The organism is Sphaerothrix gracilis Ecp01, assembly GCF_030405905.1.
Classification (GTDB): Bacteria; Cyanobacteriota; Cyanobacteriia; order Phormidesmidales; family Phormidesmidaceae; genus Sphaerothrix; species Sphaerothrix gracilis.
In genome coordinates this window covers 1-45,152 of record NZ_JASATW010000035.1, presented here as the reverse complement: position 1 = coordinate 45,152, position 45,152 = coordinate 1, and the positions used below count along the sequence as shown (strand labels likewise).

Genomic DNA, 45,152 nt, shown 5'->3' with positions numbered 1-45,152 from the left:
TGTCAACCCTACCTTTCGGTGGGTCATTCAGAAGTTTCAGGGCATTCATTTTGTGCAGTTCGGACACCTCAAGCAGATTAGTAACCTGACTGATGAGCGGCGCACAATCATCCGATTCTTGGGGGCTCATGTTGAGCCTTACTATGCACCTACCTAATCTTTTGGCAACCTGCGGAATGTTGGTAACAATCATGGGTTTATCGTTTATTCCATCATCAAACTCAAATAGACTTGGCAAGTCTATAGCAATTGAAGGAGATATTTCATATGTTTTTTGAAAATCTTGATATTGACTCTTAAAGAAATCTCGCCTAACAAAATGAGGTGGCCACCCGTCTTTATCGAAATCGTTAGTTACTTCTTTGTAGAGCAGTTCTAGTTCTGACCTTGTTGTATCGAAAATCTCGCACAGTAGTCCAGATATCGAATCGAACTCTTGAGCCTTAAATTTCGAGAAAGTCAGATTTCCAGTCATTCTAAATCACTGCTCAGTACGAAAACTCACCTCGTCACCCTCACTTTAACCGTAATTTTCTCCGAGGGGGGTTGCTGCCGCCTAACGTTCCTGGTCAGCGGTTGCCCAGATCTTTGCAACACTACAAGCAATTTTGGTCAATCCGCTGCACCAGGATTGTTATGCTGCATAATTTAAAGAGTGCGGGGTAGGGGAATCGAACCCCTAAGCGTTGCTCTTGGTGAGGAACTCTTTCTGCAACTTAACACTGCTCCCAGCACATTTGGGTAGTCACCAGACCTCCGCAGCACCGCTACCCCGCATGAACCGACCGTCGTATAGACAACAGGTGCAATCATAAGACCCTCCTTAATGTTCACAAAGAACGGAGACCATTGATGCACTGTTGAGCAGCCCTTAAGCACTTCTAAAAGTACCCGTATCCCCAAGACTGTGGGAAGGCTTAAGTACCAACCACCCCTATGATGTTGTAATTGTAACTCCAGAATCAAGCTCAGTGCAATTGTCAGTTGAGTCGTATCCTCATATCGATTGCTCCACGTAAAGTACTCTCATCATAGATTCAATTGCTAGTTTTGCCATGTTATGCCGCCACATACACAAGTAAAATATAGCTGCGCTATAAAATTACCGATATGGAGATATTGCAGAATCAGATTCTCCAAATTTAATAATAATCCAGTCGTCGTCTTCATCGTCTGACTTCTCTAGCTCAATCTTTTCAATCATTTTTCCGTCCAAAATTTTGTTTCTGAAAAAGTTAGGAATTTGAGAACCCTCATTTACATAGCCAAAGTGATCAGCAAGAAATTTATCAACATCAAGAATACCCGCTAGTAATTCAACAAGAGATCTTGACGAAATTTTTATCATGTCTCCTGTCATCGTGTATCCTCCGTAATGAGATAAGCCTATACTTTGGTTCTCTTCTAAAGACTTTAATGCGTTGATTGGCATACTCTCTGGTTTTGGTAACTGCTGTGCCATGAGATCTAAGATCTTAACAAACTCATCAGTGACAGGGTAATCAGCATTTGGATTTGAGAAAAATTTCAATTTGTTATACTTTTTCCTCGTCACAGTAGGTAAACTTGCATATTCTTCCTCTGGAGTGAGAGTAAGAATAAAGCTCACTCGTCGATTGTTTTGAAAGAATTTTTGGATGACTACATCTTGGGAAATCTCGCTAGTACCAGTAACCATCTTATTCAGAGATGAACACCACCCGTCACATATAAATATTCCAGTAATTCCAGAAAACCCTGATTTCTTAAGCTGCTTTGCTTTCTGTTCTAGTCTATTGAAGATTGGATTATGGGTGAGAGAATAGAGAGAGGTATATGAAAGATAACCTCCGCCAGAGAAATTACTATTAGGTGTATATGTAATTTGAATTTTGATTGTACCGTCGTCTATTAAAATCTGATGTGGTTCGGACTCGCTAGAGGATATGGCTTTGGCAAAAGATGACAAGTTTTTCTTGATAAACTTTGGTATCTCTCCTTTTTGAGGTAGAGCAAGCTTAACTTTTTGGTCTCCGTACTTTCCCACGAAATCCCCGTCAATTCTAATATCAATCCCCTTAGACGGCACACCCCTTTTATCTAGAAACTCACGAACTTGCTGAAAAAAGTAATGGACAGGGTTTTCCTTATGTGCTTCTCGATCACTAACTGTAGTAATGTCAGCTAAAAAACAAGTTCCACTGGGCAGCCTACAGAACACATCAGGGGTACGTCCTTCCTCAACAAAATTTTTCTCATATTCGATCTTACTAACCTTGCTTAAAGCAGATAGGATAATGACTTCCCACTCACAAGCAATACTTTTTACTGGATCAGAAGAGTTGAGTTCCTTTTGAATCAATCTATTGAGCTTTTCCTCTGGCAACAAGTTCAAGCTCTTGATGTCATTAAGACATCTCTGAACTATGCGTCTAGGAAATATCGCCATAAATATCATTAAATTGCCTTGTAAGTAATCTCGAAACCTCAAGAATTTTCCTAAAAAGTAACCCAGAGTAATTTAGCGTTGGACATTACCAGTAGATTGAAAATACTGTCCTCACCATCAACTGAAGGCAGCATAACTATTATTAGAGGGAAAGTTTCCACCTAAGATCCCTATGCGGGTAAATAGGTGGAATTGTGTCTGCATAAGATCTTGTTTTGGGTAGATAGGTGGAATTACGTCTGCCTAAGATCCCTATGTGGGTAAATAGGTGGAATGTTTCAATATAATAATCCCTCCGGTTTTGGGCCGAACCTGTTTAGAGTTTATTTATCGTTTCTTTTCAGGCGGTATACCCATGTCAGCAGAGCCTCGTCGCAGGAAGTTACTTGACCAGGTTAGAGAGGCTATTCGGTTAAAGCATTATTCCTATCGGACAGCGCAAACCTATATGCAATGGATTCGCTGCTACATCCTGTTTCACAACAAGCGTCACCCTCGATGACACTCACACGATTCAAAAACTGTGGGGCATAGGGATGTCAAGACTACGATGATTTTTTATACTCATGTCTTAATCGAGACGGACGCGGCGTAAGAAGCCCTCTAAACACACAGCTTCGTACCAGAAATCCTTAATTTCTTGTTCTCAGAACCGAAATTGCCACAAATCTCTGAGCACTCCCAAAGGCTAAACTATTGGATCTCCCCTACCTTCCCCACCCCCTCTACCTGCTCAAACTCCCCTACGATAAGCTAGAGACTATTGCCGTCTTTTACTGCCAAGTCCACGTCTTATGCAAACTCGCGATCGCCAAATTTCTCCGGTTGCTAACCTTTCCCTGCCTAGCCGTACGGCCTCCATCAGCCGCAAAACAGGGGAGACAGACGTGCAGGTGAGCCTCAATATCGACGGTACGGGGCGCTGCACGGCCAACACAGGGATTCCCTTTCTCGACCATATGCTGCACCAGATTGCCTCTCACGGGCTATTTGACCTAGACGTGCAGGCTAAGGGAGACATTGAGATTGACGATCACCACACTAATGAAGATGTGGGAATTACTCTGGGAATGGCGCTGAAGGAGGCGCTGGGCGATCGCAAAGGTATTGTCCGCTTCGGTCATTTCGTCGCCCCCCTCGATGAGTCCCTAGTGCAGGTAGCGCTCGACTTTTCGGGGCGGCCCCATCTCAGTTACGGACTGGAGATTCCGACCCAGCGGGTCGGCACCTACGATACTCAGCTTGTGCGGGAGTTTTTCGTGGCGGTGGTGAATCACAGCCAGATGACGCTGCACATCCGCCAGCTAGACGGTATCAACTCGCACCACATTATCGAAGCCACCTTCAAAGCCTTCGCTCGGTCTATGCGCATGGCCGCAGAAGTTGACCCCCGCCGGGCCAACACCATTCCTAGCTCCAAAGGCGTTCTATAATTGCTCAAAAGAAATTGGGTTTAGGAGATTCGTAGGATGGGCAAAGCAAAGCGTGCCCATCTGCTATCAAACCTTCTCAATCAATCTTTTATAGAACACCCTCCACCCTGGCATTCAATCCATACACCTCACGGCTACCCGCCAGCGCCACCAGGGTTACGTCTCGCTCATCCCCCGGCTCAAACCGCACAGCCGTGCCCGCCGGGATATCCAATCGCATCCCCCTGGCCCGCTCTCGGTCAAACTCAAGGGCCGGATTGACTTCATAAAAATGAAAATGAGAGCCGACCTGAATCGGGCGATCGCCCGTATTAGCCACCGCTAGAGTCACCGTTTCTCGGCCCGCATTTAGCTCAATCTCGCCTGCTTCTATCAGCAATTCACCGGGAATCATTTGCGACCTCCTAGCCGACTAATCAAATCTTGGCGCTGTCGGTTTAGCTCCTGCTCTACCCGGTAGAGCGACTGCCGAATTTCGCGCTCATAGCTGCCGCCGGGCTGAGTATCCAACAGCTTCTGCAGGGCCATCAAGTGGGCCGTTTTGGGGGCTAGCTCGCTGGGCACTTTCACATCGGGCACAATGCCGCTGTTCTCCCAGTTGCTGCCAGTCACGGGGTTGATAGCGCGGCCCGTAGGCACAAACAGCCAGAAATGATCGTTAATGCGCTCGCCCCGACCTGGATTAGCGCCGCCGCGCGTGGTTTCTCCTACAAGGGTAATGCGGTCAAGCACTTTGAGGTTATAGGCAAACTCCTCTGCCGCCGAGAAGGTTTCCTGGCTGGTGAGGACATAGACAGGCTTTTCTAGATAGCGCTTGCCGGGCAGGTAGGGAATTGTCCACCACTGCTGGGTGGTGTCATCCTCACGCCAGTACAGGTCGTTGAGATGGACAGGAGGATACTCCGGCAGCAGATAGCTACACAGCAGCGCCACCATTGCCGGAGAGCCGCCGCTGTTGTGGCGGATGTCGATAATCAGGGCGCGGGTGTGCGCTAAAAAGCTCATGGCGGCGATCGCGGTTTCTCCAGCAAACTCCGGCGGCTCAAAGCCGTATAGCTCCATATAGCCAATGTTGCCCGCCAGCCGCTCTACCCGGTTAAAGTCAAAGTTGCGCAGACTGCTGAGCTGCTGCTGCTGGGCCAGTTCTGCAGGGGTGGGTTCACCGTGGGGTTCTAAGTGAGGCAGCGGTTCCGGGCTGTAGTAGAGCCGCAGATTGCGATCGCCGCTGAGTTCCTGTAGCTGAGCGGTGAGAGTGGCGGCTAGCTGGGTACCGCTTTGCACGTCGCTATAGCCGCCTGCCTGCAGGCGATCGCGGATATCTGCTTGTAGCTTTTGGGCCACTTCTGCAAAGACGTAAACATTTAGCTTCTCGACGACGCCAGTCAGCACCTGATGGCGCATAGCGTCATCTAAACTCAAATCGCCTGCAGGCATAGCATCAGGGGCAGAGTCACTCATGCAGCTTACTGAATCGGATTGTGCACAGTCACCAGCTTGGTGCCATCGGGAAACGTGGCTTCCACCTGCACCTCATGAATCATTTCTGGAATGCCCTCCATTACCTCATCTCGGTTGAGCAAGGTAGTGCCGTAGCTCATTAGGTCTGCTACCGTACGCCCATCCCTGGCCCCTTCCAAAATGGCGGCTGAGATATAGGCCACCGCCTCTGGATGATTCAGCTTCAGTCCCCGTTCTTTGCGGCGCTCAGCCAGCAGAGCAGCCGTAAAGATGAGTAGTTTGTCTTTCTCCTGGGGCGTTAACTGCATGACGGCTCAGCGTGGGGGAACAGCACTAGATTAGCGGTAATTGGGGCGGAGTGGCGGGATTTGTAGAGAGGTTTTAGGTTTGGGTAGAAGCGAATGGGTCAAGTTTGGAATTTTGAACTTTAAAGGTTTTGCCAGATCTTGATGGTTTTGTCGGCGCTGGCGCTGGCGATGTACTGGCCGCTGCGGTGGATGGCGACGGCGTTGATCGCCCCCGCGTGTTCTGTAAGGGTGTGCTGCAGGGTGCCTGTTTGACCATTCCAGATTTTGACCGTACCGTCGCGGCTACCGCTGACAATGGTGGCGCTGTTGGGCGCGATCGCCACCGAGTTGACATCCTGGGTATGGTCGCTCAGGGTTTGCACTAGCCCGCCGGAAGCCAGACTCCAAAGCCGCACCGTTTTATCTTTGCTGGCGCTGGCGATTAGCTTGCCGTTGGGGGCGATTGTCACCTGATTTACTGAGTTAAAGTGACCGGAAAAGACCCGGATGATATTCCCCTGTTCCAAATTCCAAAGCCGCACTTTGTTATCCAAGCCGCCGCTAATCAAGTAGCGTTCGTCCGGCGTAATCACAACTGACTTAATCATGCCAGCCGAGCCGGTCAGGCTTTTAAGCAAAGTGCCTTTGTCTAGCTTCCAGAGCTTAACGGTGCGATCGTCGCTGCCGCTTGCCAGCAGCCAGCCACTCGTGCCAACAGCTACCGAATTCACATCGCGGATGTGTCCTTTGATCGTTTGCAGCAGTTCTCCAGTTGCTAGATTCCAAACTTTGACCGTATCGTCATCACCACAGCTCGCCAATACCTGCCCGCCTGGACTAATTGCCACTTCGTTTACGCCGCGAGCGTGACCCGCCAGGGTTTGCAGTAAGGCTCCAGTTTGCAGGTTCCAGAGACGAATGGAGTCATCTAAGCTGCCGCTGGCTAAAATCGGGGTCTTGGGATTAAACGCGATTGTTGTGACCCAGGAGCTATGACCCGTCAGCGTGCGAATACAGCGCCATCCCCGTGGCCCTGAGACTCGTTTTGATGGCGGCTGGCTGACGGGAAAGCCGCCGCTGTAGGTAGCGGCGCGGTTAGGCGGCTGGCTGGGGGGGCGGCTGGGTGGCTGAGTCGTTTTCGCCTTGGCAGAGGGGGCACTTGGGGGGGAAGAGGTCGAAATTTTGCCCTCTGGATGCTGGCGTACCCAGCCGGGAACAGTTCCCTCTAAGGAAGGCAGTCCGCGTAAATCGGCTAGAACTTCTTGAGCAGACTTGTAGCGATCGCTAATGAGGTCTTTAACCAGGCGATCGAGGACGTTACCAAGCTGGGGACTGACGGTTAAATTGTTTTGCTGCAGTGCCTCTCGCCACAGCCAGCGGCCTTCTAGCGGGCTGTAGAGTCGTTCTGGCTTTACCCCGGTCAATAAATGCAGGCAGGTGGCTCCCAGGCTGTAGAGATCGCTGCTGGGATACGCCTGCCCGCCCCGGAGCTGCTCAATCGGGGCGTAGCCTTCGGTGCCAATGCGGGTTCCGGGTTCGTGCAGGATAGTCTCGGTAAACTGCTTAGCCACGCCAAAGTCAATCAGCACCAGCTTGCTATCTACCCGGCGGCGAATCAGGTTGGAGGGGGTAATGTCCCGGTGGATAATATTGCGCTCGTGGACAAACTGCAGCACCGGCAGCAAATCTTCCAGCAGCGATCGCACCTCTGCCTCATCTAAAGTGCCGCGTTTTCGCATCTCCTGCAGCAGAGTTTTGCCCTCGATCATCTGCTGCACCAGATAGAGATAGCGCTCCTGTTCAAAATAGGCCATCAGCGTCGGAATTTGCGGATGCTCCCCCAGTTCGTGCAGCCGCTCAGCCTCCTGCTGAAAAAGCTGAATAGCCTTGTCTAAAGACTTTGGCCCCTGAGCCTGGGGGGCAAACTGCTTCAGCACGCAGTAGCTATTGAGGCGATCGCTGTCTTTCGCTAAATAAGTCCGGCCAAAGCCACCCCGGCCAATCAGTTTGATCGGGCGATAGCGCCCTCGCAGACTTTGGACTAAGAGCGTATTGCAGCTCTGACACCGGATCGCCGCATCGGGATTGATCGGCTGAGCGCAATTGGGATTTAGGCAGCAAATCATCTTTGGCAGTTGCCTCGGAATGCACTTCTTTACAAAAAGTAGAAGTCTTTCAATCGATAAAAAGCTTACGGTAAGGTGATCATAAACTGATTTTTGAAAAGCTCTTCATAAAATGACATTGGCGCCCTCTCATTCTTCGCATCAAAAAGCTAAAGCCCTGCGTCCTGGGGCGCGTCGGCCCGCAAAGGAACTCTGCAGCGAATGTGGCCTTTGCGACACCTACTACATTCACTATGTCAAGGAAGCCTGCGCCTTTCTGAATCAGCAGGTAGCTGAGCTAGAAACGGAAACCCACGGTCGCAGCCGCAACCTAGAAGCTGCCGAAGACCTCTATTTCGGGGTGCATCAGGAGATGATGGCGGCCCGCAAGCAGCAGCCCATCGACGGGGCGCAGTGGACAGGCATTGTTAGCACGATCGCCATTGAAATGCTCACCCAGGGTCTTGTGGAAGGGGTGGTCTGTGTGCAAAACACCGAGAGCGATCGCTTCCAGCCTATGCCCGTGATTGCCAGGACGCCAGCAGAGATTCTAGCAGCGCGGGTGAACAAGCCAACCCTCTCTCCCAATCTGTCAGTGTTGGAGCAAATTGAGCAGTCGGGTCTAAAGCGGCTATTAGTGATCGGCGTCGGCTGCCAGATTCAGGCGTTGCGGGCGGTTGAGCAAAAGCTGGGGTTAGAGAAGCTCTACGTGCTGGGCACGCCCTGCGTCGATAACGTCACCCGTGAGGGACTGCAAAAGTTTTTAGAAACCACCAGTCGCTCGCCCGAAACGGTGGTGCACTACGAGTTTATGCAGGATTTTCGGGTGCATTTCAAGCACGAAGATGGCTCCACCGAGACGGTACCCTTCTTTGGCCTCAAGACCAATCAGCTCAAAGACGTGTTTGCCCCGTCCTGCATGAGCTGCTTTGACTATGTCAACTCGCTGGCGGATCTGGTGGTGGGCTACATGGGGGCCCCCTTTGGCTGGCAGTGGATGGTGGTGCGCAACGATCGCGGTCGGCAAATGCTGGATCTGGTGATGGATCAGCTCGATACGCAGCTAGTGATGTCTCAGGGCGATCGCCGTCAGGCTGTGCAGCAGAGTATCCCCGCCTATGACAAAGGCGTGACACTGCCCATGTGGGCCGCTAAGCTGATGGGCGTGGTGATTGAAAAAATCGGGCCGAAGGGGCTGGAGTACGCCCGCTTTTCCATCGATTCCCACTTCACCCGCAACTACCTCTACGTCAAACGTCACCACCCAGAGAAGCTAGCCGCTCATGTGCCAGAGTATGCTAAGCGCATTGTCGAGCAGTATAAGCTACCGGATTGATGCCTGTGGATTAGCTTTAACCTTATGCGGATTCTGCTAGTCGATGATGAAGCTGAAATGGCTGAGCCGCTGAGTCGTCTGCTCAGAAAAGAGGGCTATCAGGTTGACGTAGCCACGGACGGGGCCGAGGGCAGTCAGCTAGCAGCAGAAAATGCCTACGAGCTGATGATTCTAGACTGGATGCTGCCCTACAAAAGCGGCTTAGAAATTTGCCAGGAGCGGCGATCGCAGGGAGATGTCACCCCCGTCTTGTTCTTGACGGCCAAAGATACCCTAGACGATCGCGTTGTTGGCCTCGATGCTGGCGCTGACGACTATTTGATCAAGCCTTTTGAGCTACGGGAACTGTTGGCGCGGGTGCGGGCTTTGCTGCGGCGTCCGCCAACACTGGAGTTATCATCAGCGCCGCAGCGGCTGCAATACGGCGATTTAGAGCTAGATAGCGAAAATCAAATGGCCTACCGGGGCGATCGCCCAATTGAACTCTCCGAAAAGGAAACGCAGCTCTTAGCCTATTTAATTCAGCATCCTGAACAACTACTCACCCATACCCAAATCTATGAAGCCGTTTGGGGAGAAACGCACCAGCCCAGCAGCAACGTCCTAGCAGCGCAGATGCGGCTGCTGCGCCGCAAGCTAGAGCAGCCCCAAAGCCCGCTGCTCATTCACACCATCTACGGCAAAGGCTATCGGTTGGGTATTGGCGCTGCTGAAACCTAATCGCCAAAACCTGTCCATAGCTATCTACACTCATTTAGCGACGCTGTAGCTCAATGCTGTAGGTTGTTTGTCCCTCAGAGGTCTGCCCCCGAAAACAACGAACCTGATAGATACCGTCGGCTAGGCTCAGCAGTTTACCGTCGTCTTCAGGACGTAAAAAATCAGCTAGCTGTAAATCGGTTGAAGTGGCCAGTCGCGGCTCCGACTCATAATCGCTTTCATCGATTGGCTCCAGCGTGCCATCTGCCGCCTGTACGAAGTTGGGGGGCTGGTGAAAGCTCAGCATCGTCTCTCCAGTGGCTCGCACCAGCGCATAGACGGGAATGGCTTCTGATTTAAGAGTACTCATATCGATTCAGAATATAAAGTTTAGACGTGAATTAGATTCAATCGCAAACTGAGCCGGTTAGCCAGTGAGCCGCCGATGGATATTTACCGCTCCAACCTAGCGCCTGAGGGGAAATTCTGAGAATAATCCTGAACTTTTGTATACTGAGAACCTAAGCCCTAGGCAAAAAATGATGGAATCTCAGACCCCTGCCATTCAGTTCTATGATGGTATTTCAGAGCAGCTTAGCAATGTGAGCCTGCGCCGCGATCGCGCTACTGGAGCGCGGCTGGCCATTTTGATTTTTGAGCAGCTCAAGTCCATTGAGCAGTTCAACAGCTTTCGGAACCGCTTTGCGGGCAGCCTCCAGCTCATTGATCAAGAAGGCACTATTAGCATTGAGCCAGCCGGGGTTAAGTTCATCTTTGGCGGGCCGGAGGGGGATGAGCTAGAGCGGGTAGAATGCAAGCTAGAAATTGAGCGAGATGACTACTGGGAGCGGTTTATGCGCTTTATGCATCGCTATGCAGACGCCAACGGTATGGCCTACGGTGATGCTAGCGCTGGCGGCAAGTAGTTTTTTAGCAAGATCGGGGTGACTGAAACAGTGAGTGGGAAAAAAACATGAAAGTTGCAGTGACAGGGGCTACTGGATTTGTTGGCAGTCGCTTGGTACAGCGCCTGCAGCAAGAAGGGCACAGCGTCAAAGTTTTTACCCGTCAGGCAGAGCGAGGTCGCCGCGTTTTTCCGGCTGCGGCTTTTCCCAACGTCGAAATTGTGGCTTATGCGCCGCTGACTTCGGGAGACTGGCAAAAGGCGATCGCGGGCTGCGATGGCGTCGTCAATCTCGCCGGCGAGCCGATTTCTGAACGCTGGACGCCTGCTCACAAGAAAGCTATTTTGGTGAGCCGTCAGATTGGCACTGAAAAGCTGGTTGAGGCGATCGCCCAGGCCGATCCTAAGCCGAGCGTTTTAGTGAGCGGCTCCGCTGTAGGCTACTACGGCACTAGCGAAACGGCCCGCTTGGATGAAACCAGTCAGCCTGTCGAAAATGACTTTCTCTCGCAGGTCTGCCAAGCCTGGGAAACTGCCGCTGAGCAGGTTAAGCCTTTGGGCGTGCGCTTAGTCATCACTCGCATCGGCATTGTATTGGGCATGGGCGGCGCTATTTCCCGCATGATCACCCCGTTTCGCCTCTATGCGGGTGGGCCCATTGGTAGCGGTCGTCAGTGGTTCTCCTGGATCCACCGGGAAGATCTGGTGAACCTAATCATTAAAGCCCTAACGGACGGCCAAATGCAGGGGGTATACAACGCCACTGCGCCGAATCCCGTCCGTATGAGTGAGCTATGTCAGGCGCTAGGGGAAGCGATGAATCGTCCTTCCTGGCTACCCGTGCCCGACTTCGTGATCGAAGCTCTGTTGGGCGACGGAGCCAAAGTGGTTCTAGAAGGACAGCAGGTGCTGCCCAAACGGACTCAGGCAGCAGGCTTTCAGTATCAGTATCCTAAGGTGGATATGGCTCTGAGAGACATCGTTAAGTCAATCTAGCGAGGGCGCACAGCCGTGCGCCCTGCCGATGCGGTAAAACTTAACGCTTAACGGTTACCGGGAGTCCGTCCCCCCTCATCATTGCTGCCGCCGCGGGGCCTGGAGTTACCCGGATCGCAGCCCTCAGGGCCGTTGCCGATGCCCTGGTTGCAGTTACTACGTCGGCTCCCATCGTCATCATCATCGTCGTCATCGTCGCCGTCATCATCATCGTCGCCGTCGTCATCGTCATCACCACTGTCGCTATTGTCTGACCCCCCGGTGGTGGTAGTATCCGTTTCAACGGTGGTTTCAGTCGTGGTGGTCGTTTCCTGCAGAATGCCAGCTAGATCAACGATGTAGTCGGAAGTGACTGACTCAACTACGCCTAGACTGACGAGCGCCTGATAGACGTAAGAGCAAGCCTCACCCCGCGTCACTAGTTCAAACAGATTCAGCTCGCGAACATTGGGGTAGTTGACCAAAACGTTCTTTTCCACCAGCGCGGCGATGACAACCCGGTATTGGCTGGGGATGGTGTCTGCATCCACAAAAACGCTGAGGATTTCTTCCACGCTCCGGTTAGAAGTCACCTCGGTGTAGCCCAAAGCCCTGGCCAGCATCACCAATACTTCTAGCTTGGTCATGCGGGCATCTGGCTCAAATCCCCCGCCCGAACTTAGATTCAAAAAGCCCATTGTGTAGGCTTGTCGAATCGCGCTAAAAGCCCAAAAACGGCTGGAGACGCCCTGTAGCGAAACGCTTTGGCGCACAGGCTGTAAGTTGAAGGCTTTGCTGACGATCGCCGCATACTGAGCCTTTGTTAGATAGGCCGTGGGCAGAAACTGGCCGTTAGGAAAGCCTGTGACCACGTTGAGGGACGACAGCCTATAGACGAAGGTGCTGGCCCAGTAGGTTGTTGTAATGTCAGTGTAGTTAACGGTGGTGGTTGTAGTAGTCGTGGTTGTGGTGGTCGTGGTACTACCGCCACTGGTGCTGCCGCCGCTGGTACCGCCGCCGCTGGTACTGCCGCCGCCATCGTCGTCGTCGTCACCGCCATCGTCGTCATCGTCACCGTCGTCATCGTCGTCCTTTAACTGAGACAGCTCATTAATTTGCTCGGTAGCTGCTTTGTCAGTTGGAGTGGTTTCGCTTTGCTGAGCCGAAGCCGTCAAGACTGAAGAGAACAAAGTTGCCGCGATCACTAGCAACATGGCAAAAGAGGCAGTCTGAGTTAAGACTTTCAATAAAAAGGGGCGCATATCTAGTTCTACCTATTTCAAAGAACATCACGTAGCAGATAGGACTGAGCTTTCCAACAAAGTTGCTGGCTCAGGAGCTAGCCGAGGAACTATCCGGCTTATCCTCTTTAGGCAAGACTGTGATCTTAGACACAAGTTCCAGGTTCTTCTCAGAGCTTCATCTAAAGCTTATCGAGGGCGATCGCACTGCTGTTTTACTGTGAAGATCTAAGCGGCAAAGGCTCATCTAGCGGCAAAATCCAGTCGGCAGGCCGCAGCGATTGCTTCTCTTGAGCCAAGTCCACAAACGGATCAATCAGCAGCTGCGGCGATCGACCATTGAGCGACACCCAAGCCCGCGTTCTGACCTCCAGTGATTCATCTCCCTGGGCTGGTAGCGTCTCAGCCAGGTAGTGGGCAAACTGCAGCACCATATCGGGCCGTCCGCCCATCTTGCGAACCTGCCAGCGGGCCAAAAACTGTTCGGGTAAAACGCTGACTACCTGTTGGGTTGCGGGATCGCGCACTAGAAATTCAGCTCGGCTGTCTTTATCCCGTAGCTTCATATGCCAGGCAAACCGATGCCCTTCTTCTGTCCAATTAACATTGCCCGGGTAGAGATAGTGGCGCAGAGGCAATAGACATTGGAGGCTGACGTAAATGAGCAAGCAGGCGGCCACTAGACGGCGGTGTCGTAGCGAAGCGATCGCGTTTCCAGAAGCGGCGTTGCCCGCTAGCTCAGCTTCTGATTTGGGGCTGATGGATTTCACCGATACCTTGGACAATCTGCCAAATACGCGGCGCGGCCAGCTTGGATCAAAGAAAATAGCCGTCGCCGCGATCATAAACCAGGGAAAAATACCAATCGAAAACAGCCGCGCATTTGTGAGATGAAACAGCGTAATCAAGGCGAACGCCCCCAACCGGGTGCGACGCCAGAGCAGCAGCGGCACAATTAGCAGATCTAGCAGCAGGCCGCTATAGCTCAGCAAATAGACCATCCACTCCGCTGTAAAGAACTGCCCCACCAGCGGAAAATCCGTAGAACCTGCCAGCCACAGCCGCATCGGTTCTCCCTGCAGCCAATCGCCATTGAGTTTAGCAATGCCGCCGTAGAAATACGGCACTGCAATTTGAAAACGCAGCAGCCATAATGTCCAAGCCGGGGCCGTCTGAGACAGCAACTTTGGACGGCGCAGCACGTCTACTGAACACAGCCGATGGGCAGGCAGAAAGATGAGCAAGTAGCTCAGCAGGCAGATGAGATAGAAATGATTGAGATAGCGGGCCTGTTCTAATAAGAAAATGTAGGTAAAGCCCACAAAAAAGAGCAGGGCGCTCAGCCGATAGAAAAAGCCCAGCGAGATAAATAAAGCGAGTACGCCCAGAACCGCAAAGTGCCAGATCATCCCCTCTCCCGGCCAGGGCTGCACCCAGCCAAAGCCAGGATAGGTGAAGTTGAAGTCTGGCTTCATCCAGTAGGCTTCAATCCAGCCATGAGCAAAGTAGCGCTGTACTTCCCAGAGCAAAATAGCGCCAAAGCCGATCCGAAAGTAGGCCAAAACGGCAATATCTACGGGTTGCCAGAGCCATTCCTGAAGCTGCTTCACTGTTTTCAAAGATCGCTAGTCCACTAACACACTGAGTTTTCGATCGCCCTCGCCCTTAGTCAAGTTCCCGTTCATTCGGCTGACAGGTCGTAAATTAATTAAAGGTATCACCGGGCACCTTTTTAACTTAATCGCGTCTTAATAATACGAGTCAGCCCGCTCAACTCTATCTCTAGATGAGTTGGCAAGCGCAGATTTTACTGTAAAAGTAAAGTTGTTACGTAGACGACATCTATCTCAGGGCTTATTCTGCAATGAATGATTAATACGGCTTAACCGCTGTCCCGGTGTGAGTAGAGTCCATTGAGCCTAGTAACCATGCCTCAGTTTGTGCGTTTCCCTGTGCTGCCTTGCTTTGTTTTACTTGCGGGTTTGGGGGCTTGCCGAGCTAGCCTGAACCAAACGTTTGATGTGCTTGGCGAAAGCCTAGAATCGTCCCCAGTCCAATCGGTCAGTCTCCCCCCGTCGGAGGCGAATATTCCGGCCTCTGTGTTAGAGGGATGTATTGCGGAAGCGGCAGATGTAGCCAGCGAGCCGATTGAGATTCAGACCGCTCAGCTTTTGCGAGACGGGACGTTTTTAATTCAGTGGAAAGAGGGTGAGAGCTTGGCCGGTTCTTGTCAGGTAGACGGACGGGGTAACGTGATTGCGATCGCCTCAGCGAAGCTACCCCAGCCCTAGCGCTGAACCCATCTCTTCTCTACCTTCCTAACCTCGCCCTAGCTCCTAGTCTGCGGCTGCCTTCTGCTCTTTGTACTTATCCTTAAACAGGGCCTGCCGCTCTTTGTGTTCAACAACGGGCTGCGGGTAGCTGCAGCGATCGCGGTTTTCTGGGGCAATTTCACCTGTGATCAGTTCTTTCGTATCCAAATCTTTTAGCTCCGGTAGCCACTGGCGAATATAGTCTGCTTCCGGGTCAAATTTCTTCGCCTGGCTAGCCGGGTTAAAAATTCGCAGCGGTTTTGGATCCATGCCGCTAGAGGCACTCCATTGCCAGCCGCCATTGTTAGCGGAAAGATCGCCGTCGAACAGCTTTTGCAGAAAATATTTCTCTCCCCAGCGCCAGTCAATGATCAGATCCTTGGTCAAGAAGCTGGCAACAATCATGCGACAGCGGTTGTGCATCCAGCCCGTTTCATTGAGCTGCCGCATGGCCGCATCCACAATCGGATAGCCTGTTTTACCTTCGCACCAAGCCTGAAAGTGATCTTCGTTGTTAATCCAGGGAAAGTCTTTGAGCGCTTCTCGGTAAGGCCCTTCAGCGAGCTGAGGGAAAAAATACATCACATGCTGATAGAACTCGCGCCAGGCCAGCTCTTGCTGCCAGGTTTTGACGCTGTTGCGAGTCTCGTCACTGCGGCAGCGACTGTAGGCTGAGTCAGCAGCTTCCCAGACGGTGCGAATGCCAATAGCCCCAAACTTCAGCGCCGCGCTGAGGACAGAAGTTCCCTCAATACTGGGTAAGTTTCGCTGCTCGGCATATTCAGCGATCGCCCGGTCATCATCACAAAAATCAGCTAGCCGCTGCTGCGCTGCCTTTTCGCCCGGTGCCAGCAGCAGCGGATTTTCCCAGACAAATCCCAAGTCCTTCGCACTGGGCAGCGCCATCGCGCCTGCCTCATCAGCCGCCTGCTGCTCTGCACTTGAGAGATCCGTTAGGCTTTCCGGCGTCGGAGCTGGGGCAGCTTTAGCGTGATCTTTCCAGTTGCGCCAAAAGGGCGTGTAAACCGTGTAAGGGTCGCCAGCATTGGTGCGGACTTCGCCAGGACCGTGTAGGAGCTGATCCCAGGTATTGTGGACATGAATGCCATAGTCTTTGAGGGCATCGCGCACCTTTTGGTCACGCGTTTGGGCATAAGGCTCGACATCCCAGTTCCAGTAAACAGCCTGAGCGGATAAAGCCCGCGCCAGTTCGGGAATTGCCTTTTCGGGAGGAGCCTGTAAAATTAGCAGCCGACTGCCTGCCGCCTGATAGCGCTGCTGCAGCTCCTCCAAGCAGCCAATCATGTAGGTAACGCGAGCAGGGGCCACGGCATCATTTTCTAATAGAGCCGGATCAAGGCAAAAAACGCCGATAACTTTCTGGCTGCGATCGCGAGCGGCTGCCAGTCCTAAGTTGTCAGAAAGTCGTAAGTCTCGGCGGTGCCAAAACAAAATCAGGTCGGTCATGGCTCAGTTTGAAATTTTTTGCGGCTGCAGAATAGGGATTCAGTATGACACGGTCTCCTAGTCCGGCGAACCTATCTGAGGTCAAGCTTCTTGCCGTTCAGATCGCTAAATATTGGCCATGCCTGTTTTCTGACAGAACTTTAATCAAAGCTTTCAAATTTCTTAATGCATAAATTACCACGACAAACTGTATATAGTGCTACTTTTTAGCAAGAGGCTAACTGCTCGCATCATTGCTAAAAGCCTCTGCACTCACTTTTATTAATAGAGAGATTAAATCCATGCGTCTTTTCTACCGCGGTGCCCAATACGAAACTCAGACTCCTCGCATTGAAGCCACCGAAGGCAATGAAATTGGTACCTATCGCGGTGCCCATTTCAAAACTAAAAGCTATCGAGTGGCCCAGCGTCATCATGATCAAGTACAGCTTACCTATCGCGGCGTCAAATATACCCACGAAATTTAGTCATTCCCTGCCTCATCGTGACCATAATCACAGGTCGGCAGCGGAAAGATCACGTTCTGGTTGGAAAAATCAGTGGTTAACTAAAAGAGCTTCTGAATAATAACGACCAGTTCTTTCGTAGGGTCTTTGTTATGCCAGTTTCCGATGGCTACAAATTTGAGCTACCTCAGCTAACGCCCGCTCAGCAGGCGCTAGCTGCTGGGCTGATAGACGTTTTCCTAGCGCTAGTTTTGATTCCGCTGCTAGGAGCAGCTTTGTTAGTCATGCTGGAAGCTTGGCAGATGCTCTAGCTGGGTGATAGGTGAGGCTTAGCCAGCATAAAGCTGGCAATTGATTTGGCATCAACTCCTTCTCCGGCCAAAATGGCTTTTTCTAGTTCTGCTGGTGTCATTAAGACGACTTCCAAGTCTTCATCAGCATCTAGGGCAGGAGTATCCTCTAGCTTTTCTAAGTCAGCGGCTAAAAAAGCATAGATAAACTCGTCGGAATAGCCGGGGGCGAGGGCAAACTTACCCAACGGAGACCAGCTATGGGCCCGATATCCGGTTTCTTCTTCTAACTCTCGCTGAATCGTTTCAGCGGGCTGCTCGCTGACTTCTACCGTCCCAGCCGGAAATTCTAGCAGTCGCCCCTGAACCGCAAAGCGGTATTGCCTCACCAGTACCAGTTCTCCATTAGCAGTGATGGGGACGGCTAAGGCCCCTCCTGGATGGCGAATGCATTCCCAGTCGCCGATGGCTTTATTGGGGAGGCGGAGCTGGTTGACCTCAAAGTTGAACTTGCGGCCTTCGTAGAAAAGCCGCTGTTTGAGAAGCTGAGGGGGTTCTTGGCCGGGCATAGAATTCTGAACAGTATTTGTCAGTATCCTCAGAATGCCGCTGTGTCAGGCGAATTGTCAATTTTGAATTGGTTTGCGGTTGGCTGTATGCCCGTGCAGTCAACCTGTTGGAGTAGCTCAGCAATGGTCTGACCCAAGACAGGCTCTCTCCAGTTAGGCGCAATTTCTGCCAAAGGGGCCAGCACGAAAGCTCGCTGGTGCATTCGCGGATGAGGAATTTGCAGATGGGGTATTTCTAGGATTTTCTGACCGTACAGCAGTAGGTCTAGATCTAGCAGGCGTGGCCCCCACCGTTCTCGCCGCTCTCGCCCAAAGCGACTTTCAATTTCTAATAAAACTGCTAACAGCGCTGCCGGAGTTAGCCGAGTTTCTGCGATCGCGCAGGCATTCCAGTAGTCAGGCTGAGGCGGGCCTACCGGAGCAGTGCGATAGGCTTTAGAACAGGCTAGTAGAGTAATCCCTGCAGTCGCGGCGATCGCCTCTAGGGCCCCCTGCAGAATTGCTAAAGAGTCGCCCAGATTACTCCCCAGCGCGATCGCACAGGGAGTGCTCTCTAAGGCAGCGGTGGCAGCAGGCGATAAGTTCTCAGCCTCAGCCCCGAAGTTTCCATCATCAGGATATCGGTTCTGAGAGAATGGGGGGGTAAGCTGCAAAAGGCGGCCTCCGTCAGTAGAATTTCGTCGCGTCCGGCCAGGTCTTCTCCTAATTTAGACGCTAGATTCAGTTCTTCGCCAAAGATATCGGTCTCAGCCACCACCAGCATATTGCCGTAGCCAATTCCAATGCTGACGTGCAAATCCGCCTCACTTAAAGTGGCGATCAGCGTTTGAGCCGCGCCCACAGCAGTTTCAGCATTCGGAAAGCTGGCATAAATGTTGTCGGCCTCTAACTTAAAAACGCTGCCGCCAGCGGTTTCTATCACTGGCAGAGCGATCGCCTGCAGTTGCTGAATCTCTGCCAGCGCCGCGATGATGCCAGACTGCTGCGATCGCCGGGAAAAGCCAACAGCATCTAGCACCATCACCGCTAGAGTTTGACCAAAGACAGCTTGAATATGCTGATCAATTGCTGCTGCCGCTTCAGGGTGCTGATTGCGCTGCTGCAGTAAGCGTGTCAGCAGGCTTTCGGTATTTTGTTCCCGCTCTGGCTGAGACATCCCAGTATGACTAGCGGCTGGTGGATCGGACTGAGAACAGTGATCGGCAGATGCAAGTGATGGTACAGCAGCGGTAACTGCTTGCCCACTGATAATAGCGGCAAATGCCCACATAGCAGCAATCATGTCGCCCCAGCTCGTAGAGCTGATTCTTTACTAGAGACTTGCTTTTAAGCGCTGAACCAGTTGTTCTACCGCCAATACGCCCTCTATCCGGTCAATTGGCTTTCCTTGTTTGAAAAGGACGAGCGTTGGCAAGGCATGAATACTGTACTCAGAGGCAAGCTGAGAATAACGTTCTGTATCAATTTTAACAATTTTAATTTGGCCTTTGACTTGAGCGTTGACCTGCTCCAGAATGCCTGCCATCATCTGGCAGGGGCCGCACCAGTTAGCGTAAAAGTCTACCAGAACCGGGATTTCCGAATCTTGGATCAGGTCTGCAAAGCTTTTGAACTGCTGTTTAACTGCCATGAGAGATTTGAGGAATAACCATTTTGACGATCTTATCCTCGCTATTTCCAAGATTCCGTCTCTCGCTGGAATGACTTAAGATATGAGAGCATTTCAGGAGGTTTAGATTGAATGACAGCCCTATCTCAAGCTCTACAGGACAAGGTCGCGATTGTAACCGGAGCCTCGCGCGGAATTGGCCGGGCGATCGCGATCGCACTGGCTGCAGAGGGGGCACAGGTAGTGGTTAACTATGCCCGCTCTAGCAGCGCTGCTGATGAGGTGGTCGCTCAAATTAATGAAAAGGGCGGCAGCGCTATTGCTTTGCAGGCCGACGTGTCTCAGGCCGATCAGGTCGATGCTTTGATCAGCGCCACGATGGAGAAGTGGGGCCGGGTAGATGTCCTAGTCAACAATGCCGGAATTACCCGCGATACGCTGCTGCTGCGGATGAAGCCAGAGGACTGGCAGGCCGTCATTGACTTGAATCTAACAGGCGTTTTCCTCTGCACGCGGGCCGTGAGCAAAATCATGCTGAAACAGCGCTCAGGCCGCATTGTTAACGTGGCCTCGGTGTCAGGACTGATGGGCAATCCAGGACAGTCCAACTACAGCGCAGCTAAAGCGGGCGTGATTGGCTTCACCAAAACAATTGCCAAGGAACTTGCCAGTCGAGGGGTGACGGTTAACGCGGTTGCGCCTGGATTTATCGCCACGGACATGACTGCCGATTTGTCCAACACGGAAGAAATTCTTAAATTTATCCCCCTAAATCGCTACGGCACTCCGGCAGAGGTGGCCGGTCTTGTCCGTTTTCTAGCCGCCGATCCGGCTGCCGCTTATATTACCGGGCAGGTAATGAATGTCGATGGCGGCATGGTGATGGCTTAGGCAATAGCCCAAGCACAGCAAAAAATCTTAAACGATTGGTTGTCTCAGAGGCTGAAGAAAACTGAAAATCGAGAAAGGCTTGTTTTTTGTTTTATCCCCATCAGTCTTTCGGCAAAGTCCAGTAAAATTCCCCAAAGCCCTCTCATTCTGCGCAGCAGAAAATAAGTCCGGTGGCAACCAAGCGCCAAGCCCTGTCTGACCTGTTTAAGACTCGCCTTTCACGGCGGATTGTTTTTTGGGTCTTTGCCAGCATTGTGCTGATTGAAGGCATTATTCTCATTCCTTCGGTCTACCGCCGCGAGCGCGAGCTTTTAATCTATCAGCAGGAGTTAGCCGCCGCCAAAGCCTCAGGGCTACTGGCTCAAACTGCTCTCCCCCAAACAGAGGCTGCGCTGCTCACGCGGCTGCGAACTACCCAGGATGACACTGCCGTGGGAGGAGCACTCTATCGGGCGGAGGGAACTCTAGTCGGCACTTTCGGCGAAGCGCCAGCGCTGACGTTCGCTGATGTAGCAGCTGGGCAAGAAACGCTGCTTAATCGCGCTCAGCACCGTTATGATGCGGTTTGGCAGATGTCGCCTCTAGACGGACAATATCTCCTGATTATTCGCCACGATACGACCTTGGTGCGGCAGGAGGTGATTGCTTTCATTGGCCGTATTACCGGCTTAGTAGTGATCATTTCTTTTTTTGTCACCGGAGCGACCATGATTGTGCTGGAGCGGCTGCTGATTACGCCTATTTTGCGGCTGCGGCGGGACTTGCTCAAGACCGGACGGGCGATTAGCGCCGATCAGGATGCACGGTTGGTTGCCTTTGAATCAGCGAAAACCTATCGCCAAGACGAACTAGGCGATGTGGTAACAGCTTTTGAGCAGATGCTACAGCAAATTTCTGAGGCGATCGCCAACCGCAAGCAGGCTGAAGCCGAGCTACGCCTATCAGAGGAAAAATTTTCCAAAGCATTTCGCTCTAGCCCTAACCCCATCACCATGAGCACGATGATCAATGGCAAGCTGATCGAAGCCAACGACAGCTTTCTGCGGCTCCACGGCAGTTCCTTAGAGCAGGTGATTGGGCAAACGGCTTTAGATCTGAAGCTGTGGGCTAATCCCCGCGATCGCCAGCAGATGATTCAAACTATTCGCGATCGCGGCTATATTCGCAACCGGGAATACTGTTTCCTCACCCGCACTCAGGAAAGGCGTACGGTGCTGTATTCAGCAGAGCAAATCAGCATCAATCAGCAGGACTGTATTCTATCTGTGGTTAGCGATATCACCGAGCGCAAGCAGGCGGAAGAAGCTTTGCGGGCTAGCGAACAGCGGTTTCGGATGCTGGTGGAGCAGGCGGTAGATGCCATCTTTGTGGTTAACGAGCAGGGGGGCTTTGTCGATGCCAATCAGCAAGCCTGTCACAGTCTGGGCTATAGCCGGGCTGAGCTGATGCAGCTATCGGTGACCGATATTCAACAAGACCTCACGGCAGAGCAGTTTTCCCAGCTCTGGCAGTCTCTCACGGTAGGCAGTCCGGCCACCGTTGAAGGTACCCATCGACGGCAAGATGGCAGTCAGTTTCCGGTCGAGGTGCGGCTAGGGCTGCTGGAATTTGGTAGCGATCGCCTAATTTTGGCCTTAGCTCGTGACACCAGCGAACGGAAGCAGGCTGAGGCAGCGCTGGCGCGGCTGGCGGAAATTGGCGAACTGGCCGCCATGATTGTCCATGAGGTACGCAATCCGCTGACCACGGTGCTGATGGGGCTGAGTTCCTTCAAACGGCTTGATTTGCCGGAGCGAGCGCAAATGCGGTTGTCCTTCGCGCTGGAAGAGTCGGAGCGGCTGCAGCGGCTATTAAATGAAATTTTGCTCTATGCCAAACAGCAAAATCTAGCTCTAAGCGAACTGGATCTCAAAGGTTTACTGGCGGAGATGCTGGAGTCGCTGCAGGCGATGCCTGCCGCCAGCGATCGCCAAATTCAGTTCTCTGTTCCTGAGCAGCCAGCACCGATTCTAGGCGATACCGATAAGCTGAAGCAGGTGTTCATCAACCTGATTGGCAACGCCTGTGAGGCGATCGCTGGCGGAGAGCAAGTTTTCTGTCGTTTAGAGATTGACCAGCCGCAGCAGCGGGCTGTAGTTGAGGTGCACAACGGCGGTGAACCGATTCCACCGGAGGTTTTGCCCAAGCTGACCCAGCCCTTTTTCACCACCAAGTCTTCCGGCAACGGACTGGGATTAGCAATCACCAAGCGAATCATTGAAGCGCACGGGGGTGAGTTGGCGATCGCCTCAGCCGCCGCTACTGGCACCACCGTCACCGTCACGCTGCCGCTGAAGCCGACCTAGATAGGTAACGTTTCAGACCCGGAAACGCAGAGAGACCAGAAGCACACTATCAGGCTACACAAGGACACTGCTGCTGCACGCGGCCCAGTAAAACTTCTAGATTGAACGGTTTGACAATGTAGTCATTCGCGCCGACCTGCTGAGCAACTGCCTGATATTCCACCTCAGACAGGGCCGTGACAAAAATGATTGGCTCCTGATAGCCAGACTGACGCAAAGCCTGACAAATTTCGGGTCCCGATAGGGTCGGCAGTTTCCAATCTAACAGCACCAAATTAGGCTGCATTGACTGAGCCGCTTTTAATCCCATTAAGCCGTCATAGGCAACAGTAACCTGATAGCCTTCATCCAGCAGCTCTAGCTCCATCAGCTTAGCAGTGTTGGGATTGTCTTCAATGAGTAGGATGTGCATAGCCAATGTCACCATTTAGGTCGCCTCGATACCTCTCAGTATGCCCCGGTGATCTGAATCACTTGTGACCGGCAAATGAGTTCTTGCTGAGAAAGTCTCGCGTCTTTAGCTTCGAGCGGGTTTTGGCTACCTTACGCCAGCTCGTAATCGCTGCAGCCCTGACACGGCCCGGTGGGATTTACGGCACAGCGCAGCAGCTCTGACCCGGCATTGTAGCAGCAGCTTACATCGCCAATCACCCAGCGATCGCCCACCTGACTCCTTTCCTCAGCCGATTTAGCAAGCTGAACATAGAGAGCAATTTTGCTGAGGCGATAGCGGCTAGCCTTGAGCTGGTAGCGGTGGCGACGCTCCAGCACCGCATAGGTTTGGCCGCTAAATTCAATATGAGTACCCGGCTGGGGCATCCAGTCTAGATAGACCCTGCCAAGGGACTGCTGAGAATGATTAAGAATTAGCTCAGTGGGTAGTAAATCTGGCTCCATAAATTCCGGCGATCGGCGTATTTTAGGCAGTCAAACGGGTAGCTTTAACCATAGCAGCTCTCCAGTCCCTGAAAAGGTTCGTTACAATTGCAGGAACGTTCGGCAAACGCCAGCTTGACCCCGCCGAAATTTTCACAAGAGACGGCAGCTAGTGGGTGCTGGTTCATCGGTTGGTAAAGAACGCGATCGCGCTATGTCGGTTAATCAAGTCTATTACGAATCTCTGCTAGCTGAATGCAGCAGCTATGAAGGAGCTGTTGAGCTGCTAAAGCAGTATCGTCCCTACTTAGAAACTTTGCCCAGTATGCGGCGTCCAGCCGACAGCCTGATTGCCCTGCCGCTGCCAACAGCGCGGATTCGGCAGTCAGTTGTTTTTCAGCCAGCGCCAGGGCAGCCGACCGCCACCAAAGAGGTGTTGCAGCTTCCCTGCGATGTCGTTTTTTTGATGTGCGATCCGGAATGGAAGATTAAAACAGGCATAGAAATCTGTCTGTTTATTCATCGACCTTACGAAGACTTTTCCGACCTGCTGAGTCGCTGGCGGCAGACACAGATTTTGTTGGATAAAGGTTATGAATGGCTGTTGCCCCTCAAGCATAAGCATTTGCTGAGCGAAGGGGCAGACATGCCTCATCCTCTATTTGTGGTTTTTCCAGACACCCCGACCCGAATCGCCAAGGGTCTGAGAGGCGCGGCGCTACCTGTAATTTGCCATGCCACGACGCAGCTTGCAGCCGCTGTTGAAGAAGCCGTTGCTGCGTCTGGCTCCGATGCGGTAGAGGCGGCAGTTGAAGCGATTGATCAGGCTGATGTGGAAAAGATAGATGTTCCGGAAGACTTTGACGAAGACAGCTAAAGCAGTTGAGGCCAGCTAGGTTAGCCGCTGCTGGAAGGCAAACGCAAAGTTACCTGAAAACCCAGCTTTTGCCCAACAATCGAGCTAGGATAGCAGAGACTTAAAGAAATATTGCGAATGCGTTTCCTGCTCTCTTTTGTTTTCTGCGGCTTGATTTTTGTCAGTGGTATTTTGCTGCCCATGCCTGCGGTCGCGGCTGCTTTACCTGCTGCGCTACCGGGCTTTGATAGCGTTTTTAGCGGATCCCCGCCCCAAAACTTAGGCGTCCATGACGGTCAGCTAACCGCCTGCCCGACTTCTCCTAACTGCGTCGTCAGTCAGGGTGCAGATGCCGACCACGCTATTGAGCCAATTGCCTATGAGGGCGATCGCGAGACGACCCGTAACACCTTGCTGGAGGTGCTAGGCGTTGTCCCGCGTACGACTATTGTTGAGCAAACGGATGAGTACATCCGGTTTGAATCTCAAAGTCGGCTGATGGGCTTTGTCGATGACGGCGAATTTTATCTACCGGCTGAGGAAAACGTGATTCATATGCGCTCCGCCGCCCGACTGGGAGAATCCGACCTGGGCGTTAACCGTCGCCGTCTAGAGCAAATTCGTCTAGCGCTGCAGGATTTGGGACTTGCTAGCGTTGATTAGGTCTAAAGAAACGCTCGCCGTATTTAATCACACCGTATAGGCAAATCATCCCCAGCAGCCCCAAAGCGGCGGCTAGCGGCGCAATCTGTAAATGCCAAAGACTCGCTAGAACTAACCCCACTAAGTCAGCCACGATGACAGGCCAGCGCTGTCCTGGCCCGCACTTCTCTATTAAGACAGGCTGATGCGGCTGTAGCTGAACGCCCGCCAGGAGGTTAAACCCCAGCAGACTCAGCAATACCAAGAGCGCTCCCCCACCTAGCCAGATCCAGGCGACATAGAAGCCTAACAGCTCTAGGGCAAGGGTGCTGAGCGTTACCTGCTGAAACCGACGCAGCCGCGGAGATTTTAACCCCTGGTTTTTGACCTCCGCAATCTGCTGTAAATCGGCGATCGCCATGTGTGTCTGTTCCAAACAGAGCAGCAGCAGCGCCAACGTCAGGCAGCGTTCAGCCCAACTGCTGACGGCCAACAGCTTCACCCCTAGACCGATGCCAGCAGGCAAAAATAGGCAGAGAATACGACCGGCGATCGCGCTCATGGGCTGTACAAATTTGCGATAAAGATCGTTTTGGCCGTTGTGAAAGTTCTGAGGAAATTTGCTAGAGTCTAGCGAAGCTGCTGTAATGCTGGGGCTTTGCGCTGATTATGGCGCTGCGCTGTGCAGCAGCAACTGGGTGATAGTAATTTTTATTCCAGGTGTTTGTAAATCTGCATGGCAAGACTTTCTGTAGAGCTAAATCGCTATTTCTTTCAGGCCGATCGAGCGCCTAAAGTTACGCTTCAAGACATTCTGGACCTGGCTGGCGAGAGAACTTTCGGCTTTCTATTTGTATTGTTATCGATTCCGTCAGCGCTACCGCTTCCAGCACCAGGATATTCGGTGCCGTTTGGCATTGCTCTTTTTTTATTAGCAATACAGCTCATCGTGGGGCGAGAACGCCCTTGGTTTCCTACTAGCTGGAACAAGCACCCGTTTGAGCTGAAGCAGGTGCAGGGCATTGTTAAAGCTGGCGTGCCGTGGCTGCAGCGGATTGAGGCTATATCTCGCCCGCGTCTGAGCTACGTCTGCACTAGCCTGCCAGGGCGAGTTGTGATTGGCAGCGCGATCGCCCTGATGTCTATTTCCATGATGATTCCGATTCCAGGCACCAACACGCTGCCCGCGATGGGGATTTTTGTCACCGGGTTTGGCCTGCTAGATGACGACGGGGCCATCAGCCTAGCCGGACTGGTGATGTGTCTGATGGGCCTAGCACTGACCTCCCTCATTTTGCTGTTCGGCTACGAGGCCGTTAAGGCAGGAATTGAGCTGATTCGCAATACCGTGTTCTAAAAACACGAGGGCTAAGACGAAAGGTTCAAAAACTTGGTGTATTCCGGCTTAAACAATAGCTTCACGGTTCCAGTCGGCCCATTACGGTGCTTGGTAATGATGACTTCGGCAAGACCGCGATCGGGAGTGTCGGGGTCATAGTATTCTTCCCGGTAGAGCATCATAATCAGGTCTGCATCCTGCTCGATCGCTCCAGAATTATGTGAAACGATGCCATCTGCTAACCACGATTCAGGCCCGGGTACGCTGAGGTCATAGACTATCTTTTCGCCAATAGGTTCAACTGCTACAACAGTGTCCCAAAAAAGATCTGAGTTAGCTATTTCCCGAAGAACGCGGCTTTCTAAAATGTCAGCATAGCCAGCGAGTACAGATCGTGAAGATTCTGTTTCAACAGCGGCTCTCACAAGGGTGCTGTTCTCCTCAGAGGCAGTCGTGTAGCGCATAGGCTGCCCTTTAAGATAGCTCCCATCTCCAATAAGCTGTCCAAGTAGAGCCACTCGCTGATCAGGCCATTCTTGGGAGCTGATCGGTTCGGGTAGTGAGCGAGCAACGGCAAGGCGGGTACCTGGCGCAATTTCCTTAACAGTCTTCCATCCATCTAAAGCGTAAAGTCTATGCGTGCTCGTCGCTTTGATGGTTCTACCGCTAGCTAACTGAACTTGATAAACACTTTTTTGTCCAACCTGCCAAATTAGGTCAGCTTTTGCCGTTGTTAATTTCCCTTGCGAGTTCAGGCTGATAACTTCGGGTGTTTCTCCGACTAGATCCTGAATCGGCACTCGTCGTCCGTCAGCTAAAACAACCAGCGTGTCGCCCGTGACGCATTCTCTCAGGTCTGACATCATCGGTCGTTTGTTGGTGCGGGATTCGACGCCGCGGCTGAGCTGCGAGAGGGCAATTACCGGTACGCTCAGTTCACGGGCCAGTCCTTTGAGCGATCGCGTCACTTTTGAGAGTTCCTGCACTCGGTTTTCGCTACCGCTGCCTTCCATTAGCTGTAGGTAATCCACCAAAATCAGCCCCAGCGCGCCGCCGCTTTCAGCCTGCAACCGCCGCGCCTTCGATCGCATTTCGGTCACCGAGATATTGGGCGTATCGTCAATAAAGACCGGGAGCTGAGAGAGGGAGCTAATGGCGTGGCCTAGCGGTTCCCACTCTGGCTGAGAAATTCGTCCGGCCCGCAGACGGCCACTTTCAATCTGAATTTCGCTGGACAGCAGGCGATAAACAAGCTGCGACTTCGACATCTCCAAACTGAAGATAGCCACAGGAAGCTGATGCATCCCGGCAATGTTGCGAGCAATGTTGAGAACAAAGCTAGTGTTATGCACACAGATGTCATTGGCAATGAAATTGTGGGTTTCTGGAATCGTCAGGTCATAGACCTGCTTAAGCCCCATCGGCTCGATAGAGACAATTTCATCCCAATAGACATCGCTAGTGGCGATCGCCTGTAGTTCTGAATGATCTAACGCAGTTGCCAAAGCCGCTAGGCGGTTACGAGTAGGCGCTCGTTGGCCCACATGAAGGTTACTTGTCCCCTGCAACTCAGCCCGGGTTGCTACCGATCGCCAGGATTCTGTCCCTTTAGCACTTTGTAAAGCTGCCCAGATCTCAATTGGGATTAAATCTCGGTTGGTCTGATAGCGACGGTTTTCCAAGGCTTGTTTAGCTTTGGCGATCGCATCTTCCTTCCCAAAAATGCCAATTTGATCGATAAATGTTTTAATTGACGGGCTATCGGTAATATCGAGCTGCCACGCAGAACGGCGAGAATCTTGATACTTGACTGAGCGATATTTGCGCTGAGCCAAAATGCCAAATCGCAGCAGTAAATGTTGCACCTGCTGCGCTAGTTTTTCACTGACTGAAGCAAAGCCAAGCTGCACCTGCCCGCTACTTAATACCGATATCCAGCCATCTGTAGAGAAAAGACGGTTCAGGAATAGAGCTAGCTGCGATCGCACAAGCTGAAAAACGACCGGCGGAATGCATTTCTCATGGTCAGATTTACTCCTGAGATAAGCCAGCAGCTTGACCTGATGAGTCGGAAGCTGCTGAGTGCCAAAAATGGGGAGCCGTCGAGGTATGGCAACTTTGGTGCCTATTGAGAGCTTTGCTAAAGGTTGCCAGCCCTGAATAGTGAGATAGGGATGAGTCAGCGTTGTCTCGATGGTACGACCTAGACGAGTTTTGACCCGGAAGACAGGCTTAAAACCGTCATCAACAAAGGCGTTGGGTTCGGTGATATGCAGCCGCCAGTCTGGGCCAAGCGTTAATAATTTTGCCGATCGCTCCTGATAGATAGCCTCAATTGTTTTGAGACTGCCATCGGCCAGCAAAATCTCAGCCTCGTGGCTAAGACATTTGCCCATTGACGGACGCCCCGCCGCGATAATCAAATCCGATCGCTGAAAACCCTGGGTCATGGCGTCAAGATCGTAGAAACCGCAGGCAATACCGGGAGTGGTGAGTCCCAGCGATCGCTGTTCGATATCCGAAAATGTGTCGGTGAGGATATCGCCTGTAGGGGTAAGTCCCTGCTGCGGGCGCTCTTGGGTAACGCCAAATAGCTTTTGTTCGGCCTGGTCTAGTATTGTCTCGACCGGGGAACTGGTGGCGTAGCCGAGCTGAATAATCTCGCCCCCGGTTTGGATCAGCTTGCGCCGCATGTATTTCTCCATTACCAGCGTCGCATACTGATCGATATTGGCAGCGGAGATGACGCGATCGACTAGCTGAGCTAAGCGGCTTTGTCCCCCCACTTTCTCCAGCTTGTTTTGATCCTTAAGCCACGTCGCTAGGCTCATCAGGTCGGTGGGGCGTCCCCGACTTTGTAAATCTAGGGCAGCCCGATAGATATCTCGGTGCGCCTCAATGTAGAAGGCTTCTGGCTGTAGGATCTCGGTGACGCGGCTGAGCGCTTCTGGATCTAAAAGGATACCGCCGAGGATTGCCTCTTCAGCATCAACGTTTTGCGGCGGTAGGCGATCGCTCGTCGGCTGGAAATTCAGTTCCTGAACCATAGTTTTAAATCAAAATAAGGGCGGGATGACCCCGCCCTTCACCATAGCGAACAGATGAACCCCATTGAGGGTTATTCTCAACATTTTTGAATAGCTGAGCTGTCATCCCTCTGGGTGCATTGCAAACTAACACCTCAAATATTGCTTTGCCGCTGAGATTTCTTCGTAGCGGTTTGGCAGTGCCAGTCTCCTACTGGGGCGCGACCCGCAGGTTGAGCGTCGCGGTGACTTCAGGATGCAGCTTTACTTCAACTCGGTACTCACCCAGCTTATTGATATCGGGCAGCGTGATGTTGCGGCGATCGACCTCTTTGTTGGTCATCTTTTGAATCTCTTCTGCCACTTCAGCCGCCGTCACGGTGCCGAAAATAGCCTCGCCTTCACCAGCCTGCTTTTTCACGGTAAATAGGCCGATAGTTGCCAGCGCTGTCTTGATCGACTCGGCTTCCTGCTTGATTTCGAGCTGCCGCTGCCGCTCTTGTTCCCGCCGCCGCTCTACCTGTTTCAGCACGCCAGGCGTCGTACGGACGGCCAATCCGCGAGGAATTAAGTAGTTACGCGCGTAGCCAGGGGCCACTTCCACTAAATCGCCTTCGCCGCCCAGCTTTCTTACGTCCTCATTCAGGACGACCTGTACCCGTTTCGCCATAATTTTCCACTTTTTAAAACCCAGTCTCTGATTTTATCAACCCAGCCAGGTTTTAGCAAAAGTTAAAACTGGTCTTTTTTGCCCCGCAGGCGAGCAAAGGTACGCACTGGATCTTCTATACCCACTGCCTGCTGCAAAGCGGGCTGATCCCAGCGCAAGAAAGGATTAGTTTGCTTCTCAAGTTTAAGATTTGAGGGGATAGTCGACTGCTGCTGCCGCCTTGCTGCCTTCACCTGCTGAAAGCGCTGCTGCAGGTCTTGATTTTGCCCATCTACGGTCAGAGCAAACTGGAGATTTTTCAGCGTATATTCGTGGGCACACCAAACGCGAGTAGTATCCGGCAGCGATCGCAGCTTGCCCAGTGACTCTACCATCTGGGCCGGAGTCCCTTCAAACAGCCGCCCGCAGCCACCGGCAAAGAGGGTATCACCGCAAAATAGCTCACCCCATTCCTCCCCAGCAGCCGGCGGGAAGTAGTAGGCAATGTGGCCGCGTGTGTGTCCGGGCACAAAGAAAACTTCCGCTTCACGACCGGCAAACTCAACGCGATCGCCTTCTTCTAAAAAGAATTGCTGTCCCGGAATACGCCCGCGATCTGCTGCACCGCCGTACACCGTAGCGTCAGAATACTCAGCTAATAGCTGCCGGTTGCCACCGACGTGATCGCTGTGATGATGCGTATTAAAAATAGTAGTCAGCGTAGCGTTTAGCTCAGCTAGCTGATTAAAAACAGGCGCGGCTTCAGCCGGATCAACTACCGCAGCTTGTCCTAACTGTGGAGCATAGAGAAGAAATATATAGTTATCTGATAAGGCATCAAGGCGATAAATCTGCATAGCTCAAAAGTTTAAGGCTCCACTTTCTCCAGCATAAAAGGCTTGACCGCTTTTCAACCAGTGCGATCAAGATCCGAGAAATTACGGATATGTCATAGAGTTCTTTAGGGCACACTGAGAGCCACAGTATACTGAGATTAGGTGTTTTTGCCGTCTCGAATTTACGGTTAGGCATCTTGATAAATTATGCAGATGAAGAATATGGTTCGAGAATATCCGAACAAGCATTCTGTGACGATCGCCAAGCTCGTTCAAAAGGTAATTGAGTCTCAGCGAATCAGCCGCAAAGACTACATGCAGCTCACCTCAATGATTCTGGCAATTAGCTCCATAACCTCGCTGCAGCGCAGCCACATCAATCAGGTTCTAGACGCGGTTCGGGCCGGGCAGGTGACTTTAGTCGATTAGCAAACGGCTGCCGGAGCGCAAAGCGATCGCCGCCACCAGCAGACTGTGAGGGATTAATCTCCTCTCTAGGTTTTGCCCAGATGAACTGAGGCAAAATAGAAGCAGGCCGCATAAGCTGTAAGGAACTCGCTTATCAAAACCGCGTCATCAAAGCTGTGACTAAAACTACGGTCTATTGGTTTTGCTCGCGGCTCTCTCACCCAGCTAGTTGCGGCTAACGCTGCAGTGTCGAGACGATACTCTTTTCGCATCATGGCAATGAAATCCATAATTCGCTCACAGCCTCGCTTCAAGCCTTTTTACTCCGTTTTCAAGCGCACAGGTATTGCGATCGCGGCCCTGACAACTGCTGCTCTGTTAGGTCTACCGGGTAGCTCCGCCTCTGCCGCCGATCCTTTTCGTTCCGAAAATCCCCACGATATTGGCGACCATACCGAAGCCGCCTTTTATGCGTTTTTCCGACAGGGAGACTATGTAGAAGCCCAGCAGCATTTGCTGGTGGCTGCAGAAGCCGAAGCAGGTGAACCGATGGTACAAGCCATGCTGGCATCTTTGGCTTACCTAGAAGGGGATCTCGACGAATTAGAGGCGAGAGCAGAGCAAACACAGGCGACCGCTAGCACCTTAATCGCCGCCGATCCGCTACGGGGCCACCTCTACTCTGCCGTGGGCACCTTTCTAGAAGGGGCACATTTGCTGAAAACCCAGGGGGCTGTCCGCAGTATGCCGACAGTCCTATCAATGCTGCAACAGGTTTTCAATCATCTAGATCAGGCAGAACGAATTTCGCGCACCGACCCGGAACTGAACGTCGTCAAGGGCTATATGGACTTGCTGCTAGCAGTGAATCTGCCTTTCGCCAATCCTCAACAGGCGATCGAGCGATTAGAAAGCTATGGCAATCCGCCCTATTTAACGCAGCGGGGCTTGGCTTTGGCCTATCGCGACTTAGAGCAGTACGATAAGGCCCTAACAGCCATCAACAAAGCCTTAGATGCAGCTGCCAACAATCCGGAACTACTGGGATTGCAGGGGCAAATTTATGCGCGGCTTGGTCAGCGAGAAGACAGCCTAGCTAGCTACGAAACCGCTTTGACCTATCAGGAACAGCTACCGACGCAGATCGCTCTGCAACTACAGTACGAACACTGCAAGGTGGCTGATATTCTCCCTAACTCTGAATGCTTTGCCCAGTTTGAAGCAGGCAGCTTTGAATAGCGGCTGCAACGATCCGCAGATGGTAGGGCACTAATCGCTCTAGCCGTCCAAGGCGAGAACCCCGCAGTTCACAGCTAATGTGTACTACGGGGCGTTAACCGCCTTTAGCTTCTCAGGCCGTAATACTGATATCTGCAGCGTAGCTCAGGATTTTAAGCCTAGGCCAGATGGCGTCCAGGTAACATGTCCTGAGCTGCGCCACCTTTGCTATACACAAAGCTAACCGTACTACTCAGCCATATTCGTTCAAGCGCACCGAGAATCATAGCCTAATTACTCCTGGTAATAGTCTGCTCCCTGATTCACAAACTCCAGCGTGTACGCTTGAGTATAGTCAGTGTCAGCCTCCGCAATGCCAGCTTCTACCATTGTGTCAAAGTAGGACTTCCAGCGTTCGTCGGTCATCGCGCCAATACCGTCAGTTTCTGCTTCTCCTGAGATCAAAATGCCGTATTCCTGCATCTTCTCAATGCCATAGGCAATCTGCTCATCGGTCATTTCAGGATTGGCCTGCTTGATTAGCTCGTTGCCAGGGGCCGGGTCTTCAAAATAGCTGTACCAGCCTTTGATAGAGGCTTCCACAAAGCGCCGGACTAAATCAGGATTGTCCTCCACCAGTTCCTGACGGGTTTCAATTGTGGTGGAGTAAGGATCGTAGCCATAGTCTGCCAGCAGGAAGACCACAGGTTCAAATCCGCCCTCTTTTTGGATAGCTAGCGGCTCTGAGCTGAGATAGCCCTGCTGGGCTGAGCTTTCATCAGCTAAGAACGGGCCAGGATTGAAGTTGTAGGGACGCTTCATATCCTCGGTGAAATCATACTTAGCCACTAATAGAGGCCAGTAGGTGGTGTTTGCAGAAGCCGAAATGAAGATAGGCCGCCCCTTGAGATCTTCTAGCGTTTCAACTCCCTGATCCGGATGAGCTAGCAGGACTTGTGGATCTTTCTGGAAGATGGCGGCAACCGTCACTTTGGGAATGCCTTCCTGCACGGCAGTGATGGCGTCTGCCCCAAAACCCATGAAGAAGTCAACAGCGCCGCCCATTAGGAGCTGAGTGCCGTTTACCTGAGGGCCGCCCATTTTGATGGTGACGTCTAGGCCATAATCTTCATAAATGCCTGTTGCCACAGCCTGATAGAAGCCGCCGTGTTCCGCCTGAGCATACCAGTTCGTGCCAAACGCAACGGGTGTCAGTTCGGTATTCGCTTCAGTAGACCCAGGCGCGCTGGTTTCATCGGCCTCTGTCTGGCTGCCGTTTGTACAAGCAGCTAGCAGGCTGGCCCCCACTGCTAGAGAACCATAGCGAATAAAGCGACGGCGAGTAACGGCCTGTAAATAAGTAGAGTGATTATGCCAGTTCATATGATTCCTACTTTTAATATCCACATGTGCTGTTTGAGTCGATAGTTAGTCCTACGGGCTAGCCTATTTGCGGACATGCTCAACCCACTTAATGACTTGCTGACCTAAACGGACATTATCAAGGCGATCAATTTCTCTAATTCCGGTCGGACTGGTCACGTTGACCTCAGTTAAGTAGCCACCTATCACGTCAATTCCCACAAAGATTAACCCGTCCCGCTGTAGCGTAGGGGCAAGTAAGCTACAGATTTCTCGTTCGCGATCGCTAATCGATGCCTGGGCAATGCGTCCGCCAACCGCCATATTGCCCCGAAACTCGCTTCCCGTCGGAATTCGGTTCACTGCGCCTAGCGGTTCTCCATTGAGCAAAATAATGCGCTTATCGCCCTCTTTCGCCGCTGGCAGATAAGTCTGCACCATAACCGGGCTGCGTCCCTGCTGGGTGCTGATCTCAATCATCGAGTTAAAATTGCGATCGCCCGCTTCCAGAAACAAAATGCCTTCCCCCGCCTTGCCGCCTAGCGGCTTCAGCACGCCTGCTCCGCCCCAGCGCTCAACGGCGGCTCGAATGACAGGCTTATCCTGGCTGACGATGGTGTCAGGAATAGCGTCAGTGAACTGCAGGGCATACATCTTTTCATTAGCCGCTCTCAGCCCTTGCGGTGAATTGACCACTAGAGTCTTAGCAGGATCCACATAGTCCAAGATGTAGGTGGCATAGAGATAGGGAATCGTGACCGGCGGATCGGTGCGCATGAACACTGCATCCATTTCCTCTAGCTGCAATAATACCGATTTGCCCAAAGTAAACCAAACCTCTGCAGCTACCCAGCGTCCATCCTGGAGTTCGACAGATACCAGCTCAATAGGCTGTAAGAAGGCCCAAGCTTTGCCGTCAGCCACGCTAAGGTGACTGGCCTGAGTGATCCAAACCTCATGGCCGAGCTGCTGAGCTGCTTCCATTAGGGCAATGCTGCTGTCATGACAGGGATCTAGACCCTCAACGGAATCAATGATGAACGCAAATTTCACAAGAAAATTCCTACTACGCTAGCTAGATCTTTATCACGTTCAATCCTGGAATGGGAGACTCTGACTAATGCTGACGAGTAAAGGCAGCAATTTGTGCAGGGATGTCTACCTAAAGCAGGATTAAGCTGAAGCAGATATCTCGTTAACTTTTATAACAGATGCAAATTAATTTTTGTTAAGTTGGCGATCGCTAAACCAAGCGTAAAAGCGATCGCCCTGGGCCTGCCGCAAGTGCCGATTTTTTGCAGCAGGGCCAAGAACTATAGCTAGAAATGGAGAAAATCATATGGTAATGGCAGGAATCGATCCGCAAATCCAACAGGCGCTAGATCAGTACAAGCGGCTGACGCCTGACGAGCAGCTTGCTCTGCTGTGGTACGTGTACGAAGAGATGGGTGAGGCCGTCACCCCAGCAGCCCCTGGCGCTGCTTCTGAGGGCATTGCCGAAGGTCTGTTTGCTCAGGTCAAGGCGCTGAGCTTTGACGAACAGCTTGAGGCCATGCGGGCGATGCTTAATCCTCAAGATACTCAGCTCAGCCGTGAGTACGGTGCTTTGAGCCGAGACACTAAGCTCGCTTTCTGGTATCGCCTAGCTCAAGGCATGTCAAACGGCACCATCGTCCCTATGCCTGAAAACTACGCTAAGCCTGAAGCCGCCAACAAGGTACTGCTACAGCTAGTTACCTTCAGTTTTGAGCAGCAAATTACGTTCCTGCGGGAGGGTGTAGCACCCACTGGCGCGGAACCTAAGAGCGGCGCTGCCGTATAACTTTTAGCCAACACTAAGGCAATTTAAAGGCGATCGCGTCAAAGCGATCGCCTTTGATATTTGACTCCTATTTACGTAGGTGAGTCCGGCAGGCGACAAAACTTCCGCACTCGATCAAATTCAGGATCTTGCCACGAAAAAGCAAAGTGGCTGACCGAGTTGACACGCGGCACCGCTCTTTGAATTGCCTGCATCTGCTCTTCTAAGGCTGGGCGATTGCCAAATGACTGTCCCCACGAACCCGCGATTGTCGGCTTCACCAGATTCTCTGCGCCTGGGCCTGCCTGAGCCACGACTTCTTTAATTTCATCCACAATACAGCTAGTATTGCCGCAGACGCCGTAGGCCATCGGATGCCAGCCCATCCAGGTCGGAAAGCGGTTCCAATGCTGCAGCCGCGAATCGTAACCCTGACCGCCAACGGTTCGGTTGCCCCCCGGAAAGAAGACAGCCCCTACTGGAATGCCTTCTCGCTGCACGGGCTGGGCCACCTGCTCTAGAAAATCTACTACACCTTGCACAGCATGGGCTACGCTCAGCAGCCAAAGCTCTTGCTGCAGGCGAGGGCGCTGTGTCGCTGCCGGTATAGGAGTTCCGGCTGTTCGAGGGGGAACCCGGCTTTGCCACATCGGCTCACCCTCGTCTGGATATAGACGATTAATGTCTTCAATATCGGCATCTGTTAGGTAGCCTCGGCGGAGATAGCGCCGAATTAGCTCCAGCCCCTTGCTGTTGAGTGCCCGCCGATAAAGCGCCTGCTGAGCCGAGTTGCTGAAAATCCACAGGTCATTTACATCATCTGCAACTGAGTCTGTGCCTGTGCCACGAGGATAGCGAATATAGTCAAACAGCATACCGTCTGGATCTCGCTGCACGATGGCCTGCGTCAGCCGACGAAAATCCTGCTGAGCCAGAGGACTATAGGGGTCAACAAACACTTCCTCTGGGTTGCTGGAAGCCCCGCGAGCCGCGAAGGAACGGGCATCTTCTCCCAACCCATTGCGAGCAATTACCTGCTGCCGGTCGGGGCGCTGAGCATAAGAGTAGCCAAAGTTGAGGGTAAACATCCAAGCAGACACTTCTAGCCCGCGCTGATGTCCCTTCTCGATCGCTTCTGCGAGTAGATCTCGTTGTTCGTATCCCGGCGTCTGCACCAGTGAGGGCCATACGGTTGGATTGTCTGCCGCAGGCAACATGACCTGCCCGCCATAAAACACCTCTAAATAGACGTGGTTGTAGCCTAAATTAACGATGCGATCGAGCACAGCTTCCAGTACACCCGGCTGTAAATCACAGGGATATAGCCGAATCCAGGTCGCCTGCTGCTGAGGCCAGGTTCGATTACGGCAGTTCCGCATCTGGTTAGCATGTTGCTGCACCAGTGATTCGTACTGCTGCCGGGCTGCTTCGTCTCCCTCAACCAAAGCCTGGCGCAAATTTTCCTTGCGCGTTACTTCTGCCTGACTTAGGTGGCAATAGCTATTGAGTTGAGCCTTGGCTGGCAAACTGTTGACGACAATACTTAATAACCCGCCTAAAAGCGCCGCAGATAAGCTGCTGACCACTTGAAGCTGTCTTCTTCGAAAACCAGTCATTATTTCCTCAATCTCTGATGCGTTCCGACGAACACTGCTGCCTGAAACTACTCAAGCTATTTCTACTTTGCTGAGGCTTCAAGCGACAAGGCTTGTCTCAAAAAAATAATCTAGCTGCTCCCCTGTTGTTTACAGTGCCCTCAATCTAATGAAGGCTGATCGATAGGCTGTGAAGCTTCAAAAGATTCCAGCCGCTGGCATAGCGCCTTTAACTTCATCCGCTGAATATAGGGCCACCCTCCGGAGCCTTCGATATCTCGTAACAAGTTGTAAAGTTTTTGGCGATTATTCGGTAGCGCTTCACTGAATAGGGAATCGCGAATGTCTTGGTGCAGTCTTTCTAACAGTCGCAAAAGTGACAGTAAAGCAATGCAGTCTTCCTGACGCTGTTCGGCTGCCTGCTGAATCTGCTGAGCTAGCGTTTGTAAATCTTCAGCAAGGATCTCCGACTGAATTAACCTGCGATCACTCATTATGATGGCACTAGTGCATTTTGTTAGACTACTTTACCCGGTACGGCTCCAATCCGCCTCACTTTTTCTTTTTTGCAATCAGTAAGTCAGTATAGGTGTAGTCGTCCGAAATGCCTAGAAACTGCTTTATCAAAAATGTTGGAGGAAGTCTAGAAAGTTGTCAAAATGTAAATCAATTTCATTTTGGTTGACTTCAAGATTGAGGAATAAAACGCAGCAAGGCCATGTAGAATGCTTTATTGAGGCTTGGTCTAGCTTGCAGTAATTCTGAGAGATGCCGTCAAACTGAGCAGGTTTGATGCTGCGCTCTACCCAAAACGGGCTTAATGTCAAAGCGAAATCGCCTAGCAGCTAATGCTGAAGTAATCGACAAGCTGTTTTATAGTTACACTGCTGAGCAACTGAAGCCAAATCTATTAAAAGTTGTCTACTGACAAAGACTTTATATAACCGAGGTTGATTATGAGGTATCGCGCCCTTATTGTTGCATTTCTGGCACTGTGTCTAAGTGTCATAACTGCTTGCAGCGAGGCTCCTACAGCGACTAGCGATGTGCCGCTAACCTATGACGAAATTAGAAACACTGGGTTGGCTAACAAGTGTCCCCAGTTGAAAGAGACAACTCGTGGCTCTATTGATTTGGAGTCGGGTACTTATCGCATGGCTGGCTTGTGTCTCGAACCCACTTCTTACTTTGTTAAAGAAGAGCCTACGAGCAAGCGTCAAGAAGCCGAGTTTGTTCCGGGCAAACCACTTACCCGTTACACTTCAAGCCTAGACCAAGTTTACGGCGATCTCACCCCTGAAGCCGACGGCAGCTTTACCTTTTACGAGAAAGGCGGAATTGATTTCCAGGCCATTACGGTACAGCTACCGGGGGGTGAACAAATTCCTTTCCTGTTTACGCTCAAGGGCCTAGTCGCTCATTCCCAACCTGGATTGAACACCATCAATACCTCGACCGACTTTGAGGGTAGCTATCGGGTCCCTTCTTATCGGACTTCCAACTTCCTCGATCCCAAAGGCCGAGGTTTGGCAACCGGCTATGATACAGCAGTTGCATTACCGGCTCGTGGCGATAGCGAAGAGCTAATCCGAGAAAATACGAAAGCTTTTGACATCGGCGAAGGGGAAATCTCGCTCCAAGTCGCTAAGGTAGATAGCTATACGGGCGAGATTGCCGGGACGTTCGAGGCGGTTCAGCCTTCCGATACCGACATGGGAACAGCGGCTCCTGATGAAGTGAAAGTTCAGGGCGTCTTTTATGGTCGGGTTGAGCCAGCTGAAGCTTAAGCAATAGCGCTGATAGCCAACTCAAAGCCAATTAACTCTATGAAAGCGGGGGAAGTTTAGCGACTTTTCCCGCTTTTGCATAAGCTACGCGGCTAGAGAAGTAAGAGATAATATCTTGGAGAGGTATTGCTAGATCCGCAATAACGCTGTTGCTGCCGCTAGGTTAGAATCGTAGGCTAAATAGGTCTGACAAATTAGCTTTTATCTGTGCTTTTCTAGGACTGCCCTGGCCGCAAGCTTGGTTGCTCAGGTACTAGAGAGGCGTTTAAAGTTGCTGATTCTGTTGCCCACTTCTAGCGAGCTAGCTCAATCTGAATCTGGGTGTCATCTCAACCCCTTCCTGAAATCGTTATGCCTATCACTCAAAACACGCAGAATCTAAAGGGAGAAACCCTTGAGTTGTTGCAGGCTTACCAGCGATCGCCATCGCCTCATCTGCGCAACCAGTTGGTCAATCTTAATATTGGCTTGGTTCGCCGCGAAGCTCACCACTGGTTAAGGCACTCAAACGAGTCTTTTGAAGATTTGATGCAGGTGGGCAGTTTAGGCTTAATTCGGGCCATTGAGCGGTTCGATATTATCAAAGGCTATGCGTTTAGCTCATTTGCAATTCCCTATATTCGCGGTGAGATCCAGCACTACCTGCGCGATCGCGGCTGTTCAATGCGCATTCCTCGGCGTTTACAAACGCTGCAGCACCAGTCGGCTAAAGTCATTCGGCATTTACAAGCCACCCTCAAACGCTTTCCGACTGATGCCGAGGTCGCAGCCGCTTTAGAAATTTCTATCGAAGAATGGCAGCAGGTGAAGCTGGCTAGCCGTAACCGAGCTTTAATCAGCCTGGATGCTCCGCTCCATGACGACAACGCGGGTTCTTCTTCCCTAGGCGAGCTGCTGCCTGATCCTAAATACCGCAGCTTTCAACTGGCTCAAGAAGATCGCATTCGCCTGCAGCAGGCATTGACCAAACTAGAAGAACGGACACGCGAAGTTTTAGAATTTGTCTTTCTGAAGGATTTAACCCAAAAAGAAACGGCTGAACAGCTTGGCATCAGCGCCGTGACGGTTTCGCGGCGGGTTAAGAAAGGTCTTAAATCGCTGCGTCAGCTGATGACAGGCAATGAAATAGACGAAGACGAATAGCCCATAGCCAAATTGCGCAACAAACTTGTCGCGATTGAGCCAAGATAGGTTATCTTTGAGGGGTTGAGGGGTATTGCCCCTAATAAATATTACTACGGGTTAGATATGGGGAGGAATTTAGCGATGCGTCGCCTTCTCAGTGGAGCATTAGTTGGAATCGGGTTGCTGTCTATTTCAGGCTGCGGCTTCGTCAATAACTTACTGGGTCGCAATCCGGAACCTGCCGAGGAGGAACTAACCTCCTTGGATGGGGTGCCGATTCAAACGGCAGAGGACTCGGCAGAAAACGAAGAATTTGCTGAACCTATTGTACCCGCTGGTCCTAGTGCAGCGGCGATCGCCAGCGCCGAACTGATTCAGTCCACGGATCCAGAAGAACGGGCAAATCAGATTCTCAAAAATCGTAATGATCCCTTTGCCACCGTTCCAATCCCCCCCCCTCCCCAGGTAATTCCACCACCCCAGCAGACGCCTACTAGCGCTCCTAACAACACAGGAGGGCGAACTCGTCCACCGTCTCCAGGTGGCCTGCCACCTACGGCCCAGCGACCCAGTGGCCCATCTGGTTCTCGTCAAGGCGCAGGTGGATCTGGAACCAACGTTTCTAGTAACAACAATGCGGGACGCGGCACTGCTGGCGGTGGTACTTCAACCGCTGCTGCTGGTTCTCAGCAGCCTACGCCAAAGCCTTCACCGATTGAACCCCTGCCAGAACTGCCTACGCCGGAGTTAGCCACCGAGGTTCAAATTACCGGCGTTGTGCAGATCGGCAATAAGGCTCACGCCATTGTGAAAGCTCCTGGAGAAGCCACTAGCCGCTATGTTAGTGCTGGTCAGCGCCTCTCAAACGGTCGTGTCTTAGTTAAGCGGATTGAGGTGCGCGAAGGGATTGAACCGCGCGTCATCCTAGAGGAAAATGGGATCGAAGTAGCCGTGACGGTGGGCAATTCGACTGGTGGTGATTCGAGCGAGCAGGCATCTCTGCCAGCCCCTTCTACGCTGCCGCTCTAGACTTAGCTGAAAATTTTGTTAGGCAACTTTCTGACCGATTCGATCAGAAAGTTGCCTTAATTTTTATTGAGTAAGCAGGGGGCGTTGAGAGAGTCATTTGCGGCAGCGAAGCTGCTACTCCGGCAACAAAACTTAAACGTTTAGGGCTATCGATTGCAGCCACCAAAATAGTACGCTGTTGAACAAGTCTTTGACTCGCTATTAATCAATAATATTGGGTTTTCAAGAAGAGGAATAATTCGATGGTTCAACGTGGTTCTAAAGTTCGGATCTTGCGCAAAGAGTCTTACTGGTACCAAGAACTCGGCAATGTGGCTTCGGTTGATACAAGCGGTATCCGCTATCCGGTTGTAGTCCGCTTCGACAAGGTGAACTACTCAGGAATTAATACTAATAATTTCGCTGAAGATGAGTTAGAAGAAGTTTCAGCGCCTAAGAGCAAGAAAAAGTAGGCTACCTAAAACGGGCTAGATTTTGCCATAACCCGTTTAACCCAGTAGCAAACTGACTAAGTGGTTAACTAAAGTGCCTGAGCTACCTGAAGTAGAAACTGTTCGTCGAGGACTCAATCAGGTTACGCTCAATCAGCCAATTAAGGGTGGGGAAGTGTGCCTAGCTCGCACAGTTGCCTACCCTTTTGATTTCGATACGTTTTTATCAGGGTTACTTAACCAGTCTGTTGTCCAGTGGCACCGCCGGGGTAAATATCTGCTAGGAGAGCTGCAGGCTGACGCTAAGCCAGGTGGGTGGTTGGGCGTTCATCTCCGCATGACAGGGCAGCTACTCTGGCTGTCAAGACAAACGCCGCTGGAGTCTCACTGCCGGATCAGACTGTTTTTTGCGGGCGACCATGAGCTGAGATTTGTCGATCAGCGCACCTTTGGCCGGATGTGGTGGGTCCCCCCTGACCAAGCGCTCGAACTCGTCATACCGGGCCTGGCTAAATTAGGGCCTGAGCCTTTTAGCGACGAATTTTCGGTAGCGTATCTCCAGTCTGTCTTAGGCAAACGCCAGCGCCCGATTAAAAACGCCCTCCTAGATCAGGCCCTCATTGCGGGGGTTGGCAACATTTATGCGGATGAAGCCTTGTTCTTGAGTCAGATTCATCCAGAAACGCTCTGTAATCGCCTAGACAGCCAGCAGATTCAGCATCTACACAGTGCCCTACAAAAAGTATTAGCAGCCAGCATCAGCGTCGGTGGCACTACGTTCAGCGCCTTTCGTAGCGTGCAAGGAATCAACGGTAACTACGGCGGGGAAGCCTGGGTTTATAACCGTAAAGGACAGCCCTGCCGGGTTTGCGGGACTGCGATTGAGCGCCTCAAACTCGCAGGCCGCTCCGCCCACTACTGCCCTACCTGCCAGGGCTGAGCATATTTCTGGTGGCTTAAATTCTCGCGGCTACAGCGCACGCTGCACAACGTCAAGATCGATTGCTCTAGGTTTAGAAAAAGTTCTCAAGAAAGAAAAATGCCTGACGCCGTAAGGGCGCTAGCGCTCTTAACAATTTGTTACTATTCTTAAATTGGAGACAAATAAAATCTATAGATAGATAGATCTTGATGGCATTTTTTAATTTCGCTGAACCGATTCTGCGCCGCAAACAGCACAACTTAGACATTCAAGACCTCTGTGGTCTCTTACGTATTCACTGGCAACTGGGCGATCGCACGCTGCTTTCTAATCTCTACACCCGCATCGATCAGGTGTTTATCGTCTGGGGCTGGATTACCGCCATTATTTTTGCAGTGGCCCAATTTACGCTGATCAGCTGGACGGATCAGGCTATTGCCTGGTCGATGCTGACCCTAGTGGGTACGGTAGCCATGACTCGCTTGGCCTGGTTTTGGGTCAAGGTCGAAAGGCTGCGCTGGCTAATCTACGGTTGGGCCGGGCTGATGCTGGGCGGTGTGCTAGTGACGGATTACGGCATTTTCGCTCCTTGCGGCTGGGTGCTGATGCACCTTTGCGCGCTTTGGCTAGGACTTACCGCAGCGGGCTACCTAATGATGGGCATCGGGATGCGATCGCGCACGTTTCTGCTGACGGCCTTGATTCATCTCCTTAGCCTGCCGCTGCTCTCAGCCGTACCCCAGTGGCAGTTTTTAATCACTGGCGGCGTGATGGCGGGCTGCCTGATGCTGCTGTCTGAGGTGCAGTGGGACATGCGATCGCCAGTTGAGTCGCAGGTACTCTCGGCTGAGGAACGAGCTTTTAACCGGGAGCAGCAGCGGCTGCGGCAGTGGGTGAGCTAGGCGTCAGAGATGGAGAAGAGAGAGAAGAGGGGAGAGGGGAGAGGGCTGGCCGTGAGCAAAGTTGAACGGGGAGATAGGGAAGCGTTTTTGCTTTTTAGCGATTAGCGCTTTATCTGCCGACTTGGGGCCGGGTGAGTGGAACTGGGAACAGCGATCGCATGGCGGCCTGACGCTCTTCTGGGCGTTCGCCGGCGGCCTGCCAGAGGGTGTCGTAGAAGAAGAAGGAGACACCGGCATAGTCGGCCTGGCGGACGGCGGCTACCTGCTGCTGAATGAGCTGACTGGAGACGGGAGCGTCTTTGAGTCCAGTGAGGATACCGATGGCGGTGGGGATGTGATGTTTAGCCCGCTGCATTAGAGGATTTTGCAGGGTGGCCCTGAAGCTGCTGAGGTTGTCCCGATACACCTGAACGATTAGCTCCTCAATATAGCCAGCCCGTTCCCAGCGGGGCCAGTCTTGCAAAAAGTGATTGTAGGCAAACCGGGCCGGATTGGGCGAAACCGAAACAACTGACTGGGGCCGATAGGCTTTGACGACGTGGAACACCCGTTCCATGAAATCGGTGATTTTGTTGGCCCGCCACTGCATCCATTCGGCATCGTAGGGGTTGGGCGGCGGCAGGCGACCTCCGTGTTCCTGCCGGTAGAGCTGCTGGGTGTAGGGATCGTAGCCAAACTCCACCGGCAGTCCTAGATGATCATCAAGCTGGAGTCCGTCTACCGGATAGTTCGCCATCAGCTCAGCAATGATTTCCAGCAAAAACTGCTGGGCTTGGGGATGAAACGGATTGAGCCAGACGCGGCTGTGGCGGCCTTCTTGATAGTAGCGAGCGGCAGGTAGCGCCCCCTGACGCTGGGTGAGCCAGTCGGGATGGCGGGCGGCCAGTTCTGAGTTGGCCGGCGCCATGAAGCTAAACTCAAACCAGGGAATTACGCTGATATCTCGCTGGTGGGCCATATCGACTAGCTCTAGCAGCATATCGCGATCGCCCTGGGCTGCTTCCAACGCTTCATTGCGGCCTACCGCCTCTAAGTCGGGATAGAGTCCTTGCTTGTAGCCAATTTCCTGAGTGGCAACAGCGCTGGGAAATAGGGTGTATCCCCAGCTCCACACCGTCGGATAGACCGTATTGATATGGGCGGCTGCTAGCCGATCAAGAGCCGACGCTAGGGCTGGCTGAGAAAACAGCACGTTGCTGTCTACGTTGGTTAGCCAAACCCCGCGAATTTCCTGGTTGGGATAGGCGGCTGCCGCCCGTTCGGGAACTGCCCACTGTCCCCAAAGGGTTAACAAGGCGGCTAGAACCGCTAGCAGTAGCCTGCGCCGTAGAAGTCTCATTGCCATTCACCATGAACTCACTTCTAGGCATTAGACCTTATCGGAAATTGAACCGATAGGATGATTAGTGTCAGGAGCATCGACCCGAGACATTCAATGAAAGTGACCTATGCCGAGTTACGGACAAAACCTCGAATCCTATGCAGTTTAACTGGCTTGAGGATGTCAGAGTTTGAGGCGTTGTTACCCAGCTTTGGGACGGCTTGGCAGAGCT

General features: G+C 52.1%; 46 protein-coding genes and 2 pseudogenes. 23 read left to right on the top strand and 25 right to left on the bottom strand.

Translation table 11 applies throughout. The annotated features are described in order from the left end of the window. Positions 1-475 (bottom strand): annotated as a pseudogene (locus QJQ48_RS24875) (hypothetical protein); the annotation flags it as partial. Positions 476-1,102: 627 nt separating this feature from the next. Next, entirely contained in the window at positions 1,103-2,365 is a 1,263-nt protein-coding gene (locus QJQ48_RS24870; protein ID WP_346293948.1) for a hypothetical protein, read from the bottom strand. A gap of 418 nt (positions 2,366-2,783) precedes the next feature. Here QJQ48_RS24870 and QJQ48_RS24865 point away from each other — a divergent pair. Next, positions 2,784-2,927, top strand: a pseudogene (locus QJQ48_RS24865) (phage integrase N-terminal SAM-like domain-containing protein); the annotation flags it as partial. Positions 2,928-3,222: 295 nt separating this feature from the next. Then, complete coding sequence (gene hisB, locus QJQ48_RS24860; protein WP_346293946.1) at positions 3,223-3,861, top strand: imidazoleglycerol-phosphate dehydratase HisB; 639 nt, start codon at positions 3,223-3,225, stop codon at positions 3,859-3,861. Positions 3,862-3,949: 88 nt separating this feature from the next. Here the strand turns inward: hisB and QJQ48_RS24855 are convergent, their stop codons facing one another. The 4 genes from QJQ48_RS24855 to QJQ48_RS24840 all read right to left on the bottom strand — a co-directional run bounded on the left by QJQ48_RS24855 (position 3,950) and on the right by QJQ48_RS24840 (position 7,732). After that, the gene (locus tag QJQ48_RS24855; protein ID WP_346293945.1) at positions 3,950-4,255 is read right to left on the bottom strand and encodes an urease subunit beta; all 306 of its coding nucleotides are present in this window, start codon (positions 4,253-4,255) and stop codon (positions 3,950-3,952) included. Continuing rightward, positions 4,252-5,319, bottom strand: coding sequence for a S41 family peptidase (locus QJQ48_RS24850; RefSeq protein WP_346293944.1), 1,068 nt, complete (start codon positions 5,317-5,319; stop codon positions 4,252-4,254). Before QJQ48_RS24850 ends, QJQ48_RS24855 begins: the two co-directional genes overlap by 4 nt. 5 nt (positions 5,320-5,324) lie before the next feature. Then, positions 5,325-5,627, bottom strand: coding sequence for an urease subunit gamma (locus tag QJQ48_RS24845; RefSeq protein WP_346293943.1), 303 nt, complete (start codon positions 5,625-5,627; stop codon positions 5,325-5,327). A 119-nt stretch (positions 5,628-5,746) separates the two neighbouring features. Further along, complete coding sequence (locus QJQ48_RS24840; RefSeq protein ID WP_346293942.1) at positions 5,747-7,732, bottom strand: protein kinase domain-containing protein; 1,986 nt, start codon at positions 7,730-7,732, stop codon at positions 5,747-5,749. Positions 7,733-7,844: 112 nt separating this feature from the next. On the opposite strand from QJQ48_RS24840, the gene QJQ48_RS24835 reads away from it, so the two are divergent. Next, complete coding sequence (locus QJQ48_RS24835) at positions 7,845-9,047, top strand: Coenzyme F420 hydrogenase/dehydrogenase, beta subunit C-terminal domain (protein WP_346293941.1); 1,203 nt, start codon at positions 7,845-7,847, stop codon at positions 9,045-9,047. Between the two features lie 24 nt (positions 9,048-9,071). Further along, a complete protein-coding gene (gene rppA, locus QJQ48_RS24830) occupies positions 9,072-9,767 on the top strand; it encodes a two-component system response regulator RppA (protein WP_346293940.1) in 696 nt (231 codons plus the stop codon). A gap of 34 nt (positions 9,768-9,801) precedes the next feature. On the opposite strand, the gene QJQ48_RS24825 is transcribed toward rppA, so the two are convergent. Further along, positions 9,802-10,116, bottom strand: a complete 315-nt coding sequence (locus QJQ48_RS24825; RefSeq protein WP_346293939.1) for a hypothetical protein — start codon at positions 10,114-10,116, stop codon at positions 9,802-9,804. A 172-nt stretch (positions 10,117-10,288) separates the two neighbouring features. Between QJQ48_RS24825 and psb28 the strand changes: the two genes are divergently transcribed. Both psb28 and thyD read left to right on the top strand, forming a co-directional pair. Further along, on the top strand, positions 10,289-10,672 hold the full coding sequence (gene psb28, locus QJQ48_RS24820) for a photosystem II reaction center protein Psb28 (protein ID WP_346293938.1): 384 nt from the start codon (positions 10,289-10,291) through the stop codon (positions 10,670-10,672). A 47-nt stretch (positions 10,673-10,719) separates the two neighbouring features. Beyond that, positions 10,720-11,646: a thylakoid membrane protein ThyD gene (gene thyD / locus QJQ48_RS24815; RefSeq protein ID WP_346293937.1), complete on the top strand. Its 927-nt coding sequence runs from the start codon at positions 10,720-10,722 to the stop codon at positions 11,644-11,646. A 47-nt stretch (positions 11,647-11,693) separates the two neighbouring features. Here the strand turns inward: thyD and QJQ48_RS24810 are convergent, their stop codons facing one another. Both QJQ48_RS24810 and QJQ48_RS24805 read right to left on the bottom strand, forming a co-directional pair. Next, a complete protein-coding gene (locus QJQ48_RS24810; protein WP_346293936.1) occupies positions 11,694-12,887 on the bottom strand; it encodes an S-layer homology domain-containing protein in 1,194 nt (397 codons plus the stop codon). A gap of 194 nt (positions 12,888-13,081) precedes the next feature. Further along, complete coding sequence (locus QJQ48_RS24805) at positions 13,082-14,476, bottom strand: HTTM domain-containing protein (protein ID WP_346293935.1); 1,395 nt, start codon at positions 14,474-14,476, stop codon at positions 13,082-13,084. Positions 14,477-14,794: 318 nt separating this feature from the next. Between QJQ48_RS24805 and QJQ48_RS24800 the strand changes: the two genes are divergently transcribed. Beyond that, the gene (locus QJQ48_RS24800) at positions 14,795-15,157 is read left to right on the top strand and encodes a hypothetical protein (RefSeq protein ID WP_346293934.1); all 363 of its coding nucleotides are present in this window, start codon (positions 14,795-14,797) and stop codon (positions 15,155-15,157) included. Between the two features lie 45 nt (positions 15,158-15,202). Here QJQ48_RS24800 and QJQ48_RS24795 read toward each other — a convergent pair whose 3' ends face one another. Further along, a complete protein-coding gene (locus tag QJQ48_RS24795) occupies positions 15,203-16,645 on the bottom strand; it encodes an FAD-binding domain-containing protein (protein WP_346293933.1) in 1,443 nt (480 codons plus the stop codon). A 281-nt stretch (positions 16,646-16,926) separates the two neighbouring features. Between QJQ48_RS24795 and QJQ48_RS24790 the strand changes: the two genes are divergently transcribed. Beyond that, complete coding sequence (locus tag QJQ48_RS24790; protein WP_346293932.1) at positions 16,927-17,112, top strand: DUF4278 domain-containing protein; 186 nt, start codon at positions 16,927-16,929, stop codon at positions 17,110-17,112. A 131-nt stretch (positions 17,113-17,243) separates the two neighbouring features. Then, a complete protein-coding gene (locus tag QJQ48_RS24785) occupies positions 17,244-17,402 on the top strand; it encodes a hypothetical protein (protein ID WP_346293931.1) in 159 nt (52 codons plus the stop codon). On the opposite strand, the gene QJQ48_RS24780 is transcribed toward QJQ48_RS24785, so the two are convergent. From QJQ48_RS24780 to trxA, 4 genes are read right to left on the bottom strand one after another with little or no spacing between them, the layout of a single operon-like run. Then, positions 17,399-17,950, bottom strand: coding sequence for an NUDIX hydrolase (locus QJQ48_RS24780; RefSeq protein WP_346293930.1), 552 nt, complete (start codon positions 17,948-17,950; stop codon positions 17,399-17,401). The two genes, QJQ48_RS24785 and QJQ48_RS24780, sit on opposite strands and share 4 nt — an antisense overlap. Positions 17,951-17,979: 29 nt before the next feature. Beyond that, positions 17,980-18,486 (bottom strand): 2-amino-4-hydroxy-6-hydroxymethyldihydropteridine diphosphokinase, encoded by a 507-nt coding sequence (gene folK, locus QJQ48_RS24775; RefSeq protein WP_346293951.1) that lies wholly within the window; start codon positions 18,484-18,486, stop codon positions 17,980-17,982. Positions 18,487-18,503: 17 nt separating this feature from the next. Beyond that, positions 18,504-19,232 carry a nucleotidyl cyclase domain-containing protein gene (locus tag QJQ48_RS24770; RefSeq protein ID WP_346293929.1) on the bottom strand — a complete coding sequence of 243 codons (729 nt, stop codon included), beginning with the start codon at positions 19,230-19,232 and terminating at the stop codon, positions 18,504-18,506. A gap of 30 nt (positions 19,233-19,262) precedes the next feature. After that, positions 19,263-19,580, bottom strand: a complete 318-nt coding sequence (trxA, locus tag QJQ48_RS24765) for a thioredoxin (protein ID WP_346293928.1) — start codon at positions 19,578-19,580, stop codon at positions 19,263-19,265. 111 nt (positions 19,581-19,691) lie between these two features. Between trxA and fabG the strand changes: the two genes are divergently transcribed. Then, entirely contained in the window at positions 19,692-20,450 is a 759-nt protein-coding gene (fabG, locus tag QJQ48_RS24760; protein ID WP_346293927.1) for a 3-oxoacyl-[acyl-carrier-protein] reductase, read from the top strand. A 170-nt stretch (positions 20,451-20,620) separates the two neighbouring features. Next, positions 20,621-22,795 carry a PAS domain S-box protein gene (locus tag QJQ48_RS24755; protein ID WP_346293926.1) on the top strand — a complete coding sequence of 725 codons (2,175 nt, stop codon included), beginning with the start codon at positions 20,621-20,623 and terminating at the stop codon, positions 22,793-22,795. A gap of 49 nt (positions 22,796-22,844) precedes the next feature. Here QJQ48_RS24755 and QJQ48_RS24750 read toward each other — a convergent pair whose 3' ends face one another. Together QJQ48_RS24750 and QJQ48_RS24745 are read right to left on the bottom strand one after the other, a co-directional pair. Beyond that, on the bottom strand, positions 22,845-23,207 hold the full coding sequence (locus QJQ48_RS24750; protein ID WP_346293925.1) for a response regulator transcription factor: 363 nt from the start codon (positions 23,205-23,207) through the stop codon (positions 22,845-22,847). 131 nt (positions 23,208-23,338) lie between these two features. Continuing rightward, positions 23,339-23,692, bottom strand: a complete 354-nt coding sequence (locus QJQ48_RS24745; protein ID WP_346293924.1) for a DUF6464 family protein — start codon at positions 23,690-23,692, stop codon at positions 23,339-23,341. Between the two features lie 193 nt (positions 23,693-23,885). Between QJQ48_RS24745 and QJQ48_RS24740 the strand changes: the two genes are divergently transcribed. Together QJQ48_RS24740 and QJQ48_RS24735 are read left to right on the top strand one after the other, a co-directional pair. Continuing rightward, on the top strand, positions 23,886-24,548 hold the full coding sequence (locus QJQ48_RS24740; protein WP_346293950.1) for a hypothetical protein: 663 nt from the start codon (positions 23,886-23,888) through the stop codon (positions 24,546-24,548). A gap of 180 nt (positions 24,549-24,728) precedes the next feature. Beyond that, positions 24,729-25,190 (top strand): DUF1499 domain-containing protein, encoded by a 462-nt coding sequence (locus tag QJQ48_RS24735; RefSeq protein ID WP_346293949.1) that lies wholly within the window; start codon positions 24,729-24,731, stop codon positions 25,188-25,190. On the opposite strand, the gene QJQ48_RS24730 is transcribed toward QJQ48_RS24735, so the two are convergent. Next, positions 25,177-25,731 carry a hypothetical protein gene (locus QJQ48_RS24730; protein WP_346293923.1) on the bottom strand — a complete coding sequence of 185 codons (555 nt, stop codon included), beginning with the start codon at positions 25,729-25,731 and terminating at the stop codon, positions 25,177-25,179. The two genes, QJQ48_RS24735 and QJQ48_RS24730, sit on opposite strands and share 14 nt — an antisense overlap. A 174-nt stretch (positions 25,732-25,905) precedes the next feature. On the opposite strand from QJQ48_RS24730, the gene QJQ48_RS24725 reads away from it, so the two are divergent. Then, positions 25,906-26,526, top strand: coding sequence for an exopolysaccharide biosynthesis protein (locus QJQ48_RS24725; RefSeq protein ID WP_346293922.1), 621 nt, complete (start codon positions 25,906-25,908; stop codon positions 26,524-26,526). A gap of 11 nt (positions 26,527-26,537) precedes the next feature. Here the strand turns inward: QJQ48_RS24725 and dnaB are convergent, their stop codons facing one another. The 3 genes from dnaB to gloB form a co-directional block, all read right to left on the bottom strand. Then, positions 26,538-29,555 (bottom strand): replicative DNA helicase, encoded by a 3,018-nt coding sequence (gene dnaB, locus QJQ48_RS24720; protein ID WP_346293921.1) that lies wholly within the window; start codon positions 29,553-29,555, stop codon positions 26,538-26,540. Positions 29,556-29,745: 190 nt separating this feature from the next. Next, complete coding sequence (rplI, locus tag QJQ48_RS24715; protein ID WP_346293920.1) at positions 29,746-30,204, bottom strand: 50S ribosomal protein L9; 459 nt, start codon at positions 30,202-30,204, stop codon at positions 29,746-29,748. 62 nt (positions 30,205-30,266) lie between these two features. Then, positions 30,267-31,040: a hydroxyacylglutathione hydrolase gene (gene gloB / locus QJQ48_RS24710; RefSeq protein WP_346293919.1), complete on the bottom strand. Its 774-nt coding sequence runs from the start codon at positions 31,038-31,040 to the stop codon at positions 30,267-30,269. A gap of 201 nt (positions 31,041-31,241) precedes the next feature. Between gloB and QJQ48_RS24705 the strand changes: the two genes are divergently transcribed. Together QJQ48_RS24705 and QJQ48_RS24700 are read left to right on the top strand one after the other, a co-directional pair. Beyond that, a complete protein-coding gene (locus tag QJQ48_RS24705; RefSeq protein ID WP_346293918.1) occupies positions 31,242-31,448 on the top strand; it encodes a hypothetical protein in 207 nt (68 codons plus the stop codon). A 252-nt stretch (positions 31,449-31,700) separates the two neighbouring features. Beyond that, a complete protein-coding gene (locus QJQ48_RS24700) occupies positions 31,701-32,666 on the top strand; it encodes a Sll0314/Alr1548 family TPR repeat-containing protein (RefSeq protein ID WP_346293917.1) in 966 nt (321 codons plus the stop codon). Positions 32,667-32,939: 273 nt separating this feature from the next. On the opposite strand, the gene QJQ48_RS24695 is transcribed toward QJQ48_RS24700, so the two are convergent. Further along, on the bottom strand, positions 32,940-34,028 hold the full coding sequence (locus tag QJQ48_RS24695; RefSeq protein ID WP_346293916.1) for an ABC transporter substrate-binding protein: 1,089 nt from the start codon (positions 34,026-34,028) through the stop codon (positions 32,940-32,942). Positions 34,029-34,091: 63 nt separating this feature from the next. Beyond that, positions 34,092-35,060 carry a glutathione synthase gene (gene gshB / locus QJQ48_RS24690; RefSeq protein WP_346293915.1) on the bottom strand — a complete coding sequence of 323 codons (969 nt, stop codon included), beginning with the start codon at positions 35,058-35,060 and terminating at the stop codon, positions 34,092-34,094. 286 nt (positions 35,061-35,346) lie between these two features. Here gshB and QJQ48_RS24685 point away from each other — a divergent pair, with 286 nt between their 5' ends. Next, the gene (locus QJQ48_RS24685) at positions 35,347-35,829 is read left to right on the top strand and encodes an orange carotenoid protein N-terminal domain-containing protein (protein WP_346293914.1); all 483 of its coding nucleotides are present in this window, start codon (positions 35,347-35,349) and stop codon (positions 35,827-35,829) included. A gap of 71 nt (positions 35,830-35,900) precedes the next feature. Here QJQ48_RS24685 and QJQ48_RS24680 read toward each other — a convergent pair whose 3' ends face one another. Further along, entirely contained in the window at positions 35,901-37,424 is a 1,524-nt protein-coding gene (locus tag QJQ48_RS24680; protein ID WP_346293913.1) for a family 10 glycosylhydrolase, read from the bottom strand. Positions 37,425-37,564: 140 nt separating this feature from the next. Continuing rightward, positions 37,565-37,897: a hypothetical protein gene (locus QJQ48_RS24675; protein ID WP_346293912.1), complete on the bottom strand. Its 333-nt coding sequence runs from the start codon at positions 37,895-37,897 to the stop codon at positions 37,565-37,567. Between the two features lie 462 nt (positions 37,898-38,359). Between QJQ48_RS24675 and psbO the strand changes: the two genes are divergently transcribed. From psbO to QJQ48_RS24645, 6 genes are all read left to right on the top strand, one after another. Further along, complete coding sequence (gene psbO / locus QJQ48_RS24670) at positions 38,360-39,190, top strand: photosystem II manganese-stabilizing polypeptide (RefSeq protein WP_346293911.1); 831 nt, start codon at positions 38,360-38,362, stop codon at positions 39,188-39,190. Between the two features lie 351 nt (positions 39,191-39,541). Further along, positions 39,542-40,333, top strand: coding sequence for an RNA polymerase sigma factor SigF (locus tag QJQ48_RS24665; RefSeq protein ID WP_346293910.1), 792 nt, complete (start codon positions 39,542-39,544; stop codon positions 40,331-40,333). Between the two features lie 123 nt (positions 40,334-40,456). Further along, a complete protein-coding gene (locus tag QJQ48_RS24660; RefSeq protein ID WP_346293909.1) occupies positions 40,457-41,344 on the top strand; it encodes a hypothetical protein in 888 nt (295 codons plus the stop codon). A gap of 242 nt (positions 41,345-41,586) precedes the next feature. After that, the gene (locus QJQ48_RS24655; protein WP_346293908.1) at positions 41,587-41,796 is read left to right on the top strand and encodes a photosystem I reaction center subunit IV; all 210 of its coding nucleotides are present in this window, start codon (positions 41,587-41,589) and stop codon (positions 41,794-41,796) included. A gap of 73 nt (positions 41,797-41,869) precedes the next feature. After that, positions 41,870-42,715, top strand: a complete 846-nt coding sequence (locus tag QJQ48_RS24650; RefSeq protein ID WP_346293907.1) for a DNA-formamidopyrimidine glycosylase — start codon at positions 41,870-41,872, stop codon at positions 42,713-42,715. A 191-nt stretch (positions 42,716-42,906) separates the two neighbouring features. Continuing rightward, positions 42,907-43,599: a hypothetical protein gene (locus tag QJQ48_RS24645; RefSeq protein ID WP_346293906.1), complete on the top strand. Its 693-nt coding sequence runs from the start codon at positions 42,907-42,909 to the stop codon at positions 43,597-43,599. Between the two features lie 109 nt (positions 43,600-43,708). On the opposite strand, the gene QJQ48_RS24640 is transcribed toward QJQ48_RS24645, so the two are convergent. Next, positions 43,709-44,944: a glycoside hydrolase family 10-like protein gene (locus QJQ48_RS24640; protein WP_346293905.1), complete on the bottom strand. Its 1,236-nt coding sequence runs from the start codon at positions 44,942-44,944 to the stop codon at positions 43,709-43,711. Between the last annotated feature and the right edge of the window lie 208 nt (positions 44,945-45,152).

Excerpts from the sequence above, each read along its gene's own strand:
- QJQ48_RS24790 (WP_346293932.1), top strand. The coding sequence starts at position 16,927 with ATGCGTCTTTTCTACCGCGGTGCCCAATACGAAACTCAGACTCCTCGC.
- QJQ48_RS24850 (WP_346293944.1), bottom strand. The coding sequence starts at position 5,319 with ATGAGTGACTCTGCCCCTGATGCTATGCCTGCAGGCGATTTGAGTTTA.
- QJQ48_RS24745 (WP_346293924.1), bottom strand. The coding sequence starts at position 23,692 with ATGGAGCCAGATTTACTACCCACTGAGCTAATTCTTAATCATTCTCAG.
- QJQ48_RS24840 (WP_346293942.1), bottom strand. The coding sequence starts at position 7,732 with ATGATTTGCTGCCTAAATCCCAATTGCGCTCAGCCGATCAATCCCGAT.
- QJQ48_RS24695 (WP_346293916.1), bottom strand. The coding sequence starts at position 34,028 with ATGAACTGGCATAATCACTCTACTTATTTACAGGCCGTTACTCGCCGT.
- QJQ48_RS24655 (WP_346293908.1), top strand. The coding sequence starts at position 41,587 with ATGGTTCAACGTGGTTCTAAAGTTCGGATCTTGCGCAAAGAGTCTTAC.
- QJQ48_RS24685 (WP_346293914.1), top strand. The coding sequence starts at position 35,347 with ATGGTAATGGCAGGAATCGATCCGCAAATCCAACAGGCGCTAGATCAG.
- QJQ48_RS24835 (WP_346293941.1), top strand. The coding sequence starts at position 7,845 with ATGACATTGGCGCCCTCTCATTCTTCGCATCAAAAAGCTAAAGCCCTG.
- rppA (WP_346293940.1), top strand. The coding sequence starts at position 9,072 with ATGCGGATTCTGCTAGTCGATGATGAAGCTGAAATGGCTGAGCCGCTG.
- QJQ48_RS24645 (WP_346293906.1), top strand. The coding sequence starts at position 42,907 with ATGGCATTTTTTAATTTCGCTGAACCGATTCTGCGCCGCAAACAGCAC.
- thyD (WP_346293937.1), top strand. The coding sequence starts at position 10,720 with ATGAAAGTTGCAGTGACAGGGGCTACTGGATTTGTTGGCAGTCGCTTG.
- QJQ48_RS24825 (WP_346293939.1), bottom strand. The coding sequence starts at position 10,116 with ATGAGTACTCTTAAATCAGAAGCCATTCCCGTCTATGCGCTGGTGCGA.
- QJQ48_RS24725 (WP_346293922.1), top strand. The coding sequence starts at position 25,906 with ATGGCAAGACTTTCTGTAGAGCTAAATCGCTATTTCTTTCAGGCCGAT.
- QJQ48_RS24700 (WP_346293917.1), top strand. The coding sequence starts at position 31,701 with ATGGCAATGAAATCCATAATTCGCTCACAGCCTCGCTTCAAGCCTTTT.
- psbO (WP_346293911.1), top strand. The coding sequence starts at position 38,360 with ATGAGGTATCGCGCCCTTATTGTTGCATTTCTGGCACTGTGTCTAAGT.
- QJQ48_RS24770 (WP_346293929.1), bottom strand. The coding sequence starts at position 19,232 with ATGATTGCTGCTATGTGGGCATTTGCCGCTATTATCAGTGGGCAAGCA.
- QJQ48_RS24680 (WP_346293913.1), bottom strand. The coding sequence starts at position 37,424 with ATGACTGGTTTTCGAAGAAGACAGCTTCAAGTGGTCAGCAGCTTATCT.
- QJQ48_RS24730 (WP_346293923.1), bottom strand. The coding sequence starts at position 25,731 with ATGAGCGCGATCGCCGGTCGTATTCTCTGCCTATTTTTGCCTGCTGGC.
- rplI (WP_346293920.1), bottom strand. The coding sequence starts at position 30,204 with ATGGCGAAACGGGTACAGGTCGTCCTGAATGAGGACGTAAGAAAGCTG.
- QJQ48_RS24640 (WP_346293905.1), bottom strand. The coding sequence starts at position 44,944 with ATGGCAATGAGACTTCTACGGCGCAGGCTACTGCTAGCGGTTCTAGCC.
- QJQ48_RS24705 (WP_346293918.1), top strand. The coding sequence starts at position 31,242 with ATGGTTCGAGAATATCCGAACAAGCATTCTGTGACGATCGCCAAGCTC.
- QJQ48_RS24660 (WP_346293909.1), top strand. The coding sequence starts at position 40,457 with ATGCGTCGCCTTCTCAGTGGAGCATTAGTTGGAATCGGGTTGCTGTCT.
- QJQ48_RS24665 (WP_346293910.1), top strand. The coding sequence starts at position 39,542 with ATGCCTATCACTCAAAACACGCAGAATCTAAAGGGAGAAACCCTTGAG.
- QJQ48_RS24810 (WP_346293936.1), bottom strand. The coding sequence starts at position 12,887 with ATGCGCCCCTTTTTATTGAAAGTCTTAACTCAGACTGCCTCTTTTGCC.
- dnaB (WP_346293921.1), bottom strand. The coding sequence starts at position 29,555 with ATGGTTCAGGAACTGAATTTCCAGCCGACGAGCGATCGCCTACCGCCG.
- QJQ48_RS24740 (WP_346293950.1), top strand. The coding sequence starts at position 23,886 with ATGTCGGTTAATCAAGTCTATTACGAATCTCTGCTAGCTGAATGCAGC.
- gloB (WP_346293919.1), bottom strand. The coding sequence starts at position 31,040 with ATGCAGATTTATCGCCTTGATGCCTTATCAGATAACTATATATTTCTT.
- QJQ48_RS24735 (WP_346293949.1), top strand. The coding sequence starts at position 24,729 with ATGCCTGCGGTCGCGGCTGCTTTACCTGCTGCGCTACCGGGCTTTGAT.
- fabG (WP_346293927.1), top strand. The coding sequence starts at position 19,692 with ATGACAGCCCTATCTCAAGCTCTACAGGACAAGGTCGCGATTGTAACC.
- QJQ48_RS24785 (WP_346293931.1), top strand. The coding sequence starts at position 17,244 with ATGCCAGTTTCCGATGGCTACAAATTTGAGCTACCTCAGCTAACGCCC.
- trxA (WP_346293928.1), bottom strand. The coding sequence starts at position 19,580 with ATGGCAGTTAAACAGCAGTTCAAAAGCTTTGCAGACCTGATCCAAGAT.
- QJQ48_RS24780 (WP_346293930.1), bottom strand. The coding sequence starts at position 17,950 with ATGCCCGGCCAAGAACCCCCTCAGCTTCTCAAACAGCGGCTTTTCTAC.
- QJQ48_RS24795 (WP_346293933.1), bottom strand. The coding sequence starts at position 16,645 with ATGACCGACCTGATTTTGTTTTGGCACCGCCGAGACTTACGACTTTCT.
- QJQ48_RS24845 (WP_346293943.1), bottom strand. The coding sequence starts at position 5,627 with ATGCAGTTAACGCCCCAGGAGAAAGACAAACTACTCATCTTTACGGCT.
- QJQ48_RS24675 (WP_346293912.1), bottom strand. The coding sequence starts at position 37,897 with ATGAGTGATCGCAGGTTAATTCAGTCGGAGATCCTTGCTGAAGATTTA.
- QJQ48_RS24855 (WP_346293945.1), bottom strand. The coding sequence starts at position 4,255 with ATGATTCCCGGTGAATTGCTGATAGAAGCAGGCGAGATTGAGCTAAAT.
- QJQ48_RS24750 (WP_346293925.1), bottom strand. The coding sequence starts at position 23,207 with ATGCACATCCTACTCATTGAAGACAATCCCAACACTGCTAAGCTGATG.
- QJQ48_RS24800 (WP_346293934.1), top strand. The coding sequence starts at position 14,795 with ATGCCTCAGTTTGTGCGTTTCCCTGTGCTGCCTTGCTTTGTTTTACTT.
- hisB (WP_346293946.1), top strand. The coding sequence starts at position 3,223 with ATGCAAACTCGCGATCGCCAAATTTCTCCGGTTGCTAACCTTTCCCTG.
- psb28 (WP_346293938.1), top strand. The coding sequence starts at position 10,289 with ATGGAATCTCAGACCCCTGCCATTCAGTTCTATGATGGTATTTCAGAG.